The sequence below is a fragment of the Vibrio hepatarius genome, from assembly GCF_018860525.1.
Lineage (GTDB): Bacteria > Pseudomonadota > Gammaproteobacteria > Enterobacterales > Vibrionaceae > Vibrio > Vibrio hepatarius_B.
Genome location: NZ_JAHKPM010000021.1, coordinates 1 through 57,671, shown reverse-complemented (window position 1 = coordinate 57,671; position 57,671 = coordinate 1). Strand labels below are relative to the sequence as shown.

General features: G+C 41.4%; 43 protein-coding genes, 2 tRNA genes and 2 pseudogenes (1 of these 47 running past the window's edge). 28 read left to right on the top strand and 19 right to left on the bottom strand.

The genetic code is table 11. The features are described from left to right. Nucleotides 1-1,501, top strand: the 3' portion of a protein-coding gene (locus tag KO511_RS06535) for an ABC transporter permease (protein WP_215986663.1). 125 nt of this gene lie to the left of the window's left edge; only the last 1,501 of its 1,626 coding nucleotides appear in the window; its start codon lies beyond the left edge, outside the window; its stop codon occupies nucleotides 1,499-1,501. Continuing rightward, on the top strand, nucleotides 1,501-2,532 hold the full coding sequence (locus KO511_RS06530; RefSeq protein WP_215986662.1) for an ABC transporter ATP-binding protein: 1,032 nt from the start codon (nucleotides 1,501-1,503) through the stop codon (nucleotides 2,530-2,532). The genes KO511_RS06535 and KO511_RS06530 overlap by 1 nt, the downstream gene beginning before the upstream one ends. Before the next feature lie 95 nt (nucleotides 2,533-2,627). Here KO511_RS06530 and KO511_RS06525 read toward each other — a convergent pair whose 3' ends face one another. The 12 genes and pseudogenes from KO511_RS06525 to hemL all read right to left on the bottom strand — a co-directional run bounded on the left by KO511_RS06525 (nucleotide 2,628) and on the right by hemL (nucleotide 21,022). Next, complete coding sequence (locus KO511_RS06525; RefSeq protein ID WP_215986661.1) at nucleotides 2,628-4,559, bottom strand: beta-N-acetylhexosaminidase; 1,932 nt, start codon at nucleotides 4,557-4,559, stop codon at nucleotides 2,628-2,630. Beyond that, a complete protein-coding gene (locus tag KO511_RS06520; protein ID WP_215986660.1) occupies nucleotides 4,543-5,445 on the bottom strand; it encodes an N-acetylglucosamine kinase in 903 nt (300 codons plus the stop codon). The genes KO511_RS06525 and KO511_RS06520 overlap by 17 nt, the downstream gene beginning before the upstream one ends. A 12-nt stretch (nucleotides 5,446-5,457) precedes the next feature. Beyond that, nucleotides 5,458-7,170 (bottom strand): glycoside hydrolase family 9 protein, encoded by a 1,713-nt coding sequence (locus tag KO511_RS06515; RefSeq protein ID WP_215986659.1) that lies wholly within the window; start codon nucleotides 7,168-7,170, stop codon nucleotides 5,458-5,460. Between the two features lie 47 nt (nucleotides 7,171-7,217). After that, entirely contained in the window at nucleotides 7,218-8,213 is a 996-nt protein-coding gene (locus KO511_RS06510; RefSeq protein ID WP_215986658.1) for an ABC transporter ATP-binding protein, read from the bottom strand. A 34-nt stretch (nucleotides 8,214-8,247) separates the two neighbouring features. Beyond that, complete coding sequence (locus tag KO511_RS06505; protein ID WP_215986657.1) at nucleotides 8,248-9,231, bottom strand: ABC transporter ATP-binding protein; 984 nt, start codon at nucleotides 9,229-9,231, stop codon at nucleotides 8,248-8,250. Between the two features lie 2 nt (nucleotides 9,232-9,233). After that, a pseudogene (locus KO511_RS06500) lies at nucleotides 9,234-10,263 on the bottom strand (ABC transporter permease). Then, on the bottom strand, nucleotides 10,263-11,249 hold the full coding sequence (locus tag KO511_RS06495; protein ID WP_215986655.1) for an ABC transporter permease: 987 nt from the start codon (nucleotides 11,247-11,249) through the stop codon (nucleotides 10,263-10,265). The pseudogene KO511_RS06500 and the gene KO511_RS06495 overlap by 1 nt, the downstream one beginning before the upstream one ends. A gap of 160 nt (nucleotides 11,250-11,409) precedes the next feature. After that, nucleotides 11,410-13,089, bottom strand: a complete 1,680-nt coding sequence (locus tag KO511_RS06490) for an ABC transporter substrate-binding protein (RefSeq protein WP_215986654.1) — start codon at nucleotides 13,087-13,089, stop codon at nucleotides 11,410-11,412. Nucleotides 13,090-13,672: 583 nt separating this feature from the next. Further along, nucleotides 13,673-17,059 (bottom strand): hybrid sensor histidine kinase/response regulator, encoded by a 3,387-nt coding sequence (locus KO511_RS06485; RefSeq protein ID WP_215986653.1) that lies wholly within the window; start codon nucleotides 17,057-17,059, stop codon nucleotides 13,673-13,675. A gap of 194 nt (nucleotides 17,060-17,253) precedes the next feature. Continuing rightward, entirely contained in the window at nucleotides 17,254-18,276 is a 1,023-nt protein-coding gene (gene rsmC / locus KO511_RS06480; protein WP_215986652.1) for a 16S rRNA (guanine(1207)-N(2))-methyltransferase RsmC, read from the bottom strand. A gap of 74 nt (nucleotides 18,277-18,350) precedes the next feature. Next, nucleotides 18,351-19,436, bottom strand: a complete 1,086-nt coding sequence (locus KO511_RS06475; protein ID WP_215986651.1) for an AI-2E family transporter — start codon at nucleotides 19,434-19,436, stop codon at nucleotides 18,351-18,353. 290 nt (nucleotides 19,437-19,726) lie between these two features. Further along, nucleotides 19,727-21,022: a glutamate-1-semialdehyde 2,1-aminomutase gene (gene hemL, locus KO511_RS06470; RefSeq protein WP_215986650.1), complete on the bottom strand. Its 1,296-nt coding sequence runs from the start codon at nucleotides 21,020-21,022 to the stop codon at nucleotides 19,727-19,729. A 255-nt stretch (nucleotides 21,023-21,277) separates the two neighbouring features. Between hemL and erpA the strand changes: the two genes are divergently transcribed. The 3 genes from erpA to KO511_RS06455 all read left to right on the top strand — a co-directional run bounded on the left by erpA (nucleotide 21,278) and on the right by KO511_RS06455 (nucleotide 26,105). Beyond that, the gene (erpA, locus tag KO511_RS06465; protein WP_125321440.1) at nucleotides 21,278-21,619 is read left to right on the top strand and encodes an iron-sulfur cluster insertion protein ErpA; all 342 of its coding nucleotides are present in this window, start codon (nucleotides 21,278-21,280) and stop codon (nucleotides 21,617-21,619) included. A 271-nt stretch (nucleotides 21,620-21,890) separates the two neighbouring features. Next, on the top strand, nucleotides 21,891-22,973 hold the full coding sequence (locus KO511_RS06460) for an efflux RND transporter periplasmic adaptor subunit (RefSeq protein ID WP_215986649.1): 1,083 nt from the start codon (nucleotides 21,891-21,893) through the stop codon (nucleotides 22,971-22,973). A gap of 9 nt (nucleotides 22,974-22,982) precedes the next feature. Then, complete coding sequence (locus KO511_RS06455; RefSeq protein ID WP_215986648.1) at nucleotides 22,983-26,105, top strand: efflux RND transporter permease subunit; 3,123 nt, start codon at nucleotides 22,983-22,985, stop codon at nucleotides 26,103-26,105. Between the two features lie 27 nt (nucleotides 26,106-26,132). Here KO511_RS06455 and KO511_RS06450 read toward each other — a convergent pair whose 3' ends face one another. Beyond that, complete coding sequence (locus KO511_RS06450; RefSeq protein ID WP_215986647.1) at nucleotides 26,133-27,419, bottom strand: peptidoglycan DD-metalloendopeptidase family protein; 1,287 nt, start codon at nucleotides 27,417-27,419, stop codon at nucleotides 26,133-26,135. Nucleotides 27,420-27,548: 129 nt separating this feature from the next. Here KO511_RS06450 and tyrS point away from each other — a divergent pair, with 129 nt between their 5' ends. Together tyrS and KO511_RS06440 are read left to right on the top strand one after the other, a co-directional pair. After that, nucleotides 27,549-28,736, top strand: coding sequence for a tyrosine--tRNA ligase (gene tyrS / locus KO511_RS06445; protein WP_215986646.1), 1,188 nt, complete (start codon nucleotides 27,549-27,551; stop codon nucleotides 28,734-28,736). A gap of 378 nt (nucleotides 28,737-29,114) precedes the next feature. Then, the gene (locus KO511_RS06440; RefSeq protein WP_215986645.1) at nucleotides 29,115-29,960 is read left to right on the top strand and encodes a magnesium transporter; all 846 of its coding nucleotides are present in this window, start codon (nucleotides 29,115-29,117) and stop codon (nucleotides 29,958-29,960) included. Here the strand turns inward: KO511_RS06440 and dacB are convergent. Next, a complete protein-coding gene (gene dacB / locus KO511_RS06435) occupies nucleotides 29,939-31,372 on the bottom strand; it encodes a serine-type D-Ala-D-Ala carboxypeptidase (protein ID WP_215986644.1) in 1,434 nt (477 codons plus the stop codon). The two genes, KO511_RS06440 and dacB, sit on opposite strands and share 22 nt — an antisense overlap. A gap of 102 nt (nucleotides 31,373-31,474) precedes the next feature. Continuing rightward, on the bottom strand, nucleotides 31,475-32,527 hold the full coding sequence (locus KO511_RS06430) for a porin (RefSeq protein WP_215986643.1): 1,053 nt from the start codon (nucleotides 32,525-32,527) through the stop codon (nucleotides 31,475-31,477). Nucleotides 32,528-32,873: 346 nt separating this feature from the next. Between KO511_RS06430 and KO511_RS22405 the strand changes: the two genes are divergently transcribed. Both KO511_RS22405 and greA read left to right on the top strand, forming a co-directional pair. Beyond that, on the top strand, nucleotides 32,874-33,002 hold the full coding sequence (locus KO511_RS22405) for a hypothetical protein (protein WP_289847770.1): 129 nt from the start codon (nucleotides 32,874-32,876) through the stop codon (nucleotides 33,000-33,002). A gap of 49 nt (nucleotides 33,003-33,051) precedes the next feature. Continuing rightward, nucleotides 33,052-33,525 (top strand): transcription elongation factor GreA, encoded by a 474-nt coding sequence (greA, locus tag KO511_RS06425; RefSeq protein WP_215986642.1) that lies wholly within the window; start codon nucleotides 33,052-33,054, stop codon nucleotides 33,523-33,525. 128 nt (nucleotides 33,526-33,653) lie between these two features. Here the strand turns inward: greA and yhbY are convergent, their stop codons facing one another. Beyond that, nucleotides 33,654-33,950 carry a ribosome assembly RNA-binding protein YhbY gene (yhbY, locus tag KO511_RS06420; protein ID WP_215986641.1) on the bottom strand — a complete coding sequence of 99 codons (297 nt, stop codon included), beginning with the start codon at nucleotides 33,948-33,950 and terminating at the stop codon, nucleotides 33,654-33,656. Between the two features lie 112 nt (nucleotides 33,951-34,062). Here yhbY and rlmE point away from each other — a divergent pair, with 112 nt between their 5' ends. The 6 genes from rlmE to rimI all read left to right on the top strand — a co-directional run bounded on the left by rlmE (nucleotide 34,063) and on the right by rimI (nucleotide 39,951). Further along, a complete protein-coding gene (gene rlmE / locus KO511_RS06415) occupies nucleotides 34,063-34,692 on the top strand; it encodes a 23S rRNA (uridine(2552)-2'-O)-methyltransferase RlmE (RefSeq protein WP_215986640.1) in 630 nt (209 codons plus the stop codon). 107 nt (nucleotides 34,693-34,799) lie between these two features. Then, entirely contained in the window at nucleotides 34,800-36,752 is a 1,953-nt protein-coding gene (gene ftsH, locus KO511_RS06410) for an ATP-dependent zinc metalloprotease FtsH (RefSeq protein ID WP_215986639.1), read from the top strand. Between the two features lie 50 nt (nucleotides 36,753-36,802). After that, a complete protein-coding gene (gene folP, locus KO511_RS06405) occupies nucleotides 36,803-37,636 on the top strand; it encodes a dihydropteroate synthase (RefSeq protein ID WP_215986638.1) in 834 nt (277 codons plus the stop codon). 19 nt (nucleotides 37,637-37,655) lie between these two features. Then, nucleotides 37,656-38,996 (top strand): phosphoglucosamine mutase, encoded by a 1,341-nt coding sequence (gene glmM, locus KO511_RS06400; RefSeq protein ID WP_215986637.1) that lies wholly within the window; start codon nucleotides 37,656-37,658, stop codon nucleotides 38,994-38,996. A gap of 100 nt (nucleotides 38,997-39,096) precedes the next feature. After that, entirely contained in the window at nucleotides 39,097-39,495 is a 399-nt protein-coding gene (locus KO511_RS06395) for a DNA polymerase III subunit psi (protein ID WP_215986636.1), read from the top strand. Between the two features lie 6 nt (nucleotides 39,496-39,501). Beyond that, on the top strand, nucleotides 39,502-39,951 hold the full coding sequence (rimI, locus tag KO511_RS06390) for a ribosomal protein S18-alanine N-acetyltransferase (RefSeq protein ID WP_215986635.1): 450 nt from the start codon (nucleotides 39,502-39,504) through the stop codon (nucleotides 39,949-39,951). Between the two features lie 11 nt (nucleotides 39,952-39,962). Here the strand turns inward: rimI and KO511_RS06385 are convergent, their stop codons facing one another. Then, a complete protein-coding gene (locus tag KO511_RS06385) occupies nucleotides 39,963-42,014 on the bottom strand; it encodes a putative bifunctional diguanylate cyclase/phosphodiesterase (protein ID WP_215986634.1) in 2,052 nt (683 codons plus the stop codon). A 210-nt stretch (nucleotides 42,015-42,224) separates the two neighbouring features. Between KO511_RS06385 and prfC the strand changes: the two genes are divergently transcribed. Then, entirely contained in the window at nucleotides 42,225-43,814 is a 1,590-nt protein-coding gene (gene prfC / locus KO511_RS06380) for a peptide chain release factor 3 (RefSeq protein ID WP_215986633.1), read from the top strand. Nucleotides 43,815-43,890: 76 nt separating this feature from the next. Here prfC and srmB read toward each other — a convergent pair whose 3' ends face one another. Both srmB and KO511_RS06370 read right to left on the bottom strand, forming a co-directional pair. Then, complete coding sequence (srmB, locus tag KO511_RS06375) at nucleotides 43,891-45,123, bottom strand: ATP-dependent RNA helicase SrmB (RefSeq protein WP_215986632.1); 1,233 nt, start codon at nucleotides 45,121-45,123, stop codon at nucleotides 43,891-43,893. Between the two features lie 90 nt (nucleotides 45,124-45,213). Further along, nucleotides 45,214-45,927 carry a tRNA1(Val) (adenine(37)-N6)-methyltransferase gene (locus KO511_RS06370; protein ID WP_215986631.1) on the bottom strand — a complete coding sequence of 238 codons (714 nt, stop codon included), beginning with the start codon at nucleotides 45,925-45,927 and terminating at the stop codon, nucleotides 45,214-45,216. A gap of 296 nt (nucleotides 45,928-46,223) precedes the next feature. On the opposite strand from KO511_RS06370, the gene brnQ reads away from it, so the two are divergent. From brnQ to truB, 12 genes and pseudogenes are all read left to right on the top strand, one after another. Beyond that, on the top strand, nucleotides 46,224-47,537 hold the full coding sequence (gene brnQ / locus KO511_RS06365; RefSeq protein WP_215986630.1) for a branched-chain amino acid transport system II carrier protein: 1,314 nt from the start codon (nucleotides 46,224-46,226) through the stop codon (nucleotides 47,535-47,537). A 161-nt stretch (nucleotides 47,538-47,698) separates the two neighbouring features. Then, nucleotides 47,699-48,797, top strand: a protein-coding gene (gene prfB, locus KO511_RS06360) for a peptide chain release factor 2 (RefSeq protein ID WP_125322545.1) whose coding sequence is annotated in 2 segments (ribosomal slippage) — nucleotides 47,699-47,773 and nucleotides 47,775-48,797 — 1,098 coding nt in all. Because the reading frame shifts where the segments join, the coding sequence is not laid out codon by codon here. A 41-nt stretch (nucleotides 48,798-48,838) separates the two neighbouring features. Further along, nucleotides 48,839-50,359 carry a lysine--tRNA ligase gene (lysS, locus tag KO511_RS06355; RefSeq protein WP_215986629.1) on the top strand — a complete coding sequence of 507 codons (1,521 nt, stop codon included), beginning with the start codon at nucleotides 48,839-48,841 and terminating at the stop codon, nucleotides 50,357-50,359. A gap of 294 nt (nucleotides 50,360-50,653) precedes the next feature. Then, a complete protein-coding gene (locus KO511_RS06350; protein WP_215986628.1) occupies nucleotides 50,654-51,157 on the top strand; it encodes a GNAT family N-acetyltransferase in 504 nt (167 codons plus the stop codon). 213 nt (nucleotides 51,158-51,370) lie between these two features. Further along, on the top strand, nucleotides 51,371-51,706 hold the full coding sequence (gene secG / locus KO511_RS06345) for a preprotein translocase subunit SecG (RefSeq protein ID WP_215986627.1): 336 nt from the start codon (nucleotides 51,371-51,373) through the stop codon (nucleotides 51,704-51,706). A gap of 31 nt (nucleotides 51,707-51,737) precedes the next feature. Continuing rightward, nucleotides 51,738-51,821, top strand: a tRNA-Leu gene (locus KO511_RS06340). A 54-nt stretch (nucleotides 51,822-51,875) separates the two neighbouring features. Further along, nucleotides 51,876-51,952 (top strand) — tRNA-Met (locus tag KO511_RS06335). A 207-nt stretch (nucleotides 51,953-52,159) separates the two neighbouring features. Beyond that, nucleotides 52,160-52,615, top strand: coding sequence for a ribosome maturation factor RimP (rimP, locus tag KO511_RS06330; protein WP_215986626.1), 456 nt, complete (start codon nucleotides 52,160-52,162; stop codon nucleotides 52,613-52,615). Between the two features lie 24 nt (nucleotides 52,616-52,639). After that, nucleotides 52,640-54,127, top strand: coding sequence for a transcription termination factor NusA (gene nusA / locus KO511_RS06325; protein ID WP_215986625.1), 1,488 nt, complete (start codon nucleotides 52,640-52,642; stop codon nucleotides 54,125-54,127). A gap of 21 nt (nucleotides 54,128-54,148) precedes the next feature. Then, a complete protein-coding gene (gene infB, locus KO511_RS06320) occupies nucleotides 54,149-56,839 on the top strand; it encodes a translation initiation factor IF-2 (protein ID WP_215986624.1) in 2,691 nt (896 codons plus the stop codon). Nucleotides 56,840-56,942: 103 nt separating this feature from the next. Further along, entirely contained in the window at nucleotides 56,943-57,356 is a 414-nt protein-coding gene (gene rbfA, locus KO511_RS06315) for a 30S ribosome-binding factor RbfA (protein WP_215986623.1), read from the top strand. Further along, nucleotides 57,356-57,671: pseudogene (truB, locus tag KO511_RS06310) on the top strand (tRNA pseudouridine(55) synthase TruB); the annotation flags it as partial. The gene rbfA and the pseudogene truB, both read left to right, overlap by 1 nt.

The following is a 57,671-nucleotide window of genomic DNA, read 5'->3' as shown; positions in this document are numbered from 1 at the left end:
GTCTACAGTGATGCCAACGTATACGCTTAACACTGTTGTTTTGGCTGCAGGGACTATGTTTCTGTCAGCTATTTTGGGGATCCCCTCAGCTTGGATAATGGCGATGTGTCGTATACCGAGTGAGAGTATTTTACAGTGGGCATTGGTTTTACCTTTGGCGATGCCAAGCTATATTGTTGGTTACATTTTCACCGATTGGCTCGATTTTGCAGGGCCAGTCCAAATATTTCTTCGTAATACTATGGGATGGGGAATAGGGGACTATTGGTTTCCTGATATTAGGACCCTGCCAGGTGCGACTTTTGTTCTGGCATTAGTATTATACCCTTATGTTTATTTACTATGTCGAGCTTCTTTTATGGAGCAAAATGTCTCTTTATTGCAATCGGCTCGATTACTCAAATGTTCGCCTTGGGAAAGTTTTCGCCGGATATCATTACCACTCGCTAGACCTTCAATTGCGGTTGGCCTATCGCTGGTTGCTATGGAAACCATAGGTGATTTTGGTACCGTGAGTTACTTTGCGGTTAATACACTCACAACAGCTGTCTACGACACTTGGTTAGGATATTCAAGCTTAACTGCTGCTGCAAAGATTTCAGCAATTATGTTGGTATTCGTTATTTTACTGCTCAGCACTGAACGTTATAGTCGACGGAAGCAAAAGCTATTCCAAAATCAATTTAACAGCAGTGAAGATTTTCGTTATCAATTACAGGGCTGGAAAAAGTGGTTGGCATTGACTTGGTGTTGGGGTTTGGTGGCTATAGCTTTCTTCTTACCTCTTTTGCAATTGATCATCTACGCCAATCAATATTTTCACCAAAGTTGGACCCCAGAGTTTCGCGAATATGCCTTTAATAGCTTATACGTTTCATTTTCGGCAGCTCTTATTGGTGTTTCTGTTGCGGTGGTGGTTAACTTTTATCATCGTTTGGTCAATAACGGTAAAAGCTTGGCAGTTATGCGCCTATCATCCATGGGATATGCTGTTCCAGGAACGGTTTTGGCGATTGGCGTTATGGTGCCTGTTTTATTTATGGATCATATTGTGAATGATACGGCTAAAATAATGAACTTAGGACAGCCTGGGCTCATCTTCTCAGGATCTATGTTTGCCTTGATTTTTGCACTAACAGTGCGGTTCTCTGCTGTTGCGATCGGTAGTATTGAAAGCAGCCTTAATAGGGTGCCCCCTTCACTTGATATGGCATCACGCACTATGGGCTGCAATTCTAATCAGATGCTGTGGCGTGTCCATTTTCCTCTGATTCGCCGTGGAGCTTTGATTGCTGGTTTATTGGTATTTATCGAATCGATGAAAGAGCTCAATGCAGCCTTATTACTTCGACCTTTCAATTTTGAAACTCTGGCAACTTATGTTTATAACTTTGCCTCCGATGAGCAACTAGAGTTGGCCGCATTACCTGCGGTATTATTGGTCTTAGTTGGATTGATTCCACTTGTTTTGGTTAACCGTTCGCTGGAGCATACACATTGATGGGCAGTGCATTATCTATCACTAGTTTAACCTGTAAATATGATCTTCAGACGACGGTTCTGGAGTCCTTATTCTTGGATGTAAAGCATGGCGAGATAGTTTGTTTGCTTGGCGCAAGTGGCTGTGGAAAAACGACTTTGCTTAAGGCTATTGCAGGCCTACTGCCACTTAGTTCAGGTTCTATGAGTCTCAATGGGATCCTTATCGATGATGGTCGTTGTTGGCAGCCACCGGAACAGCGTAACATTGGTATGATATTCCAAGACTACGCTTTATTTCCTCACTTGACGGTCGAAGAGAATGTGGCCTTTGGCTTAAAGACTTTTGGCAAGCAAGCTAGGTTAGCTAAAGTATCAGAAATGTTGGAATTGGTTCACCTCACCGGATATGAAAAACGATATCCTCATCAGCTCTCAGGTGGGCAGCAACAACGTGTCGCAATTGCTCGCTCATTAGCTTATAAGCCAGATTTACTATTACTCGATGAGCCATTCTCGAATATTGACACTCAGGTTCGTCATGAATTGATCGGTGAGATCCGCAAGATCTTTAAGCAACAGGGAGTTACCGCTATCTTTGTGACACATAGCAGAGAAGAAGCGTTTGCCTTTGCCGATAAAATGGCTGTTATGAATCATGGGGTTATCGAACAGTATGGAACGGCAAGCGAACTGTATTATCAGCCGTCGAGTAAATTTGTTGCAGATTTTCTGGGTGGTGGAAGTTATCTGTTAGCAAAGCGTATTTCTGAACGTGAATTTGAAACTGAACTGGGTCTCGTTGAGGCTAAGGCACAGCAAGATATTCATATAGATGCTCACTGTGAATTGTTATTGCGTCCACAACATGTCCAGATTAGTGCTACCGAGCAAAGTAGTGTTACGGTTCTTGAGCAACAGTTTATGGGTGATCATTGCCGCTATGTGATTGATGCTAGCGGCAGCCGATTATTAGCTAGCTCATCTGAGCCTCTATCAATTGGCCAACCTGTTTCTGTCAAAGTTGAAACACAAGGTGTACTTGCATTCTAGCTTTTTTCGTTAGGCTGCGATAAAGGATTTAATTTGAGCAGCCTAACTATTTGTCCTCACTGAGCAGTGGTTTGTACCATAGTCTGGAATAGTTTTCAGTCATAGTATGCGAGTGAAGCTTGTTTCCATGGATAACGATAATTAATATGCTGTTTATCCATTAAGCATAAATGTTGCTTGAGTCTTTCCTGGTAGTTTTGCCAATTACGCTGTTGCTTAAATGTCCAGCAGGTTTCAGCAATAGCTGTCAGCCTTGGAAATAACATGTAATCTATTTTTTTTTGGTCGCTTATATTTTCACACCACAATGCGCACTGAATACCGAGTATGTGTTTATAGATTGGATTATCTTCAGGAATTTCAGCTATAGGCTCATATTGGTAGGCTTTATCTAAGGTAAGAACTCCTGCCCAGTTAGTTCCCGGTTCGTGAGGGGAAAAATCTTGTACCATATCGAGATAAGTGGCTTGGGCTGGCTGAAGGACAACGTCAAAACCTTGTTTTGCACAATCTAGCGCGGCTTTTTCATTTTGCCAGGAAAAAATAATCGTATCTTTACTGATTTTGTTACCTTGTTTGATCTCTTCCCAGCCGAGCATACGTTTGCCAAGACTGGTTAACTTTTTCTCGGCATAATGGAGAATATGTCCCTGAAGCTCAGAGATATTTTCATAACCACTGCGGGCCATTAAAGCCTGACAATTACTATTTTTCTCCCATACCCCTTCAGGTACTTCATCGGATCCAACATGGATCCAAGGTGAGGGAAATAGAATAGCAACTTCCTCTAAAACCTTATCGATAAATTGATAGGTTCCGCTTAGGTTGGGAGAAAGAACATTATCGGTATAGTTTTGGATACTGCGATATTGTGAGGAGTCGTTGAGATCTACCAGCAAATGGGGGAGCGACTTTATTGCTGCACGGCAGTGGCCCGGTATATCAATCTCTGGGATGACACTAATTCCACGTTCCTCGGCATAGGCAATGACTTCACGTACTTGTTGTTGTGTATAGTAACCACCATAAGTTGAATCTAAATGACCTAGTTGAGGTTTCAATTCAGAGCCCTGACCGCGCTTAGATCCTATTTTTGTTAGTTGTGGAAAAGCTTTGATCTCCAGTCTCCATCCCTCATCATCAGTCAAATGCCAGTGAAATTGGTTAAATTTGTAATAGGCTAGGTGATTAATCAATCTTTTGATGGTTTCAATAGAATGAAAGTGTCGAGCGCAGTCGAGCATTACACCGCGATAGGCAAATCGTGGCTGATCGAAGATTTTAACTCGAGGAACGACTAAATTGTCATCTTTATTTGTAATTAACTGTATTAAGGTGGCGCAAGCATGGACAAATCCGCAAGGTGTACTTGCTTCTAGTACTATACCATTGCTATCTACTAGTAAGTGATAGTGCGACTCTCTTAGGTTTGGGTGATATGCAAAGGTAATATCATTTTGATTCTTAAATTTTTTTTGATGGCTGAAAGTGTCATTGAGTTCTTTTTTTAACCAATATGCTGCTTTTTCTGCCAAAAAAGTTTTAACGGTCATATTTTCTGAATTAGGAAGAGCCAAGTTGCCATCTAGGTATATGATTTTATTTGGTTTAGGGATTAATCCACTGTCTTTTTTATTAGGAGGTGTCAATTGAGACTGACAGGAATGAGTCGAGGCGAGAGCAATAGGTTTCACCACAACGGGTAGTTTTAACTTATCGTTGAGGTCGATAATTAAGGCTTCTTTAATTCCATGAGAATAGAAACGTAATGGTAATGAATCAATATTAAATTGACAGTAAAAGCATTCATTATTGGCTATTGTGCAGCTATCTGGTGTGATTTCGCAAAAACTCCCCACCTGTTTTATATGACCATTAGTGAAGCTCGCGGGCTGGATAAAGCGTTCGAAAATAAATTGTAAAGACCAGTTGCTAAGAGTGGAACCTGATAGATTGTATAAAGTTAGACCTAATAGGCTACTACTTTGATCTTCAGAGAGTACACTAAGTTCAAGACGGTAATCCATGATTTCTCCTAGAATACAAATTATGTTGTGGCTGACCAGCAAGCATCAAGGCTCCTTCCAACGCATCAGAAAGCGGTTCAGAAAGCCATTGATGTATGTCTGGGGTAAGCCAGTCGACTATGCGTTCGGCAATACTGCCCATCAGACAAACCTGTGACGCCCCTTTTTTAACAAGTGCTTGAATTAACATTTCAATATCACTTGCAGTCTGTTTCAATAGCGATATTGCCAGTGGGTCACCTTGAGCCGCATGTCTAAATATTAAAGGAGAAAATTGGCCATAATCACGCGGAAGTGCTTGTTTAGACCAAATGACGATTTCGCTGATATCGTGATTAAAGTGTTGGATAATGTCATGAAAAAGCGGGGTTTTGTCGCGCATGTTGTCAGAGGCTAGTATCACTTGTTGAATTAACCTTAATCCCATAATTGCGCCCCCACCTTGATCTGAGATCGGAAACTCATGCCCACCAACTACATGCTGCTTTGTCCCAGATAAATAAAGACCGCACGATCCAGTCCCAGCAATAACAATGGCACCACTATGTCCATTGTGTGCACCTAGGCAAGCACCATAAGCATCAGTGTTGAGTACAGCAGAAGCAAAAGGGTGTGGTTGAGACATAAATTCATACCAAGCGGCTTTATGTTCTGCTCCAGCAAGCGCTAGGCCTAAATGCATGAGTGGTAATTGAGTATCATCAAGTCCAGCGTTATTGGCTGCGTTTGTTACCGCTTCAATCACTGAATTAAGTGCAAGCCCTACGCCCAATAAAATGTTGGCACTGCCGCTTTTCGCTTCTCCAACTAATTTTCCGTGATGATTTTTTATCCTAGCGCGGCAACTTGTTCCTCCGCCATCAATGCCAACATAATAATGACTCATACTAGCTTCCTTCTATGGGTGGAAATGATTTTCTTGGGCAATGATCGCCAGTAAGTACCATGCGCTATGAGGTAGCCATTGTTCTCCCCATCGCCAATTATGTAACATATCGTTTTGATGAGTTGGAGGGTTAAATGCTATGCTTTGCGGGGCGTCTACTCCAGCGGTAATACCGTTGCAAATACCACCTTTTGCATTATAAAAGCCAAGTTGAGGTAGGTAGTTAGGGTTATTGTTTCCATGACCGTCGAGCATGCACATGTCATAGGGATTAAGGCCTAGTATCCAATTAATGGAATGTTGAGCGTAAAATGCTATTTTTGTTTTTAGCTCAATATCTTCGATAAAAGGCTGAGCAAAGTAAGCCATCACAGCCAATGAAGCGAGACGTGCATTTTCTCCTTGCCACCAGTAGCCGGTCTCATTATTTTGCGCCATAAAGAAGGTATCTCTTTTGTCTTGATGTAGTTCTTTGACATATTGGCGTGGGTAGCCAAATGGGTTGGATACCTTTTGAGTGATTGAAAGTTCAAAGCGGCATGATTGAACCAGAATTCTTACAATAGGTTCTTTCAGGTGCTCTTGCCTCTCTATGTCCAGATATTCGCTTAAAACGATAGCGGGAAGGCCAGCTTCAGCTGGGTGGTAGTATGGACGTGAACCATCTTTATTAGCTGACCAGAAGTGTTGAATGTTTTTATCTGAGCACTGGCGTTTTGCTAGTTGAATTGCCCAAGTTCGACTCTCTTCTAAGTAGCAGGGCTGATTGGTTGTTTTATACAATTCAACACTGGCGATGAGCGCGCAGTATTCGTCAATAATATTTTCTTGCCCATCATTGAGGTAATAGTGGTTGTACTCTTTTAGGTGTTCATAACCTAATATTGCCGCGTTGAGATAGTCACGAGAGTTATAGTCACTTTCCCTTTTAAGTCGTGCGATTGCAGCGAGTGCAGCAATCGTAATGCCTCCACCTTGGCGAAATCCTGCTTGATAATCTTCAGATTTATGCCCTTGTTGAGTCGAATATGAGCATATTTCTCTTTTCTGTGGTTCTTTTGACCATTGGTCGAAAATGGTAGTATAAAAGTAGCCGCTGCTATGTTGCATTCTCATCAAGAAATCAGCACCAAATAAGGCCTCATCGGTCATTCTTTCATCCATAAAATCTTGGGATTTTTTAGTTTTTTGGCGAAGTTCAATCCCTTTGGCTAAATTCCATACAATCATTGGTGTCTGCTGCGGATTGAGATAATTAGCGTAAGAAAGGTGGCTTAAATATTTGCTAACATCTCCTGATGCATCATACCAGCCTCCGTGAGCATTAATGTGGGTATCGCTATTGTATAAGCGAATATGCCGATCATATTTGTCGTAAATGCCACTACAACGTTGAGATTTTAAGTAATGGACTACATCTGAAAGGGTGGATTGACATAGTAGGCCGCTTGCAATTTTAAATGGTGAGGTTCGGCAGTGATCTAAACGTAAATAATAATGACCTGAAGTTTGATGTGATGAAAAGTCAATTTGGCAAAAGTATCCTTGGAACCACTCTGCTACACGAATTTTTTCTCCAAGTACGAAACAATCGACACAGTTTCCAGTGCTATTATTGATCAGTTCAACACTAGAATTTGAATTTATAGTAGCGTCACTAAGCATCAAAATGGCCTGCTTAGGCCCTAGTTTTTCATAGCCGATATGGTTTGTAAGTATTTGCATTAACACCTCTGACTTTCCTATTGGTATCCCTTCCAAGAGACTAGGTGCTATTTTTGGTACAAATAACAGCGAACAAAATGATTGTCTGACAGTTGTGTGACTGCTGGCAGGGCTTCTTTGCATTGATTAGTGGCATGTTGGCACCTATCAGAAAAAGGGCAACCCACAGAATTTGGAGTCCAAAGAGGGATTTCTCCTTTGTTGCCTTTTAATTTTTCATGGATGGATTTACTGGGATCAGGCACGGCTGAAATAAGTAGTTGCGTATAGGGATGTTGAGGGTGATGGATTATTTCTTCTGTATCTCCCCACTCAACCATATGACCGACGTACATGACCGCGAGATCTTCTGCAATATACCGTGCTGTTGCTATGTCATGGGTGATGTAGAGTAGCGACATCTTTTTCTCAAATTTCATCTTCTCCAGCAGATTGAGCACACCAGCGCGGATAGAAACATCGAGCATAGAAGTGGGTTCATCGGCCAAAACTACTTCTGCTCCTACAGCGATATTACGCGCAAGATTAATTCGTTGGCGCTGCCCTCCAGAGAGTTGGTGAGGGAACTTTTCTGCCGTTTCTTTCGCTGGGATTAGGCCAACTTGTTCTAGCAGTAAATATACGAGCTCTTTAAGTTCTTGTTTATTATTGGATTTGACTTTTTTATGTATTAACAGAGGGCGTGCTATGTGATGAAAAATATTGTGCGTGGGGTTAAGAGAACTAAATGGGTCTTGCCAAATCATTTGGACCCCTTTTCGATAGTTCATTAATTGTGAACGGGAACGAATAGACTCAAGATCTTTTCCTTTGTATTGGATTGAACCTGAGTTTGGAGCAAACATTTTGGCAATCATCTTAGCCGTTGTCGACTTTCCGGATCCTGACTCTCCAACTACCGAAAGTCCGCGGCTTTTATACATTTTGAAAGATACTTCATTAATGGCACGCATCATCGGTTGTTTTAACGCATTGCTATTAATTGGGAAGTCCTTGATAAGATTTTTTCCTTCGACTAATAGTTGTCCATATTCTTTGCTCATTATCATCTCCAATTGTTCACTTAATCATCTCAAACTAGCATTTGAATTGGGCTATAGGGTCACCATAGAGGTAGCAATTTGATAAATGATTTGGTTCTATTAGCCTAAGTTGGTTGTTTTTTTTGGTGCAAATGTCTTGAACTTGTTGGCAACGCGCTTGAAATCGACAACCTGTGGGGATGTCTAGCAAGTTTAATGGACTGCCCGGAATTCCTTTGAGTTTGGTTTTGGGACCTGTTAATGATGGAAAGGAGTTTCCTAATCCTTCAGTGTAAGGATGGTAGGGCTTTTGGAGGATTTTTTCTGATGGAGCGACTTCCACCAACTCACCCGAATACATAATGCCAATTCGATTAGAAAACTCGACCATGAGTGACAGGTCGTGGGTGATAAAAAGAATCGCAAAGCCAAACTCCTCTTTAAGATCATAGATTTTTTGCAGTATTTCCCTTTGAACTACGACATCTAAGGCCGTTGTCGGTTCATCCATAATGATCATTTTTGGGTTGAGTGCGAGTGCAATTGCAATCACGAGACGTTGACGCATACCACCGGAAAATTGATGCGGGTAATCGCTTAAGCGGCTAGGGTGGATATCAACAATTTCAAGCAATCCTTCAGCTCTTCTGCGAGCCTGGGTTCGAGTCATGTTGGTGTGATACATAATGACATCGCAAAATTGTTCTTCCATTGTTAAGACTGGGTTTAAGGCATTCATAGCACTTTGGAAGACCATAGACATTTCGCTCCAGCGAAAAGCTTTCATGCGATGGTCGCTAAAGTTGAGAATATCTTCACCGTTGAAGAGTATTTCTCCTGCAGTGATAAAAGCAGGTGGCTTGTGTAGGCGCATTAGTGAAAAGGCCACGGTGGACTTACCGCAGCCAGATTCCCCAGCCAAGCCAAATACTTCTCCATGAGCAATATCAAAACTGACGTGACTGCAAGCACGTACGTCACCTGCGTCTGTAATGTAGTCTACACAAAGATCACGAATGGAAATTAGTGGGCTATTCATAGTTATTTATCTCCGCTCCATAGCCGTATTCTGCGTTTCAAAGTTAGATAATTTCTCTGTCTGGTTTTGCCGAGATAGCTTCTTCCAGCGCTTCAGCCCTTTGTGGGATCGCAACTGTGGATTAGCAATTTCGTCAACAGCAAAATTAAGTAGGGCTAAACCTGTTACAAGAAGGATTAATGCAGCGCAGGGTACGAATAGTTCCCACCAAGCACCAATTAGCATTGATGAAGACGTTTGTACGTTGTAAAGCATAATTCCCCAACTGACGGTGTTTGGATCACCTAAGCCAAGAAAAGATATCGTGGCTTCCATCATAATTGCGTACATAACAGAACCAATAAAACTTGCTCCGACAATGGGAATTAGATTGGGCAATATTTCGACGAAGATAATTCGCCATGATGATTCGCCCAAAACCTCTGCGGCTTTTACAAATTCCTTTTCACGCAGTGCAAGAGTTTGCGAGCGAATGATCCTGGCTCCCCATGCCCAAGCCGTTAACCCTATGATGAGAGCAATCGTTAGTGGGCCTGCTTCACCAATAAATGCCGCGAGAACGAACAAAAGAGGGTATTGAGGGATGACCAACATAATATTCATTGCAGCTGTTAATAAATCATCAATACGACCACCAAAATATCCTGCTGAAATACCAATTACGGTGGCGAAAAAACAAACACTAATCCCTGCTCCAAATCCAACACCCAAGGAAACTCGTGCGCCGTGAACAAATTGAGACCATACATCTCGTCCCATGCGTGTCGTTCCTAGAATATGGTCTGCTTTCTTAGACATTTTCAATGTACGTTTATCTGTTGCAAAATTTTTAGCAATCCACCCATCAGGGTAAAGTTGAGCGAATTTTACGACACTAGATGGATACTCGTGGGGGTTTCCGGTTCGCTTGTTTGGAGCATGTTTGCTAAGTAAAGGGGCCGTTAGAGCAATAAATAGAAAGATACTGATAATAAGGCTACCGATTAATGCCAAGGGGTTACCCCAGATAAGTCTTATGAATTCTTTTGTCATTAATGACTCCCTTGACGCAGGCGAGGATCGAGAGTGACATATAAAATGTCTGCTAATAAATTAAAAAACAGCATAAACAAAGTCATAATAAGTAGCTGTCCTTGTAAAACTTGATAATCACGGGCTTTTATTGCGTTAAAAAGAACAGAGCCTAGCCCAGGGTAATTGAAGATGATCTCTATAATAAGCTGCCCACCAATAGCCATACCTAGAGCCATAGATAAAGCGGTTACACTTGGAAGTAGTGCATTACGTGCAGCATAATTAAATATGATTCTATGCTCACTCAGACCCTTGCCTTTTGCCATGGTGATGTAGTCTTCGGCAAGTAAGTTAATCATATTGTTGCGCATGTTGACCAAGAAGCCTCCAACCTGAACAACTGAAGCGCAGAAAAGGGGAAGTACTGCGTGGTATGCAACGTCTTTTATGAATTCCCAGTTTGTCCAGTCTGGAGTATTTCCTGCGGTATATGCATAACTGGTAGGGAACCACTTCAAATTAATAGCAAAAACAAACATGGCAACCATGGCTATGACCACTTGAGGTATGGCTTGGATGATAAGCATTCCAGGTGTAATGAATGCATCGTATTTACTGCCACGTTTCCATGCAGCATAGATTCCTAGAATTGACCCTAGCGAGAAAGAGAGGATAACGGCACTTCCTGCGAGAAAAAGTGACCAGCCGAATGCACTGCCAAGCAACTTATTTACTGGTAATGGATAAAACTGAATAGAAGTGCCTAATTCCCAACTGAGAATATTTTTCATATAGGTTATGTATTGAATGAATAATCCGCCGTCGACAAAACCTAGAAGCTCTTTCATAGCTGCAATTCGTTCAGGTGTAACTTGAACCGATACATTGGCAAACATCATGGTCACTGGGTCACCTGGCATAGCTCGCGGAATAATAAAGTTTAGGGTCGCTGCAACCAAAAGCGCGACACAATAAAATGATAATCGCCTTAAAAAGTAGCCCATTGCTTATTTCCTTGTTTGACTAAGCTCATGTCAGTTTGCCTGTCATCGATTTACTTTAAGGTGAAGGCTATCCTGACAATATGCGCCATATAGCTATAACTTAATAAGATTATGGAAACTAAGCAGCGTTTATAATGTAAAGCGCTGCTTAAGTGTATATCTATTGAACTGGTTTTAAATCCAGTACATGAAGAAGGCGTTCAGGAATACCAGCCCAAATATTGGGGCGTCCCTTGGGGTTGTCCTCGCTCCACCAGCCAGTAAAACGAGTGGTATTGTATTGGTACATGTATGCACCAGATAAAACCGGAATGGTAACTTGTTCTGTGGCAATGATGTTTTGTATGCCATGAGCGATATCCAATTGCTCATTTTTGTTGGCGGTTTTGTAGAAGCTGTTGAGTAAGCTATCTAGCTTATCGTTTTGGTAAAAATGCATGGCGAAACGTGGCATGCCTTCACCAGATTGAAGTGCTGAATTATAAGCACTATTCCAATAGGTATATGGATCGGCACCATGAAAATAGTTGGTATAGGCTACATCATATGTACCTTCAAGCATGGCTTGATTGTAGACAGAGAAATCAGGAGTACGCGCTTTGGCTTTGATACCAACCTCTGCGAGTTGTTCAACAGCGAGTTGAACTGTGTTATTAAAGTCAGTCCAACCGTTAGGAGATTGGATCAAAAGTTCGAATGGCTTACCAGATGGGGTTTCAACAAAACCATCTTGATTGGTATCTTTAAATCCTGCTTGCAGTAAAAGCTCTTTAGCGCCTTTAGCATTATATGTATTGTAAGCTTTGAACTTAGTATGAATATCCTCGTCAGACCAAGATTCAAAAGCATACCCTAGCCCAGAGGCGAAATCATTGACTGTACCGCCACCGTAGAAGGCAATATCTATAATGGTTTGTCGGTCCAATGCCATAGAGAATGCCCGGCGAAAGTTTATGTTGGTTAGCGCTTCATGTTTAGTTGGGTTAGGGTTTTTGAAGTTAAAGACAAAAGCTTGTGTTCCTGAAGGTGGGTACCAGTAGTGGTGATTAGGGTTTGAAGCAGCATAGGTACGATCGATGTCAGGGATGAATGACGAGGTCCAGTCAAGTTCGCTGTTGACAACCTTACCTAAGAACTGATCATTGTTAGCTATTTGCGGAACCCTAAGGCAATCGACTTCGAGATTATCCGAATCCCAATAATTAGGGTTACGGCATTGAATATAGAGTTGGGAAGTAAACGTATCTATCTCGGTGAAGGGGCCTGAACCGATAGGCTCTTCATTGGTAAATGTTGATGGGTTTTTGACATCTTTCCAGATGTGTTCTGGGATTATTGGTACTTTTACTATTTCATAAGGAGCGTTAGAGTTAGCTTCTGTAAGCTGGAATCTAACGCGATAGTTGTTAACTTTTTTGACTCCAACAACCCAAGAGTTGATGCCGCTTTGATCAAGTTGAGGTTTATTTTTTACTAGGTTAAATGAATATACTACGTCGTTAGCATCGAACGTTTGCCCATCAGACCACTTTATTCCTCGGCGTAAGTCGAATGTTACACTGGTCAAGTCTTTTGACATTGAATAACTACTCGCTAAACGGAATATAGGTGTGTTTTCATGCATTTCATTAAATACAACTAGAGGTTCATAGATAAAGTCCCAAGTTGTATGTAGATGAGTGGCGCCTAAATATGGATTAAAGTTACGAACGAACGTGGAGAACTCTTTAGGGTGAATGGTTAGCTCACTTCGTTCAGTTGCCGCAGCAACGGAATTGATCCCTATTGTTATGGTAATCAGGGCTGTTGCTAGCACTGTTTTAGTTATATTGGCAAGCATAGCTGTTCCTTACTTTTTGCTTTCAAGTCACGTATGAAATTAAGTGTTATCAATGATCAGCATTCTCTAGAATCTACCTCAATATTATTCACTTTGAAAATTCATTTGATTAATAAGAGTGGCCTGTAGGAACTAGGTCAATTAAGCAAACACCCTTGGATTAAATAAGGCAATTCTATTTCTCGTTAAAAGCGTTAAAACAGGTTTTCTTATCGTTAACAACGTCAAACCGAACTCACTATTTTTTCGACAGTGAGATCATTAGGTGGAATGTTAACTGATTTTTCAGCAGGTAAAATCAGTATATGTCAGTACCCACTATCTTTTTTAGCACTGGTAAGTTTAAGTTTCTGAGTTGTAGTTTATTTTGTGAGATCATTGTCACTAGTGTCCATTTTAGCGATCTATTTGCTTAAAGGAGATTCTGCCGTCTTGTTGTGATTATGTTCTCAAAGTAATAACTTTGTATCATTTTATCTGACGTGATTGAAAATCATATCCATTCTACAAGGACGTAAATTGTAATTACTAGTGTGTTTTAAATTATATTAACAACAGATAAAGGTACCATTATAATTGGTCCTTAATTAGTGAGCAGGTGCTGAAGTTTGTCATGTAAGTTTTCTATATGACTCCGTTCAGGAGTCATTTCTTTACAATGCTCAAGGATGTACTCTAGTGAATTTAACACAGTCCGCCAACGAGGAGTTTTAGGTAATGTTTCTAGCCGTAGGTATTTATCTAGTGTGCGAGTCTGTAATGTACTACGGTCTAAGTATACGCGCCATAAACCACTTTGTTCGGCGAAGTCAAATTTGCTTTGGCCGGTTACTCTTTCCCAATATGCTAACCCACTATTCATAGAGTCTACGAGTATGTCGCGCATCATTTCTTGTTTTGATTTTTCACTATTAGTGCCTCTTTCTACTAGGTGAGTGAATTCACCTCCAAGTTCTTTAAGTTCGAGAAATTTGGCCTTATCGCCTTCAAAAGCGTAGCTAGATAGTGCTTCCACTGCCGTTTCTAAATGATTTAATCGAGTTGTGTTTACGCTTCCTCCTACATCAAAAATATACATGGATTTAAATCCTGAATTTTTTGGAAGACTAACAATGTCAGCAGAGAGAGATTGACGAACTTCGTCCACATACACATCTATAGGTCCGCAATAGTGGGCTTTTTTAACTTCAAGGAATTTTCGAGAAATTAGTTCATCCGCATTTGAGCGTTTTAGTTGCTCAGCTGTACGTCTAAATAAATGTGAAGCTGCTTCATTGGTAAAGCGGATTTTATTATCATCCCTAACACATATAATAGCTTCCGGTGCTGACTCTAGTTGTTCGAGCAAGCGACCTTGTGTTTCGAGTAAACTGGCTTCAACCTTAGCACGCTGTTTTATCTCGCCTTTTAATTGTTGATTTTCAACTCGACGTTGTTCTGCTTTACTTGCCGTTAAATGTGCTGCAATTCGAGCGGCTAGCTCCTGTTTATTGAAGGGTTTGGATAAATAATCATTGGTGCCTGCCTCAAAACCTCTAACTCGATCATCTGTTTGATTTAAAGCGGTTAACATTATGACTGGTAACTGAGCATGGTCGTACTGTTTGCGTATAGCTTCACAAACTTGGTAGCCGCTCATTCCTGGCATCATGATATCAAGTAGCATCAGTTCTGGTTTTTCGTCTCGAATAGCTTCTATGGCTTCTTCACCATTTTGAGCTGTTCTTATTCTATACCCTTCTAAACGTAAAAAGCTGTCTAAAATACGTAAGTTTACTGGCTCATCATCAACTACTAAAAGTAGGGGGGCTTCTGAATTTTCAAGTAAGGTGGAATGCTCAAAGGGCTCGATCTTAATGACTTCTGGTGCTTTAAAGTGAATGCTTTGAGTATGGTGATTGTCTTCTATTTGTTGTGATGTTGGCATTGGTAGGGTGAAGCTAAAGGTTGTTCCTACCATGGGCTGGCTACTCACGTACAAATGACCATTCATTAAGTCGATCAACTGACGACAAATTGACAGGCCAAGGCCTGCTCCTTGCTGATAGCGCCCATTGTCGCTGTTTGCTTGTGTCAGAGGTTCAAATATATGTTCTAACTGGTTTGCTGGAATACCTTGCCCAGTGTCTACGATTTGGACACGAATATTATTATCCACTTGGCAAGCCGAGATGACAATTTTACCTTCATTGGTATATTTGATAGCGTTACCAATCAGGTTATAGAGTACTTGTTCGAGGCGCTGTGGATCTGCGCATGCCCATAACGGTTCTTCTGGTACTTGGTTAATCACTCGGATTTGTTTAGAGCCGATAAGGTGTGAAGAGAGTTCTAAGACTAAACGTGCTGCACCGGAAATATCAACCGCTCTAGCTTCAATATCTAGCTTCCCATAACGCATTTTATGGTAATCCAGTAAATCATCAACTAGAGTCGCCAGCCGTTGACCGCTATTAACGATAATATTGAGCTGGTATTTGTGATCTGTTGTTACTGGACCATTAGATCCAGAGATAAGTGCTTCCGCAATGCCAACCATACCATGTAGTGGAGTTCTTAATTCATGTGATGTTGTTGCTAAAAACTCATCTTTTAGTCTGTTAGCAAGTTGTAGTTCTTCATTTTGTTTTTGAATTAGCTGAAGGTTTTTTTCTAATTCTTTATTTTGTTCTTCAATCAACAATATTTTGTCGCGTATTGAACGTTGCATACGCTTGAAACTGACTGCAAGTCGACCTATTTCATCTTTTCTTTGAGTATTGACAATATCTGCGTCAAGGTTTCCTGCTGATACCTTTTCTGCTGCCCACGTCAGTTTTAATAAGGGGTCCGTGATAAATTGAGAAAGGTAATGAGAAGCGAGGATGACCAGCACTATGGCACAAAGCATGGCCAAAATAAAAATAGTTTCAAGCTGATGAATACGGGCAAATGCTACTTTTTCAGGAACTTCAACAATAATCGCCCAATTTACGCCATTAAAAGAAACGGGGCTGTAGGCTGCAATAATGCTGTTACCTGATTTATTGATATATGTGCCAACCTTAGTTTGTCCATTAAATGCCTGTTCAACAACTTGATAGCTATTGTCGATATCTTGTTGTTGTATAGCAAGTGTCCGAGACAAGTGATCTTCACCGACGAGCAAGGTTCTCATTTCGGACAGATCCTTTGTGTCAGAAATGAGTTTAGTAATTTCGTTATTTGGGAGGCGAAACATAGCATAGCTATGGAGGTAGCCTTGCTGAATGATAGGTGCACCTACCCAAGCAACTTGTTTGCCTCTGTCATTTTTGAAATCGGAGACGATAATAGGTGTATATTCCTCATTAGTTTGACGTTCTTTTGTCACCTCAGTCTGTAGTTTGTGAAAGGTCTCTCCTAGATGAGAACTTTTATAGCGTCCTGTTAGTAGGTTTGTACCAAAGTTATCATGCTTAAAAGTCGAATAGGTGACGTTTCCTTCTAAATCTACGAGTAGAACATCGTCAAAATCAGAGCGCTTTAGAAGTTCCATGTAAGCTCTATGATAACGCTTGTGGAGTAAGCGGTATCGTTCAGTGCCATTATATAGGCTAGATTGAGGAAGGATGGAAGTCTTTATTTGATCGCCAGAACCTGGGACATACCGTTGCTGTGCATAATCACGAGCTTGGTTTATATCTAGCCCTAAGCTTCGAAAGGCATTGACCAAACCATAAAAGCGTCCACCACTGGCATAGGCTAATTCAGAGCGAACGAATCCCATTACCTCTGATTGTTTAGCGGCCATATAATCTAAGATCTGTTGTTGCTTATTGTCACGTACCGAGACCAAATGTGATGTACTTTGTTCTTGGAGATCTTTGCTATGAGAATTCAAAAAAAACAGAGCAACAACAGTAAGAGGAGTGATGCTTAGTATCATAAAAGCTAGCATAAGAGTGTGTTTTAAGCGTTTAAATCTTTGTTTCTTATATAACTTAAACATAAGCTTGACTTAACTTTCCGTAGTGAAGATTGGCATTGTAATGCTCATGGAAAAACGTAAATTATCCAGAATGACAAAACTAACGAGTTTTTTTACTTTGACAAGTAAGTTTAATGCAAAGCGTGGAATCAAACGGTAATTTTTACGGGGAAATGAAATTGAGCTCAATATTTGGCTAGTATTGAGCTCAATAATTACTTTTTAGCGTGGTAAATAGCAAACTTATTGGTCTTATTTATCGTCTCACAATTACCAAAAGATTGGTGGATAATTGGCGGATATTTGAGAAAACTGTTTGCCACAATGAATAATTGACCATTAGTTTTCTGGTAGTCGGGAGCTTTAGCTAATAAAGTTTCAGTTGCATTGTAATCGGTTTCTAATCCAGAATGAAAAGGCGGGTTGCTGATAATAAATTGATAATCATTACTTGTGTTAGAGTAGATGTCTGAAGCAAATACTTTTCCTTTGAGACCATTTGCCGCTAACGTTGAGATACTTGACTCAACGGCTAATGCATTAATATCACACATTTCTAACTCGATAGTGGGGTTTAAGGTTGCTAGCACACTGCCTATTACACCTGCTCCACAGCCAAAGTCGAGTACTTTGCCACTAAGTGTAGGTAGAGTGTCGAGCAGTAGTTGGCTACCTATGTCAAATTGTCCGTGACTAAAAACACCCGGTAAACTTCTTATTACAAGTTTCTGCTCTCTATATTCAACGGTATATTCTTTGAACCATTCCTGTATGCAAAAACTTGCTGGTGGCTCAATACATTTTCCCCAATAGAAGGAGCAACGTCTGGCAGAGTCGACTTTTTTGATTGGGCCAAAAGGCTTAAACATTTTTTCAACGCTTTTGATGCCTGAACGATTTTCTCCAACGACGACGACTTCGATATTTGCCCCTAATTTACTTAACAGCATAGTAAGTAAAAATTCAGCTTCGGCTTTGGCTTTCGGCCAGTAGAGCAAGATCATATCGGCTTGAGTTGGCTTATCGAACTCAGCACCATACATTATGGAGAGTTGTTCGTATGACTTAAGCTGACGGTAATAGCTGTAGTTGGTGGTAAAAACAGTGACGGATTTGCAATGATTGGCTAGTTCAATTGGAAATTGGTCTTCTAATTCTCCCGCAACAAGAACATGTTTACCTGAAAAATGGGTTAATTGTCGCTGGGTTATTTGGCTTGGTGCAATATAGGTAGACATAATGGACTCTAGAAAAAAATATGAGAGATTTTCGCACAATCTCTCATATTCTTGAAGCTTGCTGTTGAGTGCTTTTAGTTTTGATCTTGCTCGTCGAGAAAATCTTGGAACTCTTCTTCATATATATTAAACAGCACTATGGTGATAGCAAAAATTAAAGGACCATAGATGAGTCCAATGAGTCCAAATAGATGTAACCCCCCAAGTAAGGAGAAAAAAATCATTAGGGTATTCATACCTGCACTGCCTTGCATCAAAAATGGCCTCAGTATGTTATCGATTGAGCCTACTACGGCTATGCTCCAAATCATCAGGAACCCCCCCCATGTTGTATCACCTGTTAAAAATAGATAGATAGTTGCGGGTATCCAAATGAGAGCGGTACCGACTACGGGAATAAAAGAAGCAAATCCCATCATCGTTCCCCAAAAAAGCCCTTGAAAGCCAGCTAACCACATACCAAGCCCACCAGCAAAACCTTGGGCAATAGCGGTCATAAAAGAGCCCATAACGGCAGATTTAGATACTTTTTCTATTTCATCAAGTAGTTTATCTTCTTGGCTTCTAGACAGAGGGAGGATATGGCGAAGTGCCGAAATAATTATGTCGTGGTCACGAAGTAAAAAGAATAATACGAACAACATTAAAAAGAAGTTGAGCAGAAAACTGGTGGCATCACCGAGTATTTTGGCACTAAAACCAACTAAGTTAGAACCAAATGATGTTGCAAATTGTGCAACTTTTTGACCGATTTCTTGTGGTTTAATCTCATCAAAAGGAAGGTATGTATTGACAATAGAGAGTACTTTTACCACTGAAGGATGATCAAACAAGGCTTGTATGCCACCTTGTGTAACCCATTGGTATACATTTTGTGAGAATGTCGAACCTTGTTGCACTATTGCAGCAAAAACGAATAATAGAGGCAGTACTATGATGACAGTCAGCAGTGTGCAAGAGAGTAGCGAAGCCAAGTTTCTATGATTGGTTAAGCGCTTTTCAATTTTGTCATGCACGGGAAACATCAGAAGTGATATGATGAAAGCCATTACAATTGAGTTTATATACGGCTCAACCAGCAAGAAGCAAGCTAAGCCTGCGGCTAGTAGAGCAATGATTATTACCCAGTGGCTTGATGTGATTTTAAGTTTTTCTGGCACGTTTGCTATCCAAATCTTCACGATGATGTACGTATAATGGCTATAAAGAGCTGAGTCTTCAACGTAAAATCAAAATGTTATCTGTAGAGGCGTTGTTTATGGGATGTTGTAACGAAGAAAAGTCTTGCTGTAGTGGTGATAGAACTAAGCTAAAAGTCCCCTGGTTTTGGTTAATAGTTATTTTACTGAGCATTTTAGCTGCGATTTATTGGAAATAGTATTTGTTAGGAACTACCGACCTTTTATTTCAAAAATCATAAAAAGTTGGCAGATCCTAATTGAATAGATAACTACTTGGCTTCTTTGGCTAAAATAGCAAAGCATCGTTCCGCAGCTTCTAATGTTGCTTCAATTTCTTTACTTCCATGAGCTAAAGACGTAAAACTTGCTTCGAATGCGGAAGGAGCAAGATAAATACCGTGCTCAAGCATAAGATGGAAGAAACGCTTGAATTGTTCAACATCACATTTAGCTACATCTTGATAGCTAGTAATCTGATTTTGTTCTGTGAAGAAAAAACCAAACATACCTCCAACTTGATTGACCACAAGTGGAATGCCATGCTGCTCAGCCAGAGCTTTGAAACCTATAGCTAGTTGGCGGGTTTTGGTTTCAAGGGCTTTTTCGTTGCCTTCTTCTTTTAGTAAGTTTAGGCATGCATAACCAGCTGCCATTGCAATCGGGTTACCAGATAGAGTGCCAGCTTGATAGACAGGACCAGTTGGTGCTATGTATTGCATAACCTCTTTTTTCCCACCAAATGCTCCAACTGGCATTCCCCCACCGATAACTTTACCAAGTGTTGTAATGTCAGGAGTGATTTTGTAGTAACCTTGAGCTCCGCCTAAAGCCACTCTAAATCCAGTCATTACTTCATCAAATATCAATAGAGCACCTTCTTGGTCACATAACTCACGCAGTCCTTGATGGAATCCTTCAACTGGAGGAATACAGTTCATGTTACCAGCCACAGGTTCAACAATAATGCAGGCTATTTCCCCTTTGTTGGCTGCAAAGAGTTCACTCACTGAATTTAAATCATTGAAGCTAGCAGTTAAAGTATGTTTTGCAAAGTCTGCGGGGACGCCTGGTGAGCTTGGCTGTCCGAGAGTTAAAGCGCCTGAACCTGCTTTGACGAGTAGGCTGTCAGCATGGCCGTGATAACAACCTTCAAACTTGATAATTTTATCTCGACCTGTATAGCCACGAGCTAGGCGAATCGCACTCATTGTTGCTTCCGTACCTGAGCTTACCATACGTACTTGTTCCATTGATGGAACTAATTCAGAGACTAATTCGGCCATTTGGATTTCCATTTCTGTTGGAGCTCCAAAACTTAGGCCTTTTTGAGCGGCCTCAATCACCGCCTCACGTATTACTGCATGGTTGTGGCCAAGGATCATTGGGCCCCAAGAGCCTACATAATCGATATAGGCTTTGCCATCAGCATCGAAAATTAACGAGCCGTCAGCACGCTCTATAAAAATGGGTGCTCCGCCAACACCGTTAAAAGCACGTACAGGGGAATTGACACCACCAGGAATGATTTTCTGTGCTTTTTCGTAAAGCTCCGCTGATTTGGTCATGGATACATCCTCATGTTGATTACTTTGGACCAATTTTGGTGTGTATTGTACCTGTCCATTGCACTTCATGAAACATTTTGCACTATGGTATGGGTGTTTTTTCAGCACTAAGGCCGTGATTTGACGAAAATAAATCGACTTAGGTGGTGAATACTTGAACGGATAACTCAGGTATTAGATAATAAGAGGATTAAAAAATAATAATCTATCCGATACTACCAATGGTTATTGGATTGAAATGTGAGAGAGGTCGTCGTGAGTGAAGTCAATATTCCACTAACTTTTTCAGATGCTGCCGCCAAACGTGTCGGAGTATTAATTGCTGAAGAAGAAAATCCTAACCTCAAGTTGCGTGTGTATATTACAGGCGGAGGTTGCAGCGGTTTTCAATATGGTTTCACATTCGATGAGAATGTGAATGAGGGCGATACGACAATCGTCAATACCGGCGTTACTTTAGTCGTTGACCCTATGAGTTTACAGTATCTAGTCGGGGGAGAGGTCGATTATACTGAGGGGCTAGAAGGCTCACGTTTCTTCGTTAGCAACCCAAATGCGACGACGACCTGTGGTTGTGGCGCTTCATTTAGTGTGTGAAGCCTTATTTTACACAAGCCGCGCTCATCAGCCGCGGCTTTTTAGTTTCAAACGATCTCATTTTCTTCTTGGCTATTAGCAGAAAACTAAGTGTAGAGAACCTTTCTATGTTTAACTTCTAAACAATGCAAAAATTCAAAGGTAAATCGTTCCTGATCGCTAATAACTGAGACCTTGGCTAAATTACTGGCTAAGGTTATTTTATTTTTTAGCGGTTCATTTATATTCTGAGCTAATTATATCTATTGCATATAATCAGCAAAGGATTGTTATGAGCGGATTGTCACTTTTCCACTTTCTTTCAGCAAGACCCTACATTATCCCATTAACTATTATTTTAGTTCTATCTGTTTGGTTAGGGCTTGGTAGTCTTAAAGCTAAAGAAGATTTGATATCTACGAATCAAGATGAAAATCCGAAGGCAAAGGTAGTATTCCAAACATTTACAGCTCATCTAACTCAAAAGTCGATTGATTTATATGGGAGAACAGCACCTGATAAGCAAGCCAAGCTTGGTGCAGAAATTGCCGGGAAAATAGTTGTTCTCGCTGTAAGCAAAGGTGAGGCAGTGACCAAAGGACAAATAATTGCACATATTGATAAACGGGATCTAGACATTCAGGTGGAGCGGGCTGAGGCCTTGCTTAAAGTAAGGGAAAAAGAACATAAGGCAGTCCAATCACTGAAAAACAAAGGGTTGCAAGGGGAAGTTGCTTTCAGTAAAGCACAGGCAGATTTAATAGAAGCTAGAGCTGGAGTAAGAAACGCTAAAATCGCTCTTAGAAATACAGCAGTAAGGGCCCCTTTTAATGGAGTGATTGAGCACTTGTATATTGAGCTAGGTGACTTTGTTGGTGTCGGTGATCCGGTTGCGACCTTGATTGATCTCAGTCAAATTGTGATTGAAGCTGACGTTAGTGAGCGACATATTCAAGATTTGGTTATTGAACAACCAGCATGGGTCACCTTTATTGATGGCCAGAGAACTGAAGGAAAAATACACTATATTTCCCGATCCTCCTCCGTTACGACTAACACTTTCCCGATAGAGATCCTCATACCAAACCCGCAGCAAAGAATCCCAGCAGGTGTAAGCGCACAGATTGAACTGAATTTAAGGCAGCAACTGGCAGTGAAAGTGACGCCTGCAATGTTGGCTTTAGATGAATCTGGCAATCTAGGCGTAAAAACTCTGGATGAAGACGTAGTCGACTTTATTCCGGTCCAGTTAGTAAAAGCAGAGCAAGACGGCGTTTGGCTAACAGGGTTGGGGGAAAAAGTGCGCATTATTACGACAGGGCAAGGATTTGTGCGTGATGGCGATAAAGTAATTGCTATTGAACATAAAAGATAGGGATATTCTATGTACACCTTAATTGATGCAGCATTATCCAGAGTAAGGACTATGTTGGTTCTGTTAGTTTTTGTTTTAATTGCTGGTATTTCGACTTATTTCACTGTACCCAAAGAATCTAGCCCAGATATTACTATCCCCATTATCTATGTCTCCATCGGGCACCAAGGCATTTCTCCCGATGATGCAGAGCGCTTGCTAGCTCGTCCTATTGAGCAAGAACTTCGTTCGATTGAGGGAGTAAAAGAAATGACTTCTACAGCATCTGAGGGACACGCCTCAGTGATGCTTGAGTTTAGTGTAGGGGTAGATCTGAATAAGGCGATGGCAGATGTGCGTGAAGCCGTCGATTTGGCTAAGCCTAAACTTCCTGAAGATAGCGATGAGCCTACAGTTAATGAAGTCACTTTTGCATCACAAGAGCCTGCACTCACCGTGGTTCTTTATGGTGCAGTACCAGAAAGAACCACGGTTAAGATTGCTCGTCAGTTAAGAGATAAACTTGAAAGCTTTCGCCAAATTCTTGAAGTTGATATAGCAGGAGATAGAGAAGATATCGTAGAGATAATAGTTGATCCCTTGCTTATGGAAAGTTATAGCCTTGATCAGTCTGACATTTACAATCTAATTGCTTTGAACAATCGAGTGGTTGCGGCTGGTTTTGTTGATACAGGATACGGCCGATTTTCAGTCAAGGTACCTTCAGTTTTTGATTCAATTAAAGATGTGCTTGAGTTGCCAGTAAAAGTAGATGGTAAGCAAGTGATTACTTTTGGAGACGTAGCGACAGTTCGGCGAGCATTTAGAGATCCGGAAAGCTACGCTCGTTTAGATGGTCAGTCTGCTGTCGTTTTAGATGTAAAGAAGCGAGCAGGTGAAAATATTATTGAAACTGTAGCTTTGATCAAGCAAACATTGATTGAGGCACAAAAGTTACAAGCTTGGCCGAATAATCTGCAGGTTAAATACACATGGGATCAATCGAAAGATGTCAAAATGATGCTTAATGATTTGCAGAACAACATTTTATCAGCGGTTATTCTCGTTGTCATCGTTATCATTGCTATTCTTGGCGTTCGCACTGCATTTCTTGTTGGGATCTCTATTCCTGGTTCTTTTCTTACTGGCTTGCTGGTTCTGGCTGTATTTGGTTTAACAATCAATATTGTAGTGTTATTTTCATTAATAATGGCTGTTGGTATGCTGGTGGATGGTGCAATCGTTGTTACCGAATTTGCGGATAGGCGTATGCAAGAAGGAATGATGCGTAGAGAGGCTTATAGAGAGGCGGCCAAACGCATGGCTTGGCCTATTACGGCATCAACTGCTACTACCTTAGCTGCTTTTGCACCATTACTTTTTTGGCCTAATATCACTGGGGAGTTTATGCAATATCTTCCGCTGACATTAATGGCTACTTTGTCCGCATCATTAGCAATGGCACTCTTGTTTGTACCTGTAATGGGTAGTTTATTTGGAAAGCCACAGCAGGTGACAAAAAAGCAAGGTGATATAATGCTTGCTCTTGAACATGGCGACTTTTCTAAGGCAACAGGCTTAACTAGGCGATACTATCAGGTTTTGGATAGAACGCTTCATCATCCGCTTAAAATCTTTTGCAGTGCTATAGTGTTAGCGATTCTTGTTGGTTGGGTTTATGCAAAATCGGGCTTAGGTGCAGAGTTTTTCCCCGAAGTGGATCCTCCATTTTTTACGGTTAAAGTTCGTTCACATGGTGATCTGTCACTTAATGAAAAAGACGCCATCATGCGTGATATTGAGTCTGTAATGCTTGGACATGATGAGTTTGAAAGTGTTTATACCAAAACAGGAGGTGATGATGAGATAGGTCAAATTCAAATTACTCCCGTTGAGTGGCAATATCGCCGTAAGATCAAAGCAATTATTGAGGAATTAAAACAATCAACTGACCAGTATGCTGGGGTTGAGATTGAATATAAATTTCCAGATGCAGGACCTCCCGTCGAGCATGATTTAGTTATAGAGCTCTCCTCCCAGATACATGATGAGCTTGATGGTGGGGCTAAAATTGTTCGTCAGTGGGTGGATGCCTACCCAGCTTTTACCAATATTAGCGATACTTCTAGTAAAGGTGGTATTGATTGGCAGATCGATATACGTCGCGATGATGCTTCTCGATTTCTTGCTGATGCAACCTTGGTAGGCAATTCGGTTCAGTTTGTAACCAATGGCCTTAAGCTAGGTGATTATTTGCCAGATGATGCTACAGAAGAAGTGGATATTTTAGTTCGATATCCTGAAGAGAAAAGAGATATAGGCCGTTTTGATCAGTTGAGAGTGAAGACGGCTGCTGGCATGGTACCAATTACTAATTTTGCCAGCATTATCCCTAGCGTTAAACAAGATACAATTCGACGTGTTGATGGCAAAAGAGTAATTAATATATTTGCTGACATTAAAGAAGGTTATAACTTGACGCTGGAGCTGCCTAATATAGACCTAGCGCTGACAGAACTAAAATTACCTAATGGAGTTGAATTCAAAATACGAGGTCAAAATGAAGAGCAGGAAAATTCATCAGCTTTTTTACAGAAAGCATTTTTGATTGCATTAGTCGCCATGGCGCTCATTTTACTGACTCAGTTTAATAGCTTTTATCAAGCATTTTTAATTCTTAGCGCGGTGCTATTTTCTACCGTAGGTGTTCTTATTGGCCTACTAATCTTCCAGAAACCTTTTGGTGTGATTATGTCTGGGATTGGTGTGATTGCGTTAGCTGGTATAGTGGTCAACAACAACATTGTGTTAATTGATACTTATAACCAATTAGTTAAGCGAGGTGTGGAAAAGCGTGATGCTATTTTGCGTACTGGTGTTCAGCGTTTGAGGCCTGTTTTGTTGACCACGGTAACTACAATTTTAGGTTTATTGCCGATGGTATTAGAAATGAATATTGACTTGATTAATCAAAAAGTTGAATTTGGTGCACCCAGTACACAATGGTGGTCCCAGCTTGCTACTGCTGTAGCTGGTGGTTTAGCATTCGCAACATTATTGACGCTAATTTTAACCCCTTGTCTTTTGATGCTAGGCCGTGAGCATTCGATTGAAATCGATACTAAGGGTAGGGCTAAGCGCGCCCGAACTTAAACCATTAAGCCCGGGATATACAGTGGATTATCGGGTAGCGAGTAACTCACCATAACGGTTTAGTTTCTCTAATCTAAGTTTTGCATTGGCAATAAAGGTTAGCTTATTCTTTCCTTTCAATGATTTAGCCTGAGGCAGCTTCACGGTTCGTGGGTTCTTGTGGACACCATTGACCAAAAACTCGTAATGAAGATGAGGTCCCGTTACTCTTCCCGTTCCACCGAGAGTGCCTATTGTTTGACCTTGTTTTACTCTTTGGCCTGTTTTTACTTTGCGTTTTGTTAAGTGAAGGTACTTAGTAATGTAAGTATTACTGTGCCTGATGAATACGTAATTACCGTTGAACTGGTTATAGCTGGATTTTTGAACTACGCCATCTCCAGCCGCCCAGATGGGCGTACCTACTGGCGCAGCATAGTCGGTGCCACGGTGCGCGCGAACCTTGCCAGTCACGGGGTGGCGGCGGCGAGGGTTAAAGTTTGATGAGACACGACGAAAATCTACAGGCGAACGAAGGAAAGCTTTTCGCATTGCTCTACCATTTTCGTCATAATAATTGTTATCTTTATCATTCAAAATGGCTTTAAATGTATCCCCTTGATTGGTGAAAACCGCTGCAATGATTTTTCCTTGACCTACCACTTCGCCTTCAACAATTCGGTCCTGATAGAGAATCTCAAAATGATCTCCTTTTCGGATATCGAGTGCAAAATCAATATCCCAGCCAAAAATACCTGCTAGATCCATAATTTGATTGGCTGTTAAACCTGCATTGACCGCAGCATTCCAAAAATTTGAAGTAATATCGGCTTCAGCATAGTTGTATTGATGATGTACTTCCTTTTTCTCCAGCTTAGAGCTAAATCCTGTTTCTGTTCGTGTGATCAAAAAGGTTTCGTAGGCACTGATTTTACGGGAGATTTGTACTAATTGGTTATTAATGTCAAAACCAAATAAAAAGGTATCACCTGGACGAATACGGGTGAGCTGTTTTTTTATGTCTTTATTCGAGGTTGTAAGTTGATATAAAAGGCGAGGGGAAAGGCTAGCTCTTTGAAAAAGTAGAGCCATAGTATCGCCAGAACCAATGGTATGTTTTTCCCAGCGCAACCCTGCATTCGTGCTGGCTGAGCTTGATGCTATTAATGAGCTGATGTCTATATCGACGGGATAGTATTCACCGAGTTGGTAGAGTTTTTTCTCCGAACTTAGATCTCGAGGTGAAGGAAGCAACAGTGCAATAACAATTAATGCACTAAATAAAGTAATAAAAGCTCTGTGTACCGATGGTATCTGATTGAAAATAGACAGCATGTTATGTTCGTTTTAAAAAAATCAGCAAATATAGTCACCTGTTTAGTCTAACTGGTTTCAAAAGTCCTCGCTATTCAAGTAATATGGTAAATCACTAAATTTTTGCCAAATCTGTGGGAGTGAACAAGAATGGCGAGTATTGAAGCTGCATTAGCCGAAATTAAACGCGGTGTTGAAGAGCTAATTCCTGAAGAAGAGCTGATAGAAAAGCTAAAAGAGAATCGCCCCCTACGAATTAAGTTGGGGGCGGATCCTACAGCACCAGATATTCATCTTGGTCATACGGTTATTTTCAATAAGTTACGCTTGTTTCAAGAGCTTGGTCATGACGTCACGTTCCTTATCGGAGATTTTACCGCTATGGTGGGTGACCCGACGGGTAAGAATACTACCCGTCCACCGTTAAGTCGTGAGGATGTCATTCGCAACGCTGAAACATATAAAGAGCAGGTTTTTAAAATTCTAGATCCCACCAAGACTAAAATTCAGTTTAATTCTGAGTGGTTATCAGAACTTGGTGCCGAAGGTATGATCCGTCTTGCTGCGAATCAAACGGTTGCTCGCATGCTTGAGCGTGATGACTTCAAAAAGCGTTATGCTGGTGGTCAACCTATTGCTATCCACGAATTTATGTATCCCCTACTTCAAGGTTGGGATTCTGTTGCAATGGAAACGGATGTAGAGCTTGGTGGTACAGATCAGAAATTTAACCTGTTGATGGGACGTGAGCTACAAAAAGCGAATGGACAGAAGCCACAGACAGTATTGATGATGCCCTTACTTGTTGGTCTTGATGGCGAGAAGAAGATGTCTAAATCTGCCAACAACTATATAGGTATAAGCGATGCGCCAAGTGAGATGTTCGGTAAAATCATGTCTATATCGGATGATTTGATGTGGAGCTACTATGACTTGCTTTCTTTTCGTCCACTAGAGCAAATTGCTCAGTTCAAAGCCAGTATTGCAGAAGGAGAGAATCCACGTAATTTAAAGGTTCTACTTGCTAAAGAAATTATTGCACGTTTTCATAGTGAGGCTGATGCGGATGCAGCAGAGCAGGAGTTTGTCAATCGATTTGCTAAGAACCAGATCCCAGATGAAATGCCAGAATTTGTATTTGATGCAGGGTTGCCTGTCAGTAATCTACTAAAAGAAGCTGGGTTATGTGCGTCGACTTCCGAAGCAATGAGAATGGTAAAACAAGGTGCAGCAAAAATAGATAGTGAAAAAATTGGCGACGCTAAGTTTTTGCCACAGTCAGGTACTTATGTTTTCCAAGTCGGTAAGCGTAAGTTTGCACGAATCACGATAAAATAGTCATCATCCTTGTAAAGAGAGTGCCGTTCTGGCGCTTTTTTTACACGGAATATTGTCAGTATTGGAATTATTTCCACAGAATTAAATGCAATGAATACGACTCTTTGTTATCATCACCCTGCTGTCATCTTGGCAGTTTATTTGGAGTTTTTTATGAACAATATCGACCATCCTCCTAGTATGGAGGGAGAAAAATAAGCCAGCATCGGTGTTGATTATTAATGTCTCTACCATGCGGTAGGGGACCTCCTTTCTAAAGTAAACCTCAAGTTTTTCTCCTTTCTTTCTAGAATCTAAGTTGCTACCAGTCTGTGATAACTACTTTCAAGATTGTTGTAACTTGATGGTCGTTACCTATTGCTAATCGGGAGATTCGCCATGAAGGTAATGAGCAATACATATATTGAAAATACTGCCTGTTTTTCTAAGCAAGAAATTGGATCTGTTCGCAATGCTTTTTTGCAATACGAACAAGATAAGCAGGTGCATTTATTAACTGTAATGCGTATTGAAGAAGCCGTCGCTATTTTACAGCACTGCTCTGTAGGGTACGTACAGCAGCTAATTACTATGCTTGAAAACGACGGGCACGATAAATTGGCACGTCATTATGCACACCAGTTAGGCTTTATTCACTCGGAAGTTGAGACTTCTAATAGCTATTTAAAAACATCGGTACTAAATCATGTTAAGCAGCGCATTGGCTGGATTGTATCACTAGCATTGCTAGGTATTGTCTCTGGGCTTATTATTGCCCAATATGAAGACACCTTGAGCCAGCTCGTTTTATTGGCTGTTTATATGCCTGTAATTGCTGCAGCCGGAGGTAATACAGGAAGTCAGGCTGCTACTTTAGTTATTAGAGCTTTAGCGACAGGAGAGCTTAGGAAGCGCCAATGGCTAGCTGTTTTTTGGAAAGAAGGCCGAATAGCTGTTTTTTTGGCACTCGCGATTGCGATCGTGATTGTTGTCCGAGTTATGTTGTTCAGTGGTAATGCCTCAACGGGAGGTTTTGCACTGAGTTCAATAGCAACAGCGATAGCTGTCGCGCTATTTATTCAAGTTACTTTATCGACCACACTGGGAGGATTGTTACCCATTTTAGCTAGGGTGTGTAAACTGGACCCAGCGGTTCTAGTGAGTCCAGTATTGGCATCGATTGTCGATATATCAGGTATGTGGATCTTTTTTAATGTTGTGAATCATTTTTTAGGAATGTCCTGACTGAAACTAACAACATCTCGGTAGAACATTTTCTCAAATTGGGTAATTGGAGCGATAGTTGGAAGACTGTCGCTATTCTTCTTTTCAGGAAAATAATCAGCAATGTATTGCACAAACAATGTAGATGGTTGGCCTGAGTGGTTTAATCCAAAACCGGCCATATTGTGGCTACCATACAATGAACCACTTTTGGCGATGATTTGACCTTTTATAGGTTCCTTTCGCATGCTGCGCCTGTACTTGAGTGTTCCTGATTCTCCTGATTTTGGCATTAGGTTAATCAGTTGTAGTTGGTCATCATTGAGCCATATATGACGTAAAATCTTCGCCATAGTAAGGCTAGAAAATCGATTGTTACGAGAGAGTCCAGATCCGTCGGCCATAGGGATATCGCGTAAATCTATTCCGGTATGTGCAAAAATGATTTGTTTGATAGCTTGAGTACCATTATTAAAACTACCGGGTTGAATATAGAATTTTGCACCTAAGGTTTTAGTCAGGTTATCAGCAATTAGGTTGTCAGACTCTCTGAGCATAGTAGTCAGAAGATTGATTAGTGGTAAGGAGTGATGGGTTACTAGGTTTGAAGTTACTTGTGATATCCCCGTTGGAGTCCCTATCTTAATTGAGCCAGAAAATGGAAGTTTTATTTTACTCAGCATATTATTTAGCATGCGTTGGGTGTAGAGCTCAGGGTCTTGGACGGCAAATTTTAATGGCAAAGGCTTAGAGCGTTTAATCAAGCAGCCCTGTAATTGATAGTGATTATTAGGAGACGTGACCAATTCAAGCCTGCATTGTGTACTTTCTTGGTGATCTTTGGTGACGCTTGATGCTTGAGTGGTGACGTATACAGGAAAGTGTTCAGGAACATAGACTCTAGTTTGACCGTCATCTTGTGTGTATATTGAAGCTTGGACACAGTTTCCATCAAGAGTAATGGCTGTTGCTGGGGCACTATAACAAACACCAAGAATATCCCACGGCCAACCGACGGCTCGGTCATAACCAGTAAAGGCGTTATTATCAAGCCATATATTTCCGTCTATTTGTTCTAAACCATTACGTTTTGCAATTAAAAACAGTTGCTTTAAGTCCTCTGTGGTGAGAGTTGGGTCCCCGGAAAAGTGGATAACAATGTCTTTATCTATTTGCTCAAGCCGTGTTTCATAACGAAAATTGTCACCGAGCTCAAGCTTCGCTGCTAATGCTGTTACCAGTTTTAGCGTACTTGCTGGTGGAAAAAAGACGTCGTTATTCTGTGTATCAAATAAGGTATCTTGCTGGCTGAGAGATTCAATTATAAGACTGGCTCGGCTTCCTTGGGGTAATTGCTCTGCTGGCAAATAGGCAAAAACTGGTAATGAAAGAAGAGACACAAAAAAGACTAAAAACAATTTGGAAAGTTGCATAGAGTAAAGCCACATGACCTAAAGATGAAAAGCCAGTATAGCCAGTAAAAAATACGCCCGCTATAAGCGGGCGTAATAAGACGGCACTATTTAGCTGTAAAATTAGAAGTCGTAACGTAGACCCAGTGCTAGCTCATCTTCTGCATCTGCTTTGGTGATGTTTTTCGTAGTGTCTTCATCAAGTAAGTTGAAGTTATATGAGATATAACCACGGAAGTTTGGCTTAAAGTAATATGTCGCATCGAGTGCTACGTTATCTGCCTCATCTTTTTTCGTGCTAGATTTATCGCTTTCAAGGTAGTTATAGCTAGTTGTAAAGACTGTCTGTCCGAGAGTATAAGCCGCTGCAAATTCGTAGCCAGTCAAGTCTGTGGTATCGCTTTCACCTTTAATCTGGTCTTCGCCATCAACGAAGGTACCTGCAAAGTAAAGGTTATTGATAGAATATGAGGCTGCTAGCATATATTGGCTACGCTCAGTATAATTACCGGTAGCCTTACCGTTATCTAGCTCTGCTTCATTGCCATCTGCATAACCAGCACCTAGCTTAAGGCCCGTTTCGCCGATTGCGTAAATAGCCGATAGAGAGTAGCCATCTGCGTCATTGTCCTTATAGCCATTGTTACCGTCGGCTTCAGCATCAGCAAAGCGGTAGCTGCCTTTAAGACCTAAATTTTGGAATTGACCTTTGTAAGAAACCATATTGTCTGAACGATCTGCGATAGCAATTTTGTAAGCCGCTGAGTTACCGTGATAAGCCATGATATCGGTAAAGTCAGTGATTACACCCAGCGCACCGTCGTTTTTACCATAAGTGACCTCACCAAATGTACCACCAATACCACCGTATAGATAACGGTTGGTTAGATCTGATGAGCTATTGTTACCGTCGGTAGCGCCACCATTATCGTTAGTCGTAAACTCGCCTTCATAGAAACCAACGCCGTATAGGCTCTCTGTGATTTGGGCTTTACCTAAGAAGTTCAGACGTACGCGTGAGTTATCTTCTGCCTTGCCATCTTTTAGTGCTAAACGTGCTTCGGCACGACCGCCTAATTCGATAGAGTTACCATCTTGATTGTAGATTTCTGCTGCATTTGCAACAGTAGCAACTGCGGCAGTTGAAACTGCTAGAGCGATTAGAGTTTTGTTCATCTTATTGGTCCTAATTTACTGTCCATAAATAGTTTTTAGGAAGGGTATGAGTGTCACCCTCTCCATTTTTTCTTCCATTCTATGGTTGTGAGTGCATAGCTTCATGACAGGTTATACACGCAACTAGAACCATAGAGGTCTTGCTGGTTGTTGTTGTAACGCCAAAGTTCCATGAAGAGTTAGTAAAAAGATATAAATCCAGATTATGAACGGTGTTTTATTTTAGGTAAAAAATGATCAATTTGTTGTTTTTTAAAGAATTAATCAACCTTTGTCTGTATGGCTTTATATTTGTTAAATTTAGTTTTTTTTATCATGTGACCGGTAGTGTGAGGAGGTTTAAACTGTGGATTTAGTTAATGAAATCCCCTTATTTATAACTTGGCGAACGCTAGAGATGAATTCAGGTGATTTAGTCGCTGACTTTGTTTACACTAGAGAAAATAGTCCAATAATTCGCTACCCTTCAGCTTGATTGGGTGGTTTCGTTTTGTCCAAAGATAGCTTTGGCAATGAGGTAAAACATGGAAAAAGTCCCAATGACAGTACGCGGTGAACAAATGCTGCGTGAAGAATTAGACCGCTTACTCAAGCTTCGTCCTCAAATTTCTGAAGCTATTGCAGAAGCGCGTGAACTAGGCGATCTTAAAGAAAATGCGGAATATCATGCTGCTCGTGAGGAGCAAGGTATCTGTGAGGCTCAGATTAGAGATATTGAGTATAAGTTGTCTGTAGCTCAAGTAATTGATGTTTCAAAAATGGATAATACAGGTAAAGTTATTTTTGGCTCGACAGTGACTGTAATAGACTGTGATACTGAAGATGAAAAAACGTACCAGATTGTTGGTGATGATGAGGCGAATATCAAAGCTGGACGTATTTCAGTAAGTTCGCCTATTGCCAGAGGGCTGGTAGGTAAAATGGAAGGTGATGAAGTAGTGATCTCCACTCCAGGCGGCGATCGTGACTTTGAAATTGATAGTGTTAAGTACGTATAAATAATCACACGTGCTGAGTTGCACATAGAGAATTGGTGAATTTGAAGCTATTTTTCTATACGCTAAATTCAAAAGGTCGCATAATGCGACCTTTTTCTTTTTGGTAGCTGTACTGTATTTAAAACCTATTACTTACGAGGTAATTCGATCTTACGTTCTTTACTTGGCCTGTACAGTACAAGGGTTTTACCAATGACCTGTACTTTTTCGCCACCAGTCTCACGTATGATTGCTTCAACGATTAGGTTTTTTGTTTCGCGATCTTCACTTGCTATTTTAACTTTGATTAGTTCATGGTGGTCAAGAGCAATTTCGATTTCCGCCAGAACCGCTTCAGTAAGTCCATTTGCGCCCATAAGTACAACAGGTTTTAAACTGTGCGCTAGGCCTTTAAGGTGCTGCTTTTGTTTAGTGCTTAAGTTCATTACGCGGCCAATTTTCTTTATTACAAGGGTTGAAAAATACCATTTTAACGCCATCTAATCCTGAAGACTATAATTTATTGGGCATAGTGCCCCCTTATCAATTAGGATTTGGATGAGTAAACAGAAACATTCAGCGAGTTCTGGACGTTGGCTGAAAGAGCACTTCGATGATAAATTTGCGAATGAAGCTCGTAAAAAAGGCTACCGATCCCGAGCTTATTTTAAGATGGAAGAGATTCAATCTAAAGATAAGCTTCTCAAATCAGGGATGACAGTGGTTGATTTAGGCGCTGCTCCCGGTGGTTGGTCTCAATATGCTGCTAAGATAGTAGGAGATGGAGGCAAGATAATTGCTTGTGACTTGCTGCCAATGGATCCCATTGCTGGTGTAAGCTTTCTCCAAGGGGATTTTCGTGAAGATTCGGTGCTAGAAGCTTTGTTGGATAAAATTAAACCGTCTATGGTGAATGTAGTTATGTCTGATATGGCGCCTAATATTGCGGGTAATAACTCTGTTGATCAACCTAGAGCTATGTATTTGGTTGAGTTGGCTTTAGATATGTGTCGACAAATTCTAGCGCCCAATGGTAGTTTTGTTGTGAAAGTTTTTCAGGGCGAAGGTTTCGATCAATACGTTAAAGATGTTCGCGATATGTTTAAAGTCGTGAAAATCCGCAAACCTGATTCTTCTAGGGCTCGCTCCCGAGAAGTGTTTATTGTAGCCACTGGTTACAAAGGTTAACTATTTGCTTTATCAAGCAGAGGTTAACACTGTAGCTACAGTTTACAAACTGTAGTACCCTACCTTTAATTACAATTATTTATCGCGAGGCTTACACCTTGAGTGATATGGCAAAAAATTTAATTCTATGGCTTGTAATCGCCGTTGTGCTGATGTCGGTTTTCCAGAGTTTTGGCCCTGGAGACAGTAGTGGCAGAGCAGTTGATTACACCACGTTTGTAAAAGAAGTTGGTCAAGGCCAAATTCAGGATGCAACTTTCAAAGGCGAAGAAATCACTTTCACTCGCCGTGGTGGTGGTTCACGTTATGTGACCTACATGCCTGTATATGATCAGAAGCTTCTGGATGACATGATTAACCAGAATGTGAAAGTGCAAGGTACACCTCCAGAAGAGCAAGGTATACTTAGCACTATCTTTATTTCTTGGTTCCCGATGCTCTTACTTATCGGAGTGTGGATATTCTTTATGCGCCAAATGCAAGGTGGCGGTGGTAAAGGTGCCATGTCTTTTGGTAAGAGCAAAGCTCGCATGATGAGTGAAGAGCAGATCAAGACTACATTTGGAGATGTAGCTGGATGTGATGAAGCTAAAGAAGATGTGAAAGAGTTGGTTGATTACTTGCGAGACCCGAGTCGATTCCAGAAGCTAGGAGGTAAAATTCCTACAGGCGTATTGATGGTTGGCCCTCCTGGTACGGGTAAAACTCTTCTCGCCAAAGCTATTGCTGGTGAGGCGAAAGTCCCATTTTTTACTATTTCCGGTTCTGACTTTGTTGAGATGTTTGTTGGTGTAGGCGCCTCGCGTGTACGTGACATGTTCGAACAGGCTAAGAAGGCTGCGCCTTGCATCATCTTTATCGATGAGATTGATGCAGTTGGCCGTCAACGAGGTGCTGGTGTCGGCGGTGGTCATGATGAGCGAGAGCAGACACTGAATCAAATGTTGGTCGAAATGGATGGGTTTGAAGGTAATGAAGGTGTTATCGTCATTGCAGCTACAAACCGACCTGATGTTTTAGACCCTGCCTTGCTTCGCCCTGGTCGATTTGATCGTCAAGTTGTTGTTGGGTTACCAGATGTCCGTGGTCGTGAGCAAATTCTTAAAGTTCATATGCGCAAAGTGCCTTTGGCTGGAGATGTCGAGCCGTCTCTTATTGCGCGTGGTACACCCGGTTTCTCTGGTGCTGATCTTGCGAACTTAGTCAATGAAGCAGCACTATTTTCGGCCCGTGGTAATAAACGCAATGTTTCTATGGTTGAGTTTGAGCTAGCAAAAGACAAAATCATGATGGGTGCTGAGCGTCGCTCTATGGTGATGTCGGAAGAGACTAAAGAGTCAACCGCTTATCACGAGGCAGGTCATGCAATTGTTGGTCGTTTAGTACCAGAGCATGATCCCGTATACAAAGTTTCTATTATTCCTCGTGGCCGAGCACTTGGTGTGACCATGTACCTACCGGAACAAGATCGCGTTAGCATGTCTCGACAGCATCTAGAGTCAATGGTCTCAAGCCTTTATGGTGGCCGGTTGGCGGAGGAGCTTATCTATGGAGCCGATAAAGTTTCCACAGGTGCTTCGAATGATATCGAACGTGCAACAGACATTGCTCGTAAGATGGTTACTCAGTGGGGATTTTCGGAAAAACTTGGTCCATTGCTTTACGCAGAAGAAGAGGGCGAAGTATTCCTTGGACGCAGTGTTACTCAGACTAAACATATGTCAGAAGATACTGCTAAACTCATCGACGATGAAATACGTAAAATCATTGATCGAAATTATGCTCGAGCCAAACAGATTCTTGAAGATAACATGGATATTATGCATACCATGAAAAATGCCTTGATGAAGTATGAAACCATTGATGCAGGTCAGATTGATGATTTAATGGAGCGTAAATCTGATATTCGAGAGCCTGCTGGGTGGGGTGACAACGCAGATAAGTCGGCGAATAAAGATGAAAATCAGAGTGAATCTAAGCCAGATTCAACGGAAGACGAGGTAGTGTCTTCATCTGATATTGTTGAAGAGCAAGCCCCTGAAAAAAAAGACACTGAGTAAACTTATGTATATAAGAAAACCCCGGGGTTACTCGGGGTTTTGTATTTTTTATGATAATTAAAACCAATAATAAATCCCTAGATTTATCCATACCACAAGTGATGGGTATTCTTAATGTTACGCCTGATTCTTTTTCTGATGGCGGGAAATTCAACTCGCTTGATTTTGCAATATTACAAGCAAAAAAAATGGTTGAGAGTGGCGTGAGCATCATTGATGTTGGTGGTGAATCGACGCGTCCAGGTGCACCAGATGTCAGCTTGGAAGATGAACTCTCGCGGGTAATTCCCGTGATTAAAGCTATTCGAGAACAATTTGATGTTTGGATATCTATCGATACTAGCAAAGCAGAAGTTATGCGCCAAGCTATAGAGGCTGGAGCAGACATGATTAATGATGTACGAGCCTTACAAGAGCCAGGTGCGTTAGAAGTCGCAGCAGTATCTGGAGTGCCAATTTGTTTGATGCACATGCAAGGGCAACCACGTACCATGCAAGCAAAACCTCAATACCAAAACTTACTCACAGACGTTGGCAAGTTTCTCCAGGAACGTATTGCAGCTTGTGAAGCAAAGGGCATTGATAGGAATCAACTGATTCTTGACCCTGGCTTTGGCTTTGGAAAAACGTTAGAACACAACTATCATTTATTGGCGAATCTCGAATATTTTCAAGAGTTTGGTTTGCCAATACTTGCCGGGATGTCTCGTAAATCTATGCTGTTTAAACTACTAGATACTGCCCCAGCTGAGTGTGTTGCTGCCAGCGTAACATGTGCAACTGTAGCGGCGATGAAGGGTGCACAAATCATTAGAGTGCATGATTTTGAGCAAACTCTTGATGCAATGAAAGTTGTTACAATGGTCAGAAACAACATTGATTAAAAATTTGTAAGGAATAAGCATGTCTGATAAAAGACGTTATTTTGGTACCGATGGTGTTCGTGGCCATGTGGGGCAGTATCCTATTACCCCTGATTTTATTTTGAAGCTAGGTTGGGCTGCAGGGCGAGTATTAGCCAAGCAGGGAACCCAAAAAGTGATTATCGGTAAAGATACTCGAATCTCTGGTTACATGCTGGAATCAGCACTTGAAGCCGGTCTTGCTGCTGCCGGTTTAAACGCAACTTTGACTGGGCCTATGCCAACCCCTGCTGTAGCATATTTAACCCAAACGTTTCGTGCAGAGGCTGGCATTGTAATTTCAGCTTCCCACAATCCATATTATGACAATGGAATTAAATTTTTCTCCTCTGAAGGGACTAAACTTCCAGATAGTATTGAACTGGCTATTGAAGCTGAACTGGATAGAGAAATTGAGTGTGTAGAATCATCTCTATTAGGCAAAGCTAGCCGCCTTAATGATGCTGCAGGTCGTTATATTGAGTTTTGTAAGAGCACTTTTCCCTCAGAAAGTAGCCTTGCTGGATTAAAAATTGTGGTTGATTGTGCAAATGGAGCGACCTATCACATTGCGCCATCAGTATTTAGTGAGTTAGGCGCTGATATCATAGCAATGGGTGTTGAGCCTAATGGTACAAATATCAATCACCAAGTTGGAGCAACCGATGTCACTGCCTTGCAAAAAAAAGTCATCGAAGAACAAGCTGATTTGGGTCTAGCATTTGATGGTGATGGCGATCGAATCATTATGGTCGATCATTTAGGCAATAAAGTAGATGGAGACCAAATCGCTTATATTATTGCTCGAGATGCGATGCAGCGTGGAGAGCTAAAAGGTGGTGTTGTTGGCACATTGATGACCAATTTAGGCATGGAAATTGGCCTTAAAGAACTTGGAATTCCTTTTGTACGAGCAGCTGTGGGAGACAGGTATGTAATGGAACAGCTTTTGGATAAAGGTTGGAAAATTGGTGCTGAAAATTCCGGGCATATTATCTTGCTTGATAAAGTGACAACAGGGGATGCGATTGTTGCCTCTTTACAGGTTTTAGCTTCAGTTGTTGGTAATAAAATACCACTTCATCAACTGACTCAAGGAATGACATTATATCCCCAAGTGCTGGAAAATGTACGTTTTACTGGCGACTCTAACCCACTAGAATCACTTGAGGTTAAATCGTCGGTAGAGGCGGTAGAGGCAGAGCTTGGCGATAAGGGGAGAGTCCTATTAAGAAAGTCAGGAACCGAGCCTTTGATCCGTGTTATGGTCGAAGGTGAAGATGCAGGTATTGTTCAAACGTCGGCACTTAAAATCGCGGATGCAGTAAAAGCTAGTTTCTAGGATAATGTGGCCCTTTTTATTTAAGGGCTATAGCCTTTTCGTTGCTGGTATTATTTTATGTTAGAATGTCCCTTATTCTTTCCATCTATGTAACGAGTTTATGCCGAGCAAAGAGCATGCTTATCTGCACGAAATGGGCATTCAGGTCTATGAAGTGCAAGATGTTGATAAACTACCAGGTTATCAGCCAGCGCCCATACGTTTACCAGCTTCATGTAAACTCGTTTTTCTGTCCTCGAGTTATCCAACTGGTGAAGATGCTGAGTTATTTGAGAAAGTTTTACAAAGTATTGAGCTCACTCTAGATGATGCTCTACATGTCTTGCCACAATATGCCAATCTTGTTTTCAACCAGAATCAAGACTGGGTGTGGTTTTCAGGGTGCCAAGTTGATTCAAAAATAAAGGGTAAAGTTTTACACTCTCATGATTTGTCTTGTGTTAAAGCTGATCAAAAACTGCGTCGAGCTCTATGGCAACAAATTTGTGAAAAACGATAGCTTTTTATGTCTTTAAATATTTCTTCGCTTAAAAAAGAACACCTCCCAGAGGTTTTTCAGATTGAAACACAAGCCCATACTCACCCATGGTCTATAAAACTCATTGGAGATATTAATGGAAGAGGTGCTTGTCATCATGTGTTGGTGAAAGGTGATAGGGTAGTGGGATACTTTTATGCTCAGAATATTCTAGGTGAGGTTACCTTACTCAATATTGCGGTTCACCCCAAGTATCACGGTCGTGGTTATGGAAAGGCATTGTTAGAGGCTTTTCTGGATATGTGTGCAATGGTCAATGCAGAAAGTGCATGGTTAGAAGTTAGAGAGAGTAACCAAAGAGCCTATACACTATATGAGGTGGCTGGTTTTAATGAGGTAGATAGAAGAAAAGGTTACTACCCCACCAAACCTGGAGGAAAAGAAGACGCCATAATAATGAGTTATCTTTTTCTTTAGCTCTTAACCAACTACTTTTGTATCGATTTAACTGCGTCGGAACCTTCTACTGGGTAGAAGTTCGCTTCAAATCTTGAGGGTAATTCTGAAGCAGGAAGTGGTTTGTCAAACAGATAACCTTGGAACTGGTCACAACCTAATTTCCTTAAAATATTAAGCTCAGCAGCTTCCTCTACACCCTCTGCGATGACTTCTAGATTCAATCTTTGGGCCATCATTATGATTGCATCGACAATAGCTTGATCACTTTCTTCTAAATGTACTTGGGTAACAAAAGAGCGGTCTATTTTAAGTACGTCTGCCGACAAATGTTTTAAATATCTGAGAGATGAGTATCCAGTACCAAAATCATCAATAGAAATCTTGAGGTTAAATTCTTTCAGCTTGCTCATTTTTTCTATTGCGTCTTCAACATTTTCAAGTAACAAGTTCTCGGTAATTTCTAATTCGATATGATCCCCATTGATCCCAGCTTGTGCAAGTGCATCATGGATATACTCAACAAAGCTATGCTGAGAAAATTGAAGTGGGCTGATATTGATAGCTAATCGTTTGAAGGTGTCAGGAAGCACCCCTTGCTTGTGCCATGCGGCATATTGATGTAAAGCTTGCTCAATAATCCAATTGCCTATTTGCAGTATTTGCCCAGTTTCTTCTGCAATGGGCATAAATACCCCAGGTGGTAATAAGCCTTTTTCAGGGTGATTCCAGCGGATTAAAGCTTCAACACCGACAATTTGTTGGTTTCCACTAACTTGAGGCTGATAGTAAAGTTCAAGCTGGTCTTTGTTAATGGCTTCATGTAAGCCTTTTTCTATTTCAAGAAACGATTCCACCTGAGCTTGCATTTCAGGCTCATAGAACATGTATTTGTTTCTTCCAGCTACTTTAGCACGATATAAAGCGGTATCAGCCTGACGTAAGACATCGATATTGGTACTATTAACTGATGGGAATACGGAAATACCTACACTAGTTGTACAGTAAAGTAAATGATCGTCAATAGAATATGGATTCGAAATCAAGGCGAGAAGTTGTTGAGCTGTATCATGAGCTTTATCTGGGTGGATTGAAGGCATAAGAATAGCAAACTCATCCCCTCCAATGCGAGCAGCAGTATAATCATCAGCAAGCCAAGCTTCCACACGTTTAGCTATAGCTTTAATTAGATGATCTCCGATGGTATGGCCTAAAGAGTCATTTATAGTTTTAAAGCGATCTAAGTCCAGATAAAAGAGTACTCCGGCTGTGTTGTCTAATTTTGCTTTTTCAATTACCTCTTCAAGGGTTTGTAGCAATAAGCTTCGATTTGCTAGACCTGTTAGTGAGTCATAATAGGCTAACTGATTAAGTTTTACTTCAGCTGCTTCTCTATCTTTCCATAAGTTATGGAATGTACTTGCCAACTGTCCCAATTCATCATCTCGATGAAGGTTTGGCATGGTAACTCCAGGTGTTTTGTTCTGCAGAGATTTTACCCACTCTATGAGAGTGACAAGTGGTTTAGATAGTTTTTGATAGAAAAATAGTAACAATATCGTTGTCAGCAAAATATTTCTAAACAGATCGAATAAAAGTATTTGGCTCGTCTTGGCGATAAAATTTTTCGCGATATTGGCACCATTTACCGAAAAACTGAGCATACCGACAACAACGTGCGAATTAGGTTGGTGTAGCTCAGTCTCATAGACTGGTGTATTTGGTGTTAGATAATGAGAAAGAGCTTCGGTAAACGAGCTTTCCATCGCTATGTTTCTGTCTTGCTCAGTCAGGACATCACCAAAGTCATCGACAATGGCAACTTGGTAGATTGCACTATCCATCAGTAAACTGGATGCTACTTGCTCAGCCAACAGCTGGTTTAAATGGTATGCAGCTTGACTGGCGTTAGAGTAGTTCTGCAACAGTTTAAACTGATAGTGTTCTTCTATCCGTTTATGCTCCTGATGGAGATCCACCAAAATTTGATACAGGCTAAAAATGATTCCCAGTATCACTGACACTAGAAATACGGTTTTTGCTTGTCGGAATGCTAATGAATTTATTTTCTTGCTAGCAGGCATAATCTTAACTGGTTCCCTCTACTCCTTTAGTTATAGACTAAATTTATTGATATTTTAATTTGTAGTGGATTTCAAGCAGATTTATTTGTCTTTGTTGCTCCTAAAGCCAATATAAGCGAGAATACGGAGCAAAATAGAATCGATAAGCTAGTTTAAAAATCATGACTCATTCTGACATTGACTAGCACTCATACTTAAGAAGATCCTTTGATGTCAAATACAGTATTTACTGGCGAAGTTTCTAAACGTAGAACGTTCGCTATTATTTCTCACCCCGATGCGGGTAAGACCACCATTACTGAGAAAGTATTACTTTTTGGGCGTGCCATTCAAACTGCGGGGACGGTCAAAGGGAGAGGTTCAGCACAGCACGCAAAGTCTGACTGGATGGAAATGGAAAAAGAGCGCGGTATCTCGGTAACCACATCAGTGATGCAGTTTCCATACAACGAGTGCTTGGTGAATCTGCTTGATACTCCAGGGCACGAAGATTTTTCGGAAGATACTTATCGTACTCTTACTGCAGTCGATTCATGCCTTATGGTTATAGATGCTGCAAAGGGTGTCGAAGACCGTACCCGTAAGTTAATGGAAGTGACTAGGCTACGTGATACTCCTATTGTTACATTTATGAACAAACTGGATCGTGATATCCGTGATCCAATGGAGCTACTTGATGAAGTCGAAAGTGAACTGAGAATTGCTTGTGCTCCTATTACTTGGCCAATAGGATGTGGTAAAGAGTTTAAAGGTATTTACCATATTGAACGTGATGAGACAGTTCTCTACACCACTGGTCATGGGCATACTATCCAAGATACGCGCATTATTAAAGGTCTGGATAATCCAGAATTGAACCATGCGGTTGGAGATGAGTTAGCTCAACAGCTGCGTGAAGAACTTGAACTTGTTATTGGTGCCTGCCCTGAATTTGATCAAGAGCTTTTTCTTGCTGGAGAACTTACCCCAGTCTATTTTGGTACAGCATTGGGTAACTTTGGTGTTGATCATATGCTGGATGGTTTAACTGAGTGGGCACCTGCACCTATGTCTCGCCAAGCAAATGAACGTCAAGTTGAAGCATGCGAAGACAATTTCTCTGGCTTTGTGTTTAAAATTCAGGCAAATATGGATCCTAAACACAGAGATCGAATTGCTTTTATGCGTGTTGTTTCTGGAACCTATAAACAAGGTATGAAGATGAACCATGTTCGTCTTGGGAAACAAATCAATATTTCTGATGCCGTTACTTTTATGGCTGGTGATCGCTCAAGAGCAGAAAATGCCTATGCAGGTGATATTATAGGGTTACATAATCATGGAACTATCCAGATTGGAGACACTTTCACTCAGGGTGAAACATTAAAATTTGCAGGGATCCCCAACTTTGCGCCAGAGCTATTTCGTCGTATCCGACTTAAAGATCCACTCAAACAGAAACAGTTATTAAAAGGTCTGGTTCAGCTGTCTGAAGAAGGGGCGGTACAGGTTTTCCGTCCATTACAAAATAACGACCTAATCGTCGGAGCTGTTGGTGTTCTGCAATTTGATGTGGTGGTTGCACGATTAAAAGCTGAATATAACGTAGAAGCTATCTATGAGGGAGTTAACGTTGCAACTGCTCGTTGGGTAGAGTGTGATGATGGTAAAATTTTAGATGAATTCCAGAGAAAAAATCAAGTGAACCTAGCTCTTGATGGGGGAGATAACTTGACATATATCGCACCGACTATGGTTAACCTCAATTTGGCAAAAGAGCGTTTCCCTGATGTGGATTTTCGCGTGACTCGTGAGCACTGATAACCTTCATATTTTTAAGCTATGAGCATATAAAGGGTTGGCACTATAGTGCCGACCCTTTATATATCTATTGCTTCTACTTTTTATTTTTAGAGGGTTTATTTTTAGTTTTGATTTGAGATTTTTTCTTGTCGTCTTTTTTCTTTTTCTTAAATACAGGCTTTTTGTGTTTTGGACGAAGTTCTTTAATAAATCTTTCTTTAATATCTTCTTTCACGTAACGAGCGACACGTTCCATCATAGATTGGTCATGGGCTTCAATTATTGAGATGGCGTTACCTTTTTTACCCGCGCGTGCAGTTCGGCCAATACGGTGTAGGTAGACATCAGCACTACGTGGCATATCATAATTGATGACATGGCTGATATCTGGTAGGTCAATACCACGAGCGGCAACATCTGTGGCAATCAGTATGTTGACTGTACCATCACGAAAACGAGATATCGCATTATTACGGCGATCTTGGGGCATTTCACCTTGAATCCAAGCGCATTGGATATTGTCTTTTTCAAGTTCGGAACGAAGATCTGCCAATCGATCACGAGTTTTGACAAAGATAATAGTTCGTTCGGCTTGCTCAGTCAGAATATTTTTTAGAAGTGCGAGTTTGTGTGTTAGGTCATCCGCACGATGATACCATTGAGCTATTTTCTTACGTTCACGACGTGAAGGGTCTGCATCAATTTTGGCAGGCTCCTTGAGCAAATCCGCAGTGAAGCCTTCTACGCCTTTACCTTCTAAAGTGGCAGAAAATAGCAAAGTCTGTTTACGCCAACGACACTCGGAGGATAGGCGATCGACTGTTGGCGCAAAACCCATATCGAGCATGCGGTCAGCCTCATCTAAGATAAGCCATTCGATAGCTCGACAATCAAAGCGCTCTGCTTCGATGTATTCCATTAATCTGCCAGGGGTTGCAACGACGATGTCTTGCGTTGTAGAAAGGATATCGGCATGCTCTTGGTATTGAACCCCACCAGTAATAGTGAAAATATTCAATTTAGCATGTCTTGCCATACAACGAGCTTGTTCGGCAACTTGCATTGCTAATTCTCGTGTAGGGGTGAGAATTAAAATACGTGCCGGGCCTGGTTTACGGCGGGGGAAGTCATGCAGGTATTGTAATGCAGGAAGTACAAAAGCTGCGGTTTTACCCGTGCCAGTTGGTGCTGACGCTAGAATATCCCTGCCATCTAAAGCTTGTGGAATAGATTCAGCTTGAATCTGAGTTGGGCGATTAAACCCCATTTCTTCAATTGCGATGAGCAGGTTTGGATCGAGATCTAGTTCAGCAAAATTTTTGATCACTCTGGTATCTCCACAAACTGGTAAGTGAGAACAATAAAGTCGAAGGAAAGTATTATAGAGACTTCGGTGATAAGGATCACACCTTAATTTCTACATCTTGAGATAAAACGCCTGAGTAAGGTCAATAAACTCCTTTGTGTAGAGGTTATTTGTTCGAATGGTGAGTTTCTGAGTTTCGGTTTGTACATTTGTTCGCGTTAGTTGTATGAGTAGGCGATGAGTCGGCTTCTTATCTGTAGGGCTGACTTCACATAGTTTGGCTAAAAACCAGCCTAGCTGCTGTGCTTGGCTAATGAATCGTCGTCCTTCAATTTCAGGAAGAATAAACCATGCATGGCCCTCTTTGGTTATTAGGTTGATACATTGTTTTAGCAAAGCTTGATGACTAAGAGCTAAAGTGTGTCGGGCAATTGCCCGTGTTTGTGTTTTAGCTATTTCTCCACTATCGAAGTAGGGAGGGTTACAGATAATTGTGTCGTATTTATGTTGAAATGGAAAAGTTAATACGTTACCTGCCAGCAGGTTTAAACGAGTTTGCCAAGGAGATAGTAGGAAGTTGTTCTTTGCTGCTAAAAGAGCTTGCCTATTAATTTCAATTGCATCAATGTAACAGCCATTATTTTTCTGAGCACACATTAAAGCGAGCAACCCAGTTCCTGTTCCTATATCTAAGATTCTTGCAGATATACCTATCTCACACCAAGCACCAAGTAATACACTATCTGTACTCACGGGCATACCTGAGAGTCCTCTAGTTACCTTAAATTGCTTGAATGCAAAGTCTTTAGTTTGAGTATTTTTCATTTTCTTCTGTTCACAGCTATACAATTAATGCTTGTTTCTTATTTGTATTTTTTTTGTTTATTATTTGTTATATTTGCTCGTGTTATCTAACGATATTATTGTCTTATTTTTATTTCTAAATTAGTCAATAATACTATTGATAACCCTTATTTATAAATTTATATGGTGTTCTTGTCCCTAGGCTTGCAGATAAGAGTGTGTTTCGTCATTATTCGCGTCCAAATTTATAGACTGGGTAACCTATTTGGATAGCTCAGCATACACAACATCAATCACAAATAGTTAAAGGGTCTCTTGTGAATCAGACTTTAAAATTAACAGATATTATTGCTTTAGGCTTTATGCTTTTCGCGTTCTTTTTAGGTGCCGGTAATATAATATTTCCGCCACAGGTAGGCCAGTTAGCAGGTGAAAATATGATGCCTGCTATGATAGGCTTTCTCGTAACTGCAGTGGGTCTCCCTCTTATTACAATCGTTGCTATTGCAGTCTCCGGTGGCTCGTGGGAGTGTCTTACTAAAGACTTACCTAAACGTGCTGCTATGCTGATGGCCGTATTAATCTTTATTATCATTGGCCCAGCTTTCGCAGCGCCGAGAACGGGGCTTGTTGCTTATGAAATGGCAGTTAAGCCATTTTTTGTAGAGGCCACTGAGGTACATTTGGCTCTGTTCTCTATGCTATTTTTTGCCGTCGCGATGTTTTTTGCTTGGTCGCAGGGAAAATTGATCGATGTTATCGGTAAAATATTAACCCCAGTATTGTTTATTGGATTGATTATTTTAGCACTGGCAGTGTTCGTTGACCCACAAGGTTCTATGTTATTTGCTCAAGGTGAATATCTAAGTCATCCGTTGCAAAAAGGTTTTCTTGACGGTTATAACACCATGGATACCTTTGGTTCACTCATGTTCGGTGTTTTGATTGTTGATGCTCTACGCCAGAAGGGGATCACAGAACAAAAAGCGACAGCTAGATACCTTATCAGTGCTGCATGTATTGCGGCTGCTGGCTTAGCTTTTGTTTATATATCTCTTTTCTATTTAGGCGCTACTAGCTCTGCGATAGCATCAGGTGCGGATAATGGCGGCGTTATCCTGAGCCTGTATATCCAATCTCTATTTGGTCCTTACGGCCAAGTTGTGTTGTCAGTTATTGTGTTACTTGCTTGTTTGACAACCGCGATAGGTCTTATTTCAGCGTGTTCAGACTACTTTAGCTCTTTGACTCCCGTATCATATAAAAAGTGGGTCATAATAATTGGTGTTGCTTGTGCTGTGGTTGCGAATGTCGGTTTGTCTCAATTAATCACATTATCTGTACCTGTGCTCTATGCTCTTTACCCAGTGGCCATTGCGCTTGTTGGACTCACATTTGTTCGCAAGCTTCTGCCTAATCCAAAACTTGCGTATCGAACCGTACTGGCTGTATCACTTCTTTTTGCTTTGGTTGACGCAGCTAAAGTTGCTGGGGTGGATGTGTCTGCATTTAATGTTTTACCTATGTTTGATCTTGGTATGGGATGGTTACTGCCAACTCTCGTCACTATGGTATGCATGTTCTTTATTGGTAAGTCAGAGCAGCCGACTATAAATAAAGAGGCGGCGTAACTCCCTAGTCTTTTAAGCTTAAAATCCTCCTGCTTGGCTTAACTTTGTAGGGGGATTTTTTGTGTACGGACTCGCGTTTCACTTTCAAAAAACCCTGTATCTTCATCACACTTTTCAGTACAATCTTTCGGTTAAATTCTACTCATAAATGTTGAGCAAACATGTTTGAAATCAATCCAATTAAAAACCGCCTTAAGGACGTGTCTGAGCGCACGAATGTCCTGAGGGGGTACCTTTGACTATGACGCTAAGCAAGAGCGCCTTGAAGAAGTCAACGCAGAGCTAGAGCAACCTGATGTCTGGAATGAACCTGAGCGTGCGCAGGCATTAGGAAAAGAAAGAGCATCTCTTGAGGCGGTTGTCGAGACCATAGATCAGCTTGTTCAAGGTGTTGAAGATGTTGACGGTCTACTAGAGCTGGCTGTAGAAGAGGAAGATCAAGAAACTTTTGACGAGATCGAACCAGAATTGGCTGAACTAGAGGGTAAGCTTGAAAAGCTTGAGTTTCGCCGTATGTTCGCTGGCGATCATGATGCTGCCGATTGCTATATTGATTTACAGTCAGGCTCTGGCGGCACAGAGGCGCAAGACTGGACATCTATGATGCTGCGCATGTATTTGCGTTGGGCTGAAGCGAAAGGTTTTAAGACTGAAGTTATAGAAGTATCAGACGGTGAAGTCGCGGGCCTTAAAGGCGCTACCGTCAAGGTTTCAGGCGAATACGCATACGGATGGTTGAGAACTGAAACAGGTGTTCATCGTTTGGTCCGTAAATCACCATTTGATTCAAGTGGGCGACGCCATACGTCGTTTGCTTCTGCTTTTATTTACCCTGAAATTGACGATAATATTAAGATTGATATTAATCCATCCGATCTTCGCATTGATGTCTACCGTGCATCTGGAGCTGGTGGCCAGCACGTAAACACCACTGAGTCAGCAGTACGTATTACGCACGTTCCAACCAATACGGTTGTCCAATGTCAAAATGATCGCTCCCAGCATAAGAATAAAGATCAGGCTATGAAGCAGCTTCGTGCCAAATTATTTGAACTAGAAATTCAAAAGCAAAATACTGAAAAACAAGCTAATGAAGATGCGAAATCAGATATTGGCTGGGGCAGTCAGATCCGCTCATATGTTTTAGACGACTCGCGTATTAAAGATCTGCGTACTGGTGTTGAAAACCGCAATACTCAAGCGGTTCTCGATGGTGATTTAGACAAATTTATCGAAGCTAGCCTGAAATCAGGTCTGTAAGCTTTTTACCGACATTCAAGCGAAACAGGATACATCGAACAATGACTGATGCTGTTCAAAACGAAAACCTACAAGAAGAAAATAAGCTGATTGCTGAGCGCCGAGCTAAATTGGATCAAATCCGTAAAGAGTGCAAGGCGAATGGACACCCTAATGATTTTCGCCGTGATGCACTAGCGGGCGATCTACAAAAACAGTTCGGTGAAAAAGCTAAAGAAGAGCTAGAAGAGCTGAATCATGTTGTGGCAATTACCGGCCGTATCATGGCTAAGCGAGGCCCTTTTTTGGTGATTCAAGAAACCTCTGGCCGTATCCAGGCTTATGCTGCAAAAGATGTGCAGAAAGATCTGAAAACTAAATATCAAGGTCTAGATATTGGCGATATTATCGGTGTTAAAGGCGCATTGCATAAATCAGGCAAGGGTGACCTTTACGTTAATATGGAAGAGTATGAATTGCTTACCAAGGCGCTTCGGCCTCTTCCTGAAAAATTCCACGGACTTACTGACCAAGAAATGCGTTACCGTCAGCGTTATGTGGATTTGATTGTTAACGAAGATTCTCGTCAAGCGTTTATTATTCGCTCTAAGCTGGTTTCATCTATCCGTAACTTCATGAGTGCGAAAGGCTATTTAGAAGTAGAAACACCTATGATGCATGCTATCCCTGGTGGTGCTACGGCTCGTCCTTTTATCACACACCACAATGCGCTGGATATTGATATGTATCTACGTGTTGCGCCAGAGCTATACCTCAAACGCTTGGTCGTTGGTGGTTTTGATCGCGTTTTTGAGATCAACAGAAACTTCCGTAATGAAGGACTATCACCACGCCATAATCCAGAGTTCACTATGATGGAATTCTATCAAGCGTATTCTGACTATAAAGATCTCATGGATCTTACTGAAGAAATGCTGAGTACCGTAGCAATGGATGTTTTAGGATCAACCTCTATGCCTTATGGTGATGAAACAGTAGAGTTTGGTGGCACATACGCACGTATGAGTATGTTTGAAGCAATAAAGCGCTACAATCCAGATCATGCTGAGATCCAAGCGTTAACGGATGAGAATCTACAAAATCGTGAAAAAATGGTTTCTATCGCGAAATCTGTACATGTTGAAGTGGAGTCATTTTGGACATGCGGCCAATTGCTGGAAGAGATTTTTGGTGAAACGGCTGAACCACATTTAATTCAGCCTACTTTCATCACAGGCTATCCAGCAGATATCTCACCACTTGCTCGTCGTAGTGATGATAACCCATTTTTTACTGATCGCTTTGAGTTCTTTATCGGTGGGCGTGAAGTGGCAAATGGTTTCTCGGAACTTAATGATGCTGAAGATCAAGATGCACGTTTTAAGGCTCAGGTTGATGCAAAAGATGCTGGCGATGATGAGGCTATGTACTACGATGCAGATTATATTGCTGCTCTAGAACATGGTCTGCCACCAACAGCTGGCCAGGGTATTGGTATTGACCGTCTAGCAATGTTGTTTACTAACACGCATACTATTCGTGATGTCATTTTGTTTCCAGCTATGCGCCCTCAATCTCAGTAGAGATGTTGGAAGTTGACTAAAGTTGTTTATAAGGCTGATATTATATCGGCCTTTTTTAGACCTAATTTGCTATAACCTTTAACGCTATATTATTTAGTTTGGGTTTATTCGATCAAATTGATGCATGTTTGTGCTAAAAAGTTTAAATAAGGTTGTTTTCAATGTTATTGCTATATGTACTTTGATTAATTACAGATTGAAAAGTGTATAAACCGTTGCAAACTTTTTTGATACATCTGGCGGATTGCGTTCATTAAGGGGTACAATTACTCATAGTGTAAAGTGAGGTGTTTAATGCTTATTAGAACAGAAGCTCCGGCAGATATTCTTGCCGTTGATAGGTTGCTTAAATCTACTTTTGAGACAGAATCTGAAGCTAATTTGGTGATGAGGCTAAGAGAAAATGGCTGTAGAACGCTATCATTAGTTGCGAGTGATGATGAAGGGCAAATCATAGGCTACGTTATGTTTAGTCCTGTCAGACTTAATGGCAATGATTTAAACTGGCAAGGCCTTGCTCCACTCGCTGTGCAAGCTGATTATCGAGGGCAAGGCTTAGCTGCTGAGCTTGTGAAAGAAGGTTTAACATCACTTAAAGAATTTAGCTACCCTGCTTGCGTTGTACTTGGCGAACCTAACTATTATTCACGTTTTGGGTTCAAAGCGTGTGAAAAGGTTGGTTTTTCATGTCAGTGGGAAGTGCCAATCGGTGCATTTCAGGTATTAGAACTGGCCGAAAATGAGTTTGCTAATCGTGGTGGTCTTATCGAATACAGCCCTGAGTTTTCAGCGCTTTAATCTAATAGCTAGGATGATTAAATTAGAAGTGTTCACTTTTGCCCTTTTTTTGAGCGCTTAATACCTCTAAAGCCATTTTTTTTAAAATTCTACTTGTCAGCGCAATGACCTTTCGTTAGTATTGCTCGGCCTTCAATAAGGGGGTCGCTAGCCTTGTTCAGAAAGTCATTTCGAGCGGCGCTGGCTCAACAATTTGGAACATAGGTGGAAATAATGTTTACAGTTCTACTTGTGATTTACCTGTTGGCAGCGATTGGTGTAATCGGCCTCGTGTTGATTCAACAAGGTAAAGGCGCAGATATGGGAGCCTCATTCGGTGCTGGCGCATCAAACACAGTGTTTGGCGCAGGCGGCTCAGGAAATTTTCTAACCCGAATGACTGCAGTTTTTGCAACAGTTTTTTTTGTACTCAGCTTAGTATTAGGTAACATGTCAACCCATAAAACTGAATCTCAGTGGGTTGATCCGACTCAAGGTCAAGTTATTCAACAAGCTGATGATGCAGCGAGTGAAGTTCCAGCCCCAACAGGCGATGAAATTCCTCAATAAGCTACTTTCTAGCTAAAAAATAGAATTAGCTGCCGAGATGGTGAAATTGGTAGACACGCTAGCATGAGGTGCTAGTGCCTTAGGTGTGAGGGTTCGAGTCCCTCTCTCGGCACCATGTTTACAAACTTGTAAAACACCTTGGAGAGCGTATAATACTCGACAAGTCGGACGCGGGGTGGAGCAGCTTGGTAGCTCGTCGGGCTCATAACCCGAAGGTCGTCGGTTCAAATCCGGCCCCCGCAACCAATCCTTATAGGATAAACAAGTTTGCACAGTGGCTTATGCAACTGTGAGTTAGGTAAGTCTGATTGCCTAACGTATAAGGGTCCAGCATCAAAAAACCCCGACTTTCGGGGTTTTTTGTTATCTAAATATCTCTATCTGAGGTGGTTAGAAGTTGCTTGGAATTTAAATTGGGCCCTGAGCCCTTTTTTTGTTTCTGGAGTGGTTTAAATGACTGGTTTAGAAAGACAACTTACTGAAATGCTTGAAGCTCCGGTTGTAGCATTAGGCTATGAGTTAGTTGGATTAGAATTTATTCGCGCAGGCGAACATTCGACGTTACGTATCTTTATTGATCATGAAGATGGAATTACAGTTGATGGTTGTGCAGAAGTCAGCCGTCAGGTAAGTGCAGTAATGGACGTTGAAGATCCGATCACAGTGGCTTACAACCTTGAAGTGTCTTCTCCAGGTTTAGAAAGGCCACTTTTCAAAGCAGAACACTATGAACAATTTATTGGTCACGAGGTCAGCATTGTTTTGAAAATGTCTGTAGTTAATCGCCGAAAATGGAAAGGAATTATCCACTCTATTGAAGGTGAAACAGTCACAGTTAATATCGACGGCAATGAAGAAGAGTTTGCTTTGAGCAATATTTCAAAAGCTAACCTGATCCCTAAATTTTAATTAAAGTCTTAGAGGCTATTTAAAATGAGTAAAGAAATTTTAGCGGTAGCAGAAGCGGTATCGAATGAGAAAGGGGTACCTCGTGAACGTATTTTTGAAGCCCTAGAAGTTGCTTTGGCGACATCTACTAAAAAAAAGCACAGTATTGAGATTGATGTACGAGTTGCTATCGATCGTAAAACTGGCGAATTTGACACTTTCCGCCGCTGGTTAGTCGTTGAGGAAGTAGAAAGTCCAACAAAAGAAATTTCTTTGGAAGCTGCGCAGTATGATGATGAATCAATGGACCTGGGCGATTTCGTAGAAGATGAAATTGAATCCGTTACATTTGATCGTATTACCACGCAGACAGCGAAACAAGTAATCGTACAAAAAGTGCGTGAAGCTGAGCGTGCACAGATCGTAGAACAATTCATCGATAATGAAGGTGAACTGGTAACAGGTGTTGTGAAAAAGGTAAACCGAGACACTATCATTCTCGATTTAGGCAACAATGCTGAAGCCGTAATTCTGCGAGATGACCAGCTTCCTCGTGAGAACAATCGTCCGGGTGACCGTGTCCGTGGCCTTTTATATCGTGTAGCACCAGATGCTCGTGGGTTCCAACTATTCATCACGCGCTCCAAGCCAGAAATGTTAATAGAGCTTTTTCGGGTGGAAGTGCCTGAAATAGCAGAAGAAATCATTGAGATGAAAGCGGCTGCTCGTGATCCTGGTTCTAGAGCAAAGATCGCAGTTAAGACTAATGATAAACGTATTGACCCAGTTGGAGCTTGTGTTGGTATGCGTGGTGCGCGTGTTCAAGCAGTATCGGGTGAGCTAGGCGGTGAGCGTATTGATATTGTGCTTTGGGACGATAATCCAGCGCAATTGGTTATTAATGCAATGGCCCCTGCTGATGTGGCTTCTATCATCGTTGATGAAGATGCTCATGCTATGGATATTGCAGTCGAAGCGGATAATCTTGCACAAGCTATTGGTCGTAATGGCCAAAATGTACGCTTGGCATCTCAGCTTACCGGCTGGGAGCTGAACGTTATGACAGTAGAAGATTTACACAAGAAGCATACTGAAGAGTCTCAGACGTCTATTGAAAACTTCATGAAGTATCTAGATATTGAAGAAGACTTTGCACAAATGCTAGTGGAAGAAGGTTTCTCTTCATTGGAAGAAATCGCTTATGTGCCAGTCAATGAATTACTTGAAGTTAATGGCTTAGATGAAGACTTAGTTGAAGAACTACGTACACGTGCAAAAGATGCTTTAACTACATTGGCCTTGGCTAAAGAAGAGTCTTTTGATGGTCTTGAGCCTGCTGAAGACTTATTAGCTTTAGATGGCTTAGAGAGAGAACTGGCTTTTAAACTTGCAGCTAAAGGTGTAATCACACTTGAAGATCTTGCTGATCAGGGTATTGATGATTTGGAAGGGATTGAAGACCTTGCCGAAGAGCGTGCTGGTGAGCTTATTATGGCGGCACGTAATATTTGTTGGTTCGGTGAAGATGAATAATTTCAGCAAGGAGAAAGTGTTATGACACAAATTACTGTTAAGGCTCTCAGTGACGAAATTGGTACGCCAGTTGATCGCTTGTTAGAGCAACTTGCTGATGCTGGTATGGCAAAAGCAAGTGCAGACCAGGTGAGTGAAGAAGAGAAACAGACACTTCTGACACACCTAAAAAAAGAGCACGGTGATACTTCTGGCGAAGCTGAGCCTACTCGCTTGACTCTACAGCGCAAAACTCGTAGCACACTAAGTGTGAACGCTGGTGGAGGAAAGAGTAAAGATGTTCAAATCGAAGTTCGTAAGAAACGAACTTATGTGAAGCGCAGTACTATCGAAGACGACGCAACTCGTGAAGCTGAGGAAACAGCAAAGCGTGAAGCCGAAGAGCTTGCGAAGCGTGAGGCTGAAGAAGCAGCAAAACGTGAAGCTGCAGAGAAAGCAAAGCGAGAGGCTGAAGAAAAAGCGAAACGAGAAGCGGATGCAAAACGTGAAGCTGGAGAAAAAGCCAAACGCGTACAAGCTGATAAGGCTAAGAAAGACATGAATGCAAAAAGTGCAGAATTGACCGTGCAAGCGAAAAGTGAAGCAGACGATCTAAAACGTCGTCAAGAAGAAGAAGCTCAGCGTAAAGCTGAGCAAGAAGCGGCAAAACTGGTTGAAGACGCTCGAAAACTAGCTGAAGAAAATGAAGTTCGTTGGAGTGAAGAAGAGAAGAAGAAAAAAGAGCTCGAAAACTCTGATTACCATGTAACCACTTCGACATACGCGCGTGAAGCAGAAGATGCTGCTGACCGTCGTGAAGAAGGCGGTCGCCGTAAGAAGAAGAAAGCTACTGGAGCCAAAACTGAAGAACAAAGCCGCAATGCTCGTAACCCGCGTGGTGGTAGAGGCCGTAATAAAGGTAAGCTCGCCAAACCGGCTTCGATGCAACAAGGCTTTGACAAAACTGCAACAGTTGCCAAAGCTGATGTTGTAATCGGTGAAACTATCGTAGTTTCTGAGCTGGCTAATAAAATGTCAGTGAAAGGCACCGAGGTTATAAAAGCGATGATGAAAATGGGTGCAATGGCAACCATAAATCAAGTTATCGACCAAGAAACTGCTCAGCTTATTGCCGAAGAAATGGGCCATAAAGTTACCCTGCGCAAGGAGAACGAACTAGAAGAAGCTGTACTATCTGATCGCGATAATCATGCTGAGTCTGTTCCTCGCGCGCCGGTTGTTACTATCATGGGTCACGTAGATCATGGTAAGACATCCACACTCGACTACATCCGTAAAGCTCACGTTGCGTCAGGTGAAGCGGGTGGTATTACTCAGCACATAGGTGCTTACCACGTTGAAACTGACAATGGTATGATTACCTTCCTTGATACTCCTGGACATGCGGCGTTTACTGCAATGCGTGCTCGTGGTGCTCAAGCAACAGATATCGTTGTACTTGTTGTAGCGGCTGATGATGGTGTTATGCCACAAACAATTGAAGCGATTCAACACGCGAAAGCAGCTGAAGTACCGCTAATTGTTGCTGTTAACAAGATCGATAAAGAAGATGCTAACCCAGATAATGTCAAGAACGAGCTGGCCCAATATAATGTAATCCCTGAAGAGTGGGGCGGTGAGAACATGTTTGTTCACATCTCTGCTAAGCAAGGCACTAACATTGAAGGCCTGCTAGAAACTATCCTTCTTCAATCTGAAGTTCTTGAACTATCTGCAGTTGCAGAAGGTATGGCATCTGGTGTGGTTGTAGAATCTCGTCTAGATAAAGGACGCGGTCCAGTTGCTACAGTATTGGTACAGTCTGGTACTTTGAACAAGGGTGACATCGTTCTATGTGGTCAAGAGTACGGCCGCGTACGTGCAATGCGTGACGAGAATGGTCAGGAAGTGACAACCGCTGGTCCTTCTATTCCTGTAGAGATTTTAGGCCTTTCTGGAGTTCCCGCTTCTGGTGATGAAGCTACTGTCGTTCGTGATGAACGTAAAGCTCGTGAAGTGGCAAACTACCGTCAAGGTAAATTCCGTGAAGTGAAACTTGCTCGTCAGCAAAAAGCGAAACTAGAGAATATGTTCTCTAATATGACCGCTGGTGAAGTCGCTGAATTGAACGTTGTTCTTAAAGCTGATGTACAGGGTTCTGTAGAAGCTATCTCTGACTCGCTAGTGAAGCTTTCTACCGATGAAGTTAAAGTGAATATTGTTGGTTCTGGTGTTGGTGGTATTACTGAAACTGACGCAGTATTAGCTGCAGCTTCTAATGCAATCCTGCTTGGTTTTAACGTACGTGCAGATGCAACTGCTCGCCGTACTGTTGAGAATGAAAACCTAGATCTTCGTTATTACTCAATTATTTACCAATTGATTGATGAAGTGAAACAGGCCATGGGCGGAATGCTAGCACCTGAGTTTAAGCAAGAGATTATTGGTCTTGCTGAAGTTCGTGATGTATTTAAGTCACCTAAGCTTGGTGCTATTGCAGGCTGTATGGTTACTGAAGGATTAATTAAGCGTAATAATCCAATTCGAGTTCTACGTGATAACATTGTTATCTACGAGGGTGAGCTTGAATCACTTCGTCGCTTTAAAGATGATGTTCAAGAAGTTAAGAGTGGTTACGAATGTGGTATCGGCGTTAAGAACTATAATGATGTTCGCGTTGGTGACCAAATTGAAGTATTCGAAATCATTGAAATAAAACGTACTCTTGATTAATTGACTAAACCAACTTTGAAAAATAAGTGGTAATTGGTTGTTGAATACACCATGGGGGGCTGGTTATGACCATCCCCCCATTCTTTCTAATAAGAGCAAAGATATGTCAAAAGAATTTAGTCGTACGCAGCGCGTCGCACAACAGCTGCAAAAAGAATTAGCCATGCTTCTACAGAGAGAAGTTCGTGATTCACGTTTAGGTATGGTGACTATTTCCGATGTGGAAGTATCACGTGATCTAGCTTATGCAAAAGTATTTGTGACCTTTTTATGTGTGGGTGAACAAACTCCAGAGTCATGTCTTATGGCATTACGTGAGCATGAAGTGCATATTCGCATGATGTTAGGTAAGCGAATTCGTCTGCGTTTAACGCCAGAGATTCGTTTCCATTACGATAATACTCTTGTTGAGGGTATGCGAATGTCGAATCTAGTGAGTGAGGTTATTAGCGAAGACAAACGCAAGCAGCAAGATGCTGGCCGTGAAGATAACAATCCAGAAGAGGGTAGTGCTTAATGGCTCGTCGTCGTAAAGGCCGCCCAGTTAATGGTGTTGTCCTTTTGGACAAACCTACAGGTATTTCATCCAATGATGCACTGCAAAAAGTAAAACGCATTTACTTTGCAGAAAAAGCAGGTCATACCGGTGCTTTGGATCCTCTAGCGACAGGTATGTTGCCAATCTGCTTGGGTGAAGCAACAAAGTTTTCTCAGTTCTTACTTGATTCCGATAAACGTTATCGAGTGATAGCAAAACTGGGTGAACGTACGGATACCTCAGACTCTGATGGTGATATTGTTGAGACACGCTCAGTTAATGTATCTCTCGAAA

What these genes read in the sequence shown, in the direction of transcription:
- KO511_RS06530 (WP_215986662.1), top strand. Translation starts at nt 1,501, where the DNA reads ATGGGCAGTGCATTATCTATCACTAGTTTAACCTGTAAATATGATCTT.
- KO511_RS06525 (WP_215986661.1), bottom strand. Translation starts at nt 4,559, where the DNA reads ATGGATTACCGTCTTGAACTTAGTGTACTCTCTGAAGATCAAAGTAGT.
- KO511_RS06520 (WP_215986660.1), bottom strand. Translation starts at nt 5,445, where the DNA reads ATGAGTCATTATTATGTTGGCATTGATGGCGGAGGAACAAGTTGCCGC.
- KO511_RS06515 (WP_215986659.1), bottom strand. Translation starts at nt 7,170, where the DNA reads ATGCAAATACTTACAAACCATATCGGCTATGAAAAACTAGGGCCTAAG.
- KO511_RS06510 (WP_215986658.1), bottom strand. Translation starts at nt 8,213, where the DNA reads ATGAGCAAAGAATATGGACAACTATTAGTCGAAGGAAAAAATCTTATC.
- KO511_RS06505 (WP_215986657.1), bottom strand. Translation starts at nt 9,231, where the DNA reads ATGAATAGCCCACTAATTTCCATTCGTGATCTTTGTGTAGACTACATT.
- KO511_RS06495 (WP_215986655.1), bottom strand. Translation starts at nt 11,249, where the DNA reads ATGGGCTACTTTTTAAGGCGATTATCATTTTATTGTGTCGCGCTTTTG.
- KO511_RS06490 (WP_215986654.1), bottom strand. Translation starts at nt 13,089, where the DNA reads ATGCTTGCCAATATAACTAAAACAGTGCTAGCAACAGCCCTGATTACC.
- KO511_RS06485 (WP_215986653.1), bottom strand. Translation starts at nt 17,059, where the DNA reads ATGTTTAAGTTATATAAGAAACAAAGATTTAAACGCTTAAAACACACT.
- rsmC (WP_215986652.1), bottom strand. Translation starts at nt 18,276, where the DNA reads ATGTCTACCTATATTGCACCAAGCCAAATAACCCAGCGACAATTAACC.
- hemL (WP_215986650.1), bottom strand. Translation starts at nt 21,022, where the DNA reads ATGACCAAATCAGCGGAGCTTTACGAAAAAGCACAGAAAATCATTCCT.
- KO511_RS06460 (WP_215986649.1), top strand. Translation starts at nt 21,891, where the DNA reads ATGAGCGGATTGTCACTTTTCCACTTTCTTTCAGCAAGACCCTACATT.
- KO511_RS06455 (WP_215986648.1), top strand. Translation starts at nt 22,983, where the DNA reads ATGTACACCTTAATTGATGCAGCATTATCCAGAGTAAGGACTATGTTG.
- KO511_RS06450 (WP_215986647.1), bottom strand. Translation starts at nt 27,419, where the DNA reads ATGCTGTCTATTTTCAATCAGATACCATCGGTACACAGAGCTTTTATT.
- tyrS (WP_215986646.1), top strand. Translation starts at nt 27,549, where the DNA reads ATGGCGAGTATTGAAGCTGCATTAGCCGAAATTAAACGCGGTGTTGAA.
- KO511_RS06440 (WP_215986645.1), top strand. Translation starts at nt 29,115, where the DNA reads ATGAAGGTAATGAGCAATACATATATTGAAAATACTGCCTGTTTTTCT.
- dacB (WP_215986644.1), bottom strand. Translation starts at nt 31,372, where the DNA reads ATGCAACTTTCCAAATTGTTTTTAGTCTTTTTTGTGTCTCTTCTTTCA.
- KO511_RS06430 (WP_215986643.1), bottom strand. Translation starts at nt 32,527, where the DNA reads ATGAACAAAACTCTAATCGCTCTAGCAGTTTCAACTGCCGCAGTTGCT.
- greA (WP_215986642.1), top strand. Translation starts at nt 33,052, where the DNA reads ATGGAAAAAGTCCCAATGACAGTACGCGGTGAACAAATGCTGCGTGAA.
- yhbY (WP_215986641.1), bottom strand. Translation starts at nt 33,950, where the DNA reads ATGAACTTAAGCACTAAACAAAAGCAGCACCTTAAAGGCCTAGCGCAC.
- rlmE (WP_215986640.1), top strand. Translation starts at nt 34,063, where the DNA reads ATGAGTAAACAGAAACATTCAGCGAGTTCTGGACGTTGGCTGAAAGAG.
- ftsH (WP_215986639.1), top strand. Translation starts at nt 34,800, where the DNA reads ATGGCAAAAAATTTAATTCTATGGCTTGTAATCGCCGTTGTGCTGATG.
- folP (WP_215986638.1), top strand. Translation starts at nt 36,803, where the DNA reads ATGATAATTAAAACCAATAATAAATCCCTAGATTTATCCATACCACAA.
- glmM (WP_215986637.1), top strand. Translation starts at nt 37,656, where the DNA reads ATGTCTGATAAAAGACGTTATTTTGGTACCGATGGTGTTCGTGGCCAT.
- KO511_RS06395 (WP_215986636.1), top strand. Translation starts at nt 39,097, where the DNA reads ATGCCGAGCAAAGAGCATGCTTATCTGCACGAAATGGGCATTCAGGTC.
- rimI (WP_215986635.1), top strand. Translation starts at nt 39,502, where the DNA reads ATGTCTTTAAATATTTCTTCGCTTAAAAAAGAACACCTCCCAGAGGTT.
- KO511_RS06385 (WP_215986634.1), bottom strand. Translation starts at nt 42,014, where the DNA reads ATGCCTGCTAGCAAGAAAATAAATTCATTAGCATTCCGACAAGCAAAA.
- prfC (WP_215986633.1), top strand. Translation starts at nt 42,225, where the DNA reads ATGTCAAATACAGTATTTACTGGCGAAGTTTCTAAACGTAGAACGTTC.
- KO511_RS06370 (WP_215986631.1), bottom strand. Translation starts at nt 45,927, where the DNA reads ATGAAAAATACTCAAACTAAAGACTTTGCATTCAAGCAATTTAAGGTA.
- lysS (WP_215986629.1), top strand. Translation starts at nt 48,839, where the DNA reads ATGACTGATGCTGTTCAAAACGAAAACCTACAAGAAGAAAATAAGCTG.
- KO511_RS06350 (WP_215986628.1), top strand. Translation starts at nt 50,654, where the DNA reads ATGCTTATTAGAACAGAAGCTCCGGCAGATATTCTTGCCGTTGATAGG.
- secG (WP_215986627.1), top strand. Translation starts at nt 51,371, where the DNA reads ATGTTTACAGTTCTACTTGTGATTTACCTGTTGGCAGCGATTGGTGTA.
- rimP (WP_215986626.1), top strand. Translation starts at nt 52,160, where the DNA reads ATGACTGGTTTAGAAAGACAACTTACTGAAATGCTTGAAGCTCCGGTT.
- nusA (WP_215986625.1), top strand. Translation starts at nt 52,640, where the DNA reads ATGAGTAAAGAAATTTTAGCGGTAGCAGAAGCGGTATCGAATGAGAAA.
- infB (WP_215986624.1), top strand. Translation starts at nt 54,149, where the DNA reads ATGACACAAATTACTGTTAAGGCTCTCAGTGACGAAATTGGTACGCCA.
- rbfA (WP_215986623.1), top strand. Translation starts at nt 56,943, where the DNA reads ATGTCAAAAGAATTTAGTCGTACGCAGCGCGTCGCACAACAGCTGCAA.